The organism is Bacillus sp. BC05(2025) (genome assembly GCF_056725905.1).
This window is the reverse complement of the sequence record NZ_JBWYRA010000004.1, coordinates 57,672-115,342: the sequence shown is the minus strand read 5'-3', so window position 1 is coordinate 115,342 and position 57,671 is coordinate 57,672. Positions and strand designations below refer to the sequence as shown.

Annotated in this window: 51 protein-coding genes, 2 pseudogenes, 1 riboswitch and 3 other annotated features; of the genes and pseudogenes, 12 read left to right on the top strand and 41 right to left on the bottom strand. The window is 35.0% G+C overall.

The window, feature by feature from the left end; genetic code table 11:
- Positions 1 to 523 precede the first annotated feature (523 nt).
- From ACZ76X_RS14755 to ACZ76X_RS14735, 5 genes are all read right to left on the bottom strand, one after another.
- Positions 524 to 1,150 carry a LysE family translocator gene (locus ACZ76X_RS14755; RefSeq protein WP_479850813.1) on the bottom strand — a complete coding sequence of 209 codons (627 nt, stop codon included), beginning with the start codon at positions 1,148 to 1,150 and terminating at the stop codon, positions 524 to 526.
- A gap of 161 nt (positions 1,151 to 1,311) precedes the next feature.
- Positions 1,312 to 2,391, bottom strand: coding sequence for a non-hemolytic enterotoxin NHE subunit C (gene nheC, locus ACZ76X_RS14750; protein WP_479850812.1), 1,080 nt, complete (start codon positions 2,389 to 2,391; stop codon positions 1,312 to 1,314).
- Between the two features lie 107 nt (positions 2,392 to 2,498).
- On the bottom strand, positions 2,499 to 3,707 hold the full coding sequence (gene nheB, locus ACZ76X_RS14745; protein ID WP_042512898.1) for a non-hemolytic enterotoxin NHE subunit B: 1,209 nt from the start codon (positions 3,705 to 3,707) through the stop codon (positions 2,499 to 2,501).
- A 31-nt stretch (positions 3,708 to 3,738) separates the two neighbouring features.
- Positions 3,739 to 4,899, bottom strand: a complete 1,161-nt coding sequence (gene nheA / locus ACZ76X_RS14740) for a non-hemolytic enterotoxin NHE subunit A (RefSeq protein WP_479850811.1) — start codon at positions 4,897 to 4,899, stop codon at positions 3,739 to 3,741.
- 593 nt (positions 4,900 to 5,492) lie between these two features.
- On the bottom strand, positions 5,493 to 7,319 hold the full coding sequence (locus tag ACZ76X_RS14735; protein WP_479850810.1) for an APC family permease: 1,827 nt from the start codon (positions 7,317 to 7,319) through the stop codon (positions 5,493 to 5,495).
- Positions 7,320 to 7,463: 144 nt separating this feature from the next.
- Positions 7,464 to 7,610, bottom strand: a riboswitch (cyclic di-AMP (ydaO/yuaA leader).
- A 139-nt stretch (positions 7,611 to 7,749) separates the two neighbouring features.
- Here ACZ76X_RS14735 and ACZ76X_RS14730 point away from each other — a divergent pair.
- Positions 7,750 to 7,878, top strand: a complete 129-nt coding sequence (locus tag ACZ76X_RS14730; protein WP_000031869.1) for a hypothetical protein — start codon at positions 7,750 to 7,752, stop codon at positions 7,876 to 7,878.
- Positions 7,879 to 7,932: 54 nt separating this feature from the next.
- Here ACZ76X_RS14730 and panE read toward each other — a convergent pair whose 3' ends face one another.
- Entirely contained in the window at positions 7,933 to 8,877 is a 945-nt protein-coding gene (panE, locus tag ACZ76X_RS14725; RefSeq protein WP_479850809.1) for a 2-dehydropantoate 2-reductase, read from the bottom strand.
- 175 nt (positions 8,878 to 9,052) lie between these two features.
- On the opposite strand from panE, the gene ACZ76X_RS14720 reads away from it, so the two are divergent.
- Complete coding sequence (locus ACZ76X_RS14720; protein WP_479850808.1) at positions 9,053 to 10,528, top strand: hypothetical protein; 1,476 nt, start codon at positions 9,053 to 9,055, stop codon at positions 10,526 to 10,528.
- Positions 10,529 to 10,771: 243 nt separating this feature from the next.
- Here the strand turns inward: ACZ76X_RS14720 and trhO are convergent, their stop codons facing one another.
- The gene (gene trhO / locus ACZ76X_RS14715; RefSeq protein WP_088315063.1) at positions 10,772 to 11,731 is read right to left on the bottom strand and encodes an oxygen-dependent tRNA uridine(34) hydroxylase TrhO; all 960 of its coding nucleotides are present in this window, start codon (positions 11,729 to 11,731) and stop codon (positions 10,772 to 10,774) included.
- A 481-nt stretch (positions 11,732 to 12,212) separates the two neighbouring features.
- On the opposite strand from trhO, the gene ACZ76X_RS14710 reads away from it, so the two are divergent.
- The gene (locus ACZ76X_RS14710) at positions 12,213 to 13,508 is read left to right on the top strand and encodes an Nramp family divalent metal transporter (protein WP_202283144.1); all 1,296 of its coding nucleotides are present in this window, start codon (positions 12,213 to 12,215) and stop codon (positions 13,506 to 13,508) included.
- A gap of 210 nt (positions 13,509 to 13,718) precedes the next feature.
- Here ACZ76X_RS14710 and ACZ76X_RS14705 read toward each other — a convergent pair.
- From ACZ76X_RS14705 to ACZ76X_RS14690, 4 genes and pseudogenes are all read right to left on the bottom strand, one after another.
- Positions 13,719 to 13,877: pseudogene (locus tag ACZ76X_RS14705) on the bottom strand (alpha/beta fold hydrolase); the annotation flags it as partial.
- A 12-nt stretch (positions 13,878 to 13,889) separates the two neighbouring features.
- Entirely contained in the window at positions 13,890 to 14,750 is an 861-nt protein-coding gene (locus ACZ76X_RS14700) for a M23 family metallopeptidase (RefSeq protein WP_202283143.1), read from the bottom strand.
- Between the two features lie 82 nt (positions 14,751 to 14,832).
- Complete coding sequence (locus ACZ76X_RS14695; RefSeq protein WP_202283142.1) at positions 14,833 to 15,900, bottom strand: sensor histidine kinase; 1,068 nt, start codon at positions 15,898 to 15,900, stop codon at positions 14,833 to 14,835.
- Complete coding sequence (locus ACZ76X_RS14690; RefSeq protein WP_202283141.1) at positions 15,890 to 16,588, bottom strand: response regulator transcription factor; 699 nt, start codon at positions 16,586 to 16,588, stop codon at positions 15,890 to 15,892. Before ACZ76X_RS14690 ends, ACZ76X_RS14695 begins: the two co-directional genes overlap by 11 nt.
- A 142-nt stretch (positions 16,589 to 16,730) precedes the next feature.
- On the opposite strand from ACZ76X_RS14690, the gene ACZ76X_RS14685 reads away from it, so the two are divergent.
- Complete coding sequence (locus tag ACZ76X_RS14685) at positions 16,731 to 17,261, top strand: GNAT family N-acetyltransferase (protein ID WP_087983009.1); 531 nt, start codon at positions 16,731 to 16,733, stop codon at positions 17,259 to 17,261.
- 147 nt (positions 17,262 to 17,408) lie between these two features.
- Here the strand turns inward: ACZ76X_RS14685 and ACZ76X_RS14680 are convergent.
- From ACZ76X_RS14680 to ACZ76X_RS14635, 10 genes and pseudogenes are all read right to left on the bottom strand, one after another.
- Positions 17,409 to 17,666, bottom strand: a pseudogene (locus tag ACZ76X_RS14680) (SPASM domain-containing protein); the annotation flags it as partial.
- A gap of 114 nt (positions 17,667 to 17,780) precedes the next feature.
- Complete coding sequence (locus ACZ76X_RS14675; RefSeq protein WP_479850807.1) at positions 17,781 to 19,829, bottom strand: class I SAM-dependent methyltransferase; 2,049 nt, start codon at positions 19,827 to 19,829, stop codon at positions 17,781 to 17,783.
- A 308-nt stretch (positions 19,830 to 20,137) separates the two neighbouring features.
- Positions 20,138 to 20,518, bottom strand: a complete 381-nt coding sequence (locus ACZ76X_RS14670; protein WP_479850806.1) for a BA_1872 family lipoprotein — start codon at positions 20,516 to 20,518, stop codon at positions 20,138 to 20,140.
- Between the two features lie 59 nt (positions 20,519 to 20,577).
- On the bottom strand, positions 20,578 to 20,787 hold the full coding sequence (locus ACZ76X_RS14665) for a hypothetical protein (RefSeq protein ID WP_098667627.1): 210 nt from the start codon (positions 20,785 to 20,787) through the stop codon (positions 20,578 to 20,580).
- Positions 20,788 to 21,212: 425 nt separating this feature from the next.
- Positions 21,213 to 22,841: a peptide ABC transporter substrate-binding protein gene (locus ACZ76X_RS14660; protein WP_479850805.1), complete on the bottom strand. Its 1,629-nt coding sequence runs from the start codon at positions 22,839 to 22,841 to the stop codon at positions 21,213 to 21,215.
- A 146-nt stretch (positions 22,842 to 22,987) separates the two neighbouring features.
- Positions 22,988 to 24,313 (bottom strand): bifunctional S-methyl-5'-thioadenosine deaminase/S-adenosylhomocysteine deaminase, encoded by a 1,326-nt coding sequence (locus ACZ76X_RS14655; RefSeq protein WP_479850804.1) that lies wholly within the window; start codon positions 24,311 to 24,313, stop codon positions 22,988 to 22,990.
- A 53-nt stretch (positions 24,314 to 24,366) separates the two neighbouring features.
- Positions 24,367 to 24,726, bottom strand: coding sequence for a YunG family protein (locus ACZ76X_RS14650; protein WP_479850803.1), 360 nt, complete (start codon positions 24,724 to 24,726; stop codon positions 24,367 to 24,369).
- 27 nt (positions 24,727 to 24,753) lie between these two features.
- Positions 24,754 to 25,197, bottom strand: coding sequence for a GNAT family N-acetyltransferase (locus ACZ76X_RS14645; RefSeq protein ID WP_479850802.1), 444 nt, complete (start codon positions 25,195 to 25,197; stop codon positions 24,754 to 24,756).
- A gap of 362 nt (positions 25,198 to 25,559) precedes the next feature.
- Positions 25,560 to 27,074, bottom strand: a complete 1,515-nt coding sequence (locus ACZ76X_RS14640) for an acetyl-CoA hydrolase/transferase family protein (protein WP_000429789.1) — start codon at positions 27,072 to 27,074, stop codon at positions 25,560 to 25,562.
- Positions 27,075 to 27,201: 127 nt separating this feature from the next.
- Complete coding sequence (locus ACZ76X_RS14635; RefSeq protein ID WP_479850801.1) at positions 27,202 to 27,846, bottom strand: LytTR family DNA-binding domain-containing protein; 645 nt, start codon at positions 27,844 to 27,846, stop codon at positions 27,202 to 27,204.
- A gap of 344 nt (positions 27,847 to 28,190) precedes the next feature.
- Between ACZ76X_RS14635 and ACZ76X_RS14630 the strand changes: the two genes are divergently transcribed.
- Positions 28,191 to 29,171 (top strand): serine hydrolase domain-containing protein, encoded by a 981-nt coding sequence (locus ACZ76X_RS14630; RefSeq protein ID WP_479850800.1) that lies wholly within the window; start codon positions 28,191 to 28,193, stop codon positions 29,169 to 29,171.
- A gap of 53 nt (positions 29,172 to 29,224) precedes the next feature.
- Here the strand turns inward: ACZ76X_RS14630 and ACZ76X_RS14625 are convergent, their stop codons facing one another.
- Together ACZ76X_RS14625 and ACZ76X_RS14620 are read right to left on the bottom strand one after the other, a co-directional pair.
- The gene (locus tag ACZ76X_RS14625; RefSeq protein WP_479850799.1) at positions 29,225 to 29,830 is read right to left on the bottom strand and encodes a pentapeptide repeat-containing protein; all 606 of its coding nucleotides are present in this window, start codon (positions 29,828 to 29,830) and stop codon (positions 29,225 to 29,227) included.
- Between the two features lie 55 nt (positions 29,831 to 29,885).
- Positions 29,886 to 30,809: an alpha/beta hydrolase gene (locus ACZ76X_RS14620; RefSeq protein WP_479850798.1), complete on the bottom strand. Its 924-nt coding sequence runs from the start codon at positions 30,807 to 30,809 to the stop codon at positions 29,886 to 29,888.
- Between the two features lie 203 nt (positions 30,810 to 31,012).
- On the opposite strand from ACZ76X_RS14620, the gene ACZ76X_RS14615 reads away from it, so the two are divergent.
- A complete protein-coding gene (locus ACZ76X_RS14615) occupies positions 31,013 to 31,774 on the top strand; it encodes a DODA-type extradiol aromatic ring-opening family dioxygenase (RefSeq protein WP_479850797.1) in 762 nt (253 codons plus the stop codon).
- A 52-nt stretch (positions 31,775 to 31,826) separates the two neighbouring features.
- On the opposite strand, the gene ACZ76X_RS14610 is transcribed toward ACZ76X_RS14615, so the two are convergent.
- From ACZ76X_RS14610 to ACZ76X_RS14600, 3 genes are all read right to left on the bottom strand, one after another.
- Positions 31,827 to 33,041, bottom strand: a complete 1,215-nt coding sequence (locus ACZ76X_RS14610; protein WP_479850796.1) for a multidrug efflux MFS transporter — start codon at positions 33,039 to 33,041, stop codon at positions 31,827 to 31,829.
- A 168-nt stretch (positions 33,042 to 33,209) separates the two neighbouring features.
- Positions 33,210 to 34,061: a GNAT family N-acetyltransferase gene (locus ACZ76X_RS14605; RefSeq protein WP_142337340.1), complete on the bottom strand. Its 852-nt coding sequence runs from the start codon at positions 34,059 to 34,061 to the stop codon at positions 33,210 to 33,212.
- An 18-nt stretch (positions 34,062 to 34,079) separates the two neighbouring features.
- Positions 34,080 to 34,796 (bottom strand): DUF554 domain-containing protein, encoded by a 717-nt coding sequence (locus ACZ76X_RS14600; RefSeq protein WP_479850795.1) that lies wholly within the window; start codon positions 34,794 to 34,796, stop codon positions 34,080 to 34,082.
- Between the two features lie 215 nt (positions 34,797 to 35,011).
- On the opposite strand from ACZ76X_RS14600, the gene ACZ76X_RS14595 reads away from it, so the two are divergent.
- Together ACZ76X_RS14595 and ACZ76X_RS14590 are read left to right on the top strand one after the other, a co-directional pair.
- Positions 35,012 to 36,115: a CapA family protein gene (locus ACZ76X_RS14595; protein ID WP_479850794.1), complete on the top strand. Its 1,104-nt coding sequence runs from the start codon at positions 35,012 to 35,014 to the stop codon at positions 36,113 to 36,115.
- A 52-nt stretch (positions 36,116 to 36,167) separates the two neighbouring features.
- The gene (locus ACZ76X_RS14590; protein ID WP_098667641.1) at positions 36,168 to 36,395 is read left to right on the top strand and encodes a hypothetical protein; all 228 of its coding nucleotides are present in this window, start codon (positions 36,168 to 36,170) and stop codon (positions 36,393 to 36,395) included.
- An 80-nt stretch (positions 36,396 to 36,475) separates the two neighbouring features.
- Here the strand turns inward: ACZ76X_RS14590 and ilvA are convergent, their stop codons facing one another.
- The 6 genes from ilvA to ilvE are packed head-to-tail and all read right to left on the bottom strand — an operon-like array spanning position 36,476 to position 43,373.
- Positions 36,476 to 37,738: a threonine ammonia-lyase IlvA gene (gene ilvA, locus ACZ76X_RS14585; RefSeq protein ID WP_479850793.1), complete on the bottom strand. Its 1,263-nt coding sequence runs from the start codon at positions 37,736 to 37,738 to the stop codon at positions 36,476 to 36,478.
- 31 nt (positions 37,739 to 37,769) lie between these two features.
- Complete coding sequence (ilvD, locus tag ACZ76X_RS14580; RefSeq protein ID WP_479850792.1) at positions 37,770 to 39,443, bottom strand: dihydroxy-acid dehydratase; 1,674 nt, start codon at positions 39,441 to 39,443, stop codon at positions 37,770 to 37,772.
- A 46-nt stretch (positions 39,444 to 39,489) separates the two neighbouring features.
- Positions 39,490 to 40,497, bottom strand: coding sequence for a ketol-acid reductoisomerase (gene ilvC / locus ACZ76X_RS14575; protein ID WP_479850791.1), 1,008 nt, complete (start codon positions 40,495 to 40,497; stop codon positions 39,490 to 39,492).
- A gap of 14 nt (positions 40,498 to 40,511) precedes the next feature.
- Positions 40,512 to 40,742 carry an ACT domain-containing protein gene (locus ACZ76X_RS14570; RefSeq protein ID WP_000019916.1) on the bottom strand — a complete coding sequence of 77 codons (231 nt, stop codon included), beginning with the start codon at positions 40,740 to 40,742 and terminating at the stop codon, positions 40,512 to 40,514.
- Positions 40,739 to 42,451 carry an acetolactate synthase large subunit gene (gene ilvB / locus ACZ76X_RS14565; protein WP_479850790.1) on the bottom strand — a complete coding sequence of 571 codons (1,713 nt, stop codon included), beginning with the start codon at positions 42,449 to 42,451 and terminating at the stop codon, positions 40,739 to 40,741. Before ilvB ends, ACZ76X_RS14570 begins: the two co-directional genes overlap by 4 nt.
- A gap of 22 nt (positions 42,452 to 42,473) precedes the next feature.
- Entirely contained in the window at positions 42,474 to 43,373 is a 900-nt protein-coding gene (ilvE, locus tag ACZ76X_RS14560; protein WP_479850789.1) for a branched-chain-amino-acid transaminase, read from the bottom strand.
- 152 nt (positions 43,374 to 43,525) lie between these two features.
- Positions 43,526 to 43,765 (bottom strand) — a binding site (T-box leader).
- Positions 43,766 to 43,832: 67 nt separating this feature from the next.
- Positions 43,833 to 44,078 (bottom strand) — a binding site (T-box leader).
- A gap of 193 nt (positions 44,079 to 44,271) precedes the next feature.
- On the opposite strand from ilvE, the gene msrA reads away from it, so the two are divergent.
- Complete coding sequence (gene msrA, locus ACZ76X_RS14555) at positions 44,272 to 44,808, top strand: peptide-methionine (S)-S-oxide reductase MsrA (RefSeq protein WP_098667647.1); 537 nt, start codon at positions 44,272 to 44,274, stop codon at positions 44,806 to 44,808.
- A gap of 163 nt (positions 44,809 to 44,971) precedes the next feature.
- Here msrA and ACZ76X_RS14550 read toward each other — a convergent pair whose 3' ends face one another.
- From ACZ76X_RS14550 to ACZ76X_RS14535, 4 genes are all read right to left on the bottom strand, one after another.
- Positions 44,972 to 45,172: a hypothetical protein gene (locus ACZ76X_RS14550; RefSeq protein ID WP_479850788.1), complete on the bottom strand. Its 201-nt coding sequence runs from the start codon at positions 45,170 to 45,172 to the stop codon at positions 44,972 to 44,974.
- A gap of 109 nt (positions 45,173 to 45,281) precedes the next feature.
- Positions 45,282 to 45,923, bottom strand: coding sequence for a FusB/FusC family EF-G-binding protein (locus ACZ76X_RS14545; RefSeq protein ID WP_479850787.1), 642 nt, complete (start codon positions 45,921 to 45,923; stop codon positions 45,282 to 45,284).
- A gap of 110 nt (positions 45,924 to 46,033) precedes the next feature.
- On the bottom strand, positions 46,034 to 46,720 hold the full coding sequence (locus ACZ76X_RS14540) for a DUF421 domain-containing protein (RefSeq protein ID WP_479850786.1): 687 nt from the start codon (positions 46,718 to 46,720) through the stop codon (positions 46,034 to 46,036).
- A gap of 165 nt (positions 46,721 to 46,885) precedes the next feature.
- Entirely contained in the window at positions 46,886 to 47,149 is a 264-nt protein-coding gene (locus tag ACZ76X_RS14535; protein WP_029440850.1) for a CD3324 family protein, read from the bottom strand.
- Between the two features lie 325 nt (positions 47,150 to 47,474).
- Here ACZ76X_RS14535 and ACZ76X_RS14530 point away from each other — a divergent pair, with 325 nt between their 5' ends.
- Positions 47,475 to 48,179 carry a polysaccharide deacetylase family protein gene (locus ACZ76X_RS14530; RefSeq protein WP_479850785.1) on the top strand — a complete coding sequence of 235 codons (705 nt, stop codon included), beginning with the start codon at positions 47,475 to 47,477 and terminating at the stop codon, positions 48,177 to 48,179.
- A 39-nt stretch (positions 48,180 to 48,218) separates the two neighbouring features.
- Here ACZ76X_RS14530 and ACZ76X_RS14525 read toward each other — a convergent pair whose 3' ends face one another.
- Positions 48,219 to 49,556 carry a sodium-dependent transporter gene (locus tag ACZ76X_RS14525; protein WP_001088183.1) on the bottom strand — a complete coding sequence of 446 codons (1,338 nt, stop codon included), beginning with the start codon at positions 49,554 to 49,556 and terminating at the stop codon, positions 48,219 to 48,221.
- A gap of 301 nt (positions 49,557 to 49,857) precedes the next feature.
- Positions 49,858 to 50,080 (bottom strand) — a binding site (T-box leader).
- Between the two features lie 373 nt (positions 50,081 to 50,453).
- Between ACZ76X_RS14525 and ACZ76X_RS14520 the strand changes: the two genes are divergently transcribed.
- Positions 50,454 to 52,088 carry a putative polysaccharide biosynthesis protein gene (locus ACZ76X_RS14520; protein WP_479850784.1) on the top strand — a complete coding sequence of 545 codons (1,635 nt, stop codon included), beginning with the start codon at positions 50,454 to 50,456 and terminating at the stop codon, positions 52,086 to 52,088.
- A gap of 39 nt (positions 52,089 to 52,127) precedes the next feature.
- Here the strand turns inward: ACZ76X_RS14520 and ACZ76X_RS14515 are convergent, their stop codons facing one another.
- The 4 genes from ACZ76X_RS14515 to ACZ76X_RS14500 form a co-directional block, all read right to left on the bottom strand.
- Positions 52,128 to 52,952, bottom strand: coding sequence for a DUF4037 domain-containing protein (locus ACZ76X_RS14515; protein ID WP_479850783.1), 825 nt, complete (start codon positions 52,950 to 52,952; stop codon positions 52,128 to 52,130).
- Between the two features lie 92 nt (positions 52,953 to 53,044).
- Positions 53,045 to 53,557: a GNAT family N-acetyltransferase gene (locus tag ACZ76X_RS14510; protein WP_479850782.1), complete on the bottom strand. Its 513-nt coding sequence runs from the start codon at positions 53,555 to 53,557 to the stop codon at positions 53,045 to 53,047.
- A 79-nt stretch (positions 53,558 to 53,636) separates the two neighbouring features.
- Positions 53,637 to 54,554, bottom strand: a complete 918-nt coding sequence (gene cysK / locus ACZ76X_RS14505) for a cysteine synthase A (RefSeq protein WP_242277339.1) — start codon at positions 54,552 to 54,554, stop codon at positions 53,637 to 53,639.
- A 10-nt stretch (positions 54,555 to 54,564) separates the two neighbouring features.
- Positions 54,565 to 55,776: an MFS transporter gene (locus ACZ76X_RS14500; protein WP_479850781.1), complete on the bottom strand. Its 1,212-nt coding sequence runs from the start codon at positions 55,774 to 55,776 to the stop codon at positions 54,565 to 54,567.
- A gap of 222 nt (positions 55,777 to 55,998) precedes the next feature.
- Between ACZ76X_RS14500 and ACZ76X_RS14495 the strand changes: the two genes are divergently transcribed.
- A complete protein-coding gene (locus ACZ76X_RS14495; protein WP_479850780.1) occupies positions 55,999 to 57,639 on the top strand; it encodes a peptide ABC transporter substrate-binding protein in 1,641 nt (546 codons plus the stop codon).
- Positions 57,640 to 57,671: the final 32 nt, after the last annotated feature.

Genomic DNA, 57,671 nt, shown 5'->3' with positions numbered 1-57,671 from the left:
TCCATTCAAATTTTTTAGATATTTTTCTTCTCTTTCAACTGTAATGCCTACACCTTTCTCCAATCTAAAGAGAACCTTAAGCCAACCTTAAATCACTTGATTTGTATTAAAATCTTAAGCAACTGTTGATTTAAAATAATGCTTGATGATGTACTCCGTTTACCCTAGTCCATCGAGAAGGAAAAGTGTCTGGGGCGCGCTTATCGTAGGGAATTTAGAATCCTATACAAGGCAAAATAAACTAGCTACTGCTTTACGTGTAATGAGAAGAATTGAAAAGAGCAATTTTATTTTTGTTGATTAGGTTCACTCTTTTTGTTTTTGAGGTATTTGCATTTCTTAGCTTAATGGGCATGGGATAGTACCACATATCCATCAAGCTAATATTTTGAATTACCCCCAAAACGGAATTTCTATCTAAGAATTAAAACATTAAATGTAAAAAAGGAATCCTTTACGGATTCCTTTTTGCAGGCTGTGGAGAAATAATCAATAGTGATTATTTCTCTTTTCATATACATATTTATTTTTGGAAAAACAATCTCACTCCAAAGACTAATAATACGGCGCCTGTAATACCCTCTATTGTACGATTCACTCTTTCTTTTCTTAAAAAAGTTCTTAATTGACGTATGAGTGAGATATAAAGTAAATACCATATTGCTGTCAAAGTCGTAAATGTGACTCCTAATAAAAGAAATTGTAGGAAATGATTTTGATTACTTACAATAAATTGGGGTAAAAAACTAAGGAAAAACACAGCAGTTTTTGGGTTTAAAATTGCCGTAGTAAATCCTTGTCTGAAGCTTTTAATTGCCCCAATATCCTTAGAGTCCATTTCTACTGAACCTGACATACCTTCTTTTTTATGTAAGGCACTTTTAATTGACTTTACAGCTAAGTAAATTAAATAAACAGCCCCAGCATATTTTATAAATGTAAATAACATAGCAAATTTCATTAGGATGGCAGAGAGTCCTAGCGTAGCCATTATTGTATGAATCATCATTCCAGATATCGTTCCTAAAACAGTCTTTATCCCACCATTTTTACCATGGGAGATAGTATTTTTTGTAACTAGTGCAAAACCAGGACCAGGCATCATTATGATTAACATTGCTGTAAGGATAAATAGTAGATAATTTTCCATGTTCTAGTATTTCCTTTCCAATTTTTAGTTTTGCTTACAGTATAGCTTTTTTCATTACAACATTAAATATAAAAAGCTTAATCAGAAGTGTATCTATCAAATTACAAGTCCAACTCTCACAAAAACAGGATAAAAAATAAACAGCGGAACTAGTCCACTGTTTATTTCGCCACACCTTCATGTAATTTTTCTGTATAATCTTTTACATCTTTCCAGCTATCTTTCGCTGTATGTAAATCTTCCTTTATGAAGGTAAACTCTTCAGGGCTGATTCCTTTTACGTTTTGTAATAAATTATTATATTTTGCCCCTACTGTATACCATTGATTTGATATGTTTTGCAACGCTGTAATTGCTGCATCAATCGTTTCAGTCATGTTTGTTGTTTTATTTTTTACATCTGTCAATATTGCGACTTCTGCTTGTGCGCCAGAAATTCTATCCTTTAAATTGGCGATTTCTCGTTCTGCATTTGCGATATCTTTTTTCGCGACGGCAATCATCGGTCCGCCAGCAAGGCATGTTATTAACGCTACGCAAAGTACACCACCAGCGATAACCATATCATTACTCTTTTTAATTGAATCATTATATGTATTAATTTGTTGCTCTAGAGCTGGAATACCAGCATTCGTGCTTGCCAAAATCGAGGTTAGTTGATTTGTATCCTCTTTAAAGCTATTTGTATCTTTCGCCATTCTATCGCGAAAGGCTTTTAAATCTCCTAATAATACATCTACCTCATTTTGATTCTTTACAATATCCGCATACAATTTTTCTAAATCCGTTTTTAACTTTACGCTATCTTTTTGATCAATCGCAATTAGCATGCTATTATAATACGCTTGAAAAGTATTATTGTAATTAATAATATTTTGATCCGTTTTCATAATTTGCGGCTTCATGTGATCTAACCAATACGCCGCGTTAATTTTTGCATCTCGCTGATGCTGAATCATATTTCCTTTAAACTCACTATTAATCGAACTTATTTTACTCAAATCAGTCTCTTGTTGATTTTGAATTAATTTTGCATATGAATCCATTGCAAATATGCTTGATGTCGTTTGCGCCATTACATCTTGAAATCCAGCTGGTCCTAACGAATAATTTTTCGCACTTTCTTGCAATGTTTTTACGTTTTGTTCTGCTGCAAAAGGATGTAAAGGAAATGCATTACTCGTTGCCACCCCAGCAATCATTAACGTTAAAAGACATTTTTTATACAATCGTTTCTGCATTCTTTTCACCTATTTTCTTTATAAGGATATAAAAAGCTCCTGCTCACAACTGAACAGGAGCTTCAAATCTTTCATCAATACGTAACGCTCTAACGATTCGTATTTGATTAAGCTTTTTTCGTATCTACTACTTTAATATCTTCAGCATAAATCTTTTCTGCATAGTCTTTAATGTTTTTCCAGCTATCTTTCGCAATGTTTAAATCTTCTTTAATGAAAACAAGGTCATTCGGACTAATTGAATCTACATTTTGAAGTAAAGAATTGTATTTTGATCCCATTGTGTACCATTGGTTTGAAATGTTTTGCAACGCTGTAATTGCAGTATCAATTGTATTTGTTAAATACTCCGTTTGTGTCTTAATGTTCGTTAACCCAGCTACTTCTAATTGAGCAGTTGTAACTTGTCCTGTTATTTTTTGAATTTCAGCTTGTGCATTATCAAGTTCTTTCTTCGCTAATACGATACCAGCTGTACCACCGCCTACAGCTGCTGCACCACCTGCAATTAACGCGACTCCTAACGGCGTTCCTGCGCCTGTAGCAATCACTACTGCACCACCAATGATGGCAATTGGCCCTAGAGCTGTCGCAACTGATGAACCGATAATAATTGCATTATATTTACTAATTGCTTCATTGTACGTTGTAATTTGATTTTGCAGAAGCGGGATTCCTGCATCTTGACTAGCTAAAATAGATGTAATTTGATTTGCGTCTCCCTTGAAGTTTTGCGTATCGGACGTCATTTTATTTCGGAATTTCTTCAAGTCATCTACTAACTGATCTACTTGCGCTTTATTTTCATTAATACTACTTGATAATCTAGTTAAACCTTTCGTAAGAGTCGCTTTATCTTTTGCATCTACCGCAGCAACTAAAGTATCATAATAGTTTTGGAATTTCGTATTGTAATTAATGATATTTTGATTCGTTGAAATAAGCTGTGGCTTCAATACATCTAGCCATTGCTTCGCATTTCCCCTAGCTGTATCCTGGTGCTGAATCACTTTCCCTTTTAAAGCCGCATCAACAGACGATACATTTCCAAAGTTAACATTACCTTGTTTAATAATTGTTAAAGCGTACAGATCCATTACTAAAGCGTTTGAACCTGTTCTTTCCATTGCATCTTTTAGGCCTTCTGGTCCTAATGAGTATTCCTCATAGTCATTATAAGCTTTTGCTACCGCATGAACTGGAGCTTGCTTCACTGTACTTTCAGCTGCATACGTATGGGCTGGCATAATGTTTCCTGCTGCAAATACTGCCATAAGTGCTGATAGAGCCATTACTTTATAAGGTTTTTTTGTCATTTTTCTTCTCTCCCTATATCGTTACTTATTTTTAATGTACTTCAACGTTTGTAACGTAATCTTCAAATTGATTTGTTTGCTTATTCATTTCATCACTTACTTTTTTAATTTGATTGAAATGTTTTTGAAGTAAACTACTATCTGTATACGTGCCTTCTTCAACATTCTTTTGAATTTGAATCATATTATTGTTTAAAACTTTCCAATCGATTAATAACGTTTCTAAAGTTGTAATTTGACGATCGATTAGTTCTGTGAAACTACTTACTTGATCTTCAACAAATGTAATTTGTGTCGCCTCTGCTTCAGTTTGTGATAATTTTTGAATAAGTGGTAGTAGCTCTTTTTGCTTTTGCTGAATGCGAAGAGCTGCTTCCCTCGTTTGACTATCGGCAGCATTTACAATTTCATTACTTAAAGTACCGATGGAAACGAAATCAATTGTTTTCGTTTGTGCAGTTTGATTTGTAATTGTAAATACTTGTTTACCGATATTAATAGAACCTTTTATAATTTCTTGAGGTCTATTCAATATAGTAGTTAGTTCAGCTTGAATTTCCCCTTGAATTCTTTTAATATCTTCTCTTAACTTCACAATATCTCCACTTGATCCTTGTAGTGTTTTTATTGCTTCATCAGCCTTTATTGATAAATTGTTACTATCTTTGTCTAAAACCGTTTTAAATCGATTTAACTCTAATAAATCTTGCTCCATACTCTCTTGGATGCTTTGTACTTGCAATTGTAATTTTCCATATGCGCCTGTAAAATCTGCTTTTGCCTGTTCATCTTCATTTACGTTTCCCGCTAGTTCATAGAGCTTACTATAATAACTATTAAATCTAGTACTATATCTCATCATCTCTTGATTTAAGTCGATTAGCTTTGGATTATATTCATCAATCCACTCTCTTACATTTGCCTTTGCAAACTTTTGATGATTCGTCAAACTACTCATCGCGTTCACCTTAATGTCTGGCTGTTGTAAAATCACTAGTCCATATGCTTGTATAAGTGGTGACTGTGATCCTAACATTCTAATTGAATTAGATAATGTATTTGGAGCAATTACATTTTGTGCATATACTGTCTTCACTTCTGTTTGCCCCTCCTTAGCGTAAGCGCTTACAGGAATGAAGCAACTCGTAGATACTGCCGTAACCAATAACCCTGTAATTAAAGTCTTTTTCACTTTAACTCCTCCTATGTATTAGCAACTATTACTATCGCATTTTATTATTCTATTTTCTTGCATATAATTTGAGATGGTTAAAATAGAGAACGTTCTCACCGCGATCCATGGATGAACCACCTCTCTCAACTTTTATTGCTACAGTACTTACTTATTGTTATAAAACATTTCATATGTGATTAGTATGAATAATATTGTATAAAATTTCTATTTTATAGCCATTTCCACATTCACACAGTGAATATATTACATAAAAATATTATTCATCATAAACTAAAAAACGTACGTAAATATGAAATTTCGTTTTGTTTTCATGTAAGTTTTGTACTGTAAGGTCATTTAAACACAGCTATTTATATAACGTAAAGAAGTATTTTCATTCCCTTTATTTTCAAGCTTTATTGTCCTTATTCCAAAATATAATCCTCTTCACTTTTTCAATTGAAATATCCATATATCACAACAAAAACCTCTACTTATTTACAGATACAAAAGTTATATCGATATAACTTCAAGGCTCGTATGCAATTATGCATAGTGTATACACAAAAAGGATAGCTTCACTTTCATGAAGCTATCCTTAAAAAATCTTCTTACTTTTTCAAATGATATGGAACTGTCGTAATAACAACATTTCTTTTATAGAGTAAATACGCACGAATGAGTAAGCTAGACTGATTATGAAGAATGTTATGCCAACCTTTTTTCGGAATGAACTGTGGTATAACGACAGTAACACGGTAATTTGATTCACTCGCTTTATATTGCACTGTATCAATAAACTTTGTTAGCGGTTGAATAATACTTCTATAATGAGAATGTAAGGTAACAAGTCTTACTTCAGGTTGCCACTTCTTCCATTTCTCTTCAAATTTCTTTTCTTCTTCTCTGTCAAAAGCAACATATACAGCGATAACTTGATCTGCAGAAAGAGCCTTAGCATAATTCAATGAATTTTCTACTACATGAGTCATACCAGCTACCGGAACGACAATTACATTTCCCTTAATCGGAACAAGTGGCTCACAAGTTTTTAAACTTAGTTGGTCTCCTACCGCATCATAATGCTTCTTAATTCGGTGGAACAAGAAGATAATAACAGGTAAGAAAATGAGGATCGACCATACTTGTGCAAATTTAGTTAAAAAGAACATACTCATTACGATAAAACTAATAACTGCACCAATCAAATTAATCGATAATCGTAAAATCCATCCTTCAGGTTTTTCACGAAGCCATTTTAATACCATACCAGTTTGAGAAAGGGTAAACGGAATAAATACACCTACTGCATATAACGGAATCAAATGTTCTGTTTGTCCTTGGAAAGCTACAATTAAAATAATCGAAGCAATTCCAAGTATAATAATACCGTTTGAGTATCCTAGGCGATCTCCTCTAATCGTAAACATTCTCGGTATAAATTTGTCTTTTGCAAGGTTAACTGCTAATAACGGAAATGCAGAATACCCTGTGTTAGCAGCAAGAATTAATATTAAAGCAGTTGTACCCTGTATGAAATAGTACATGAAATTACGTCCAAAAGTTTGTTCCGCAATTTGTGAAACAACTGTTACTTCTTTACTTGGAGTAATTCCGTAATAATAAGCTAAGAAAACAATTCCTGAAAATAAAACTGCAAGTAATGCACCCATTGCAAGCAATGTTCTCGCCGCATTGTTTGGTGCGGGATCTTTAAAGTTTGGAATTGCGTTTGAAATTGCTTCAACACCTGTTAAAGCAGAACTACCTGATGCAAATGCTCGTAACAGTAAGAACAAACTAATCCCTGCAACTGGTGTTCCAATCGGCGTGTGTAAGGCCTGCGACACTTGACCAGTTAAAATATTATAGATCCCTACCCCAATTAATATAAATAGTGCTAAAACGAATAAATAAACTGGATATGCTAAAACGGAAGCTGATTCCGTTACGCCTCTTAAATTTAATATCGTAATTAATATAACAAATATAACTGCAATAATTACTTTATGTGCATGTAAGCTAGGAAAAGCAGACGTAATCGCATCTGTACCTGCAGATACACTTACTGCAACAGTTAAAATATAATCGACTAATAAAGATCCTCCAGCTATTAACCCTGGATTCATCCCTAAATTTTCTTTTGATACAACATACGCGCCTCCGCCATGCGGATAGGCAAAAATAATTTGACGATAAGATAAAATAAGGGCTGTCAATAATACTAATACCCCAACGGCGATCGGAATTGAATACCAATAAGCAATCGCCCCAAGACCTGCTAAAGCAATTAAAATTTGCTCTGGTCCGTATGCAACCGATGACAATGCGTCAGAAGATAAAATAGCTAACGCCTTCGTTTTATTGAGCTTTTGTTCTCCAAGCTCAGTTGATTTTAACGGTCTTCCAATTAAAAATCTTTTAATAGATGAAACCACAGCTGTCCACTCTCCAATAATTTTGTACGAACTTTTCTGCTAGTTACAGCGGATAAACTATTTCCTCAGAAAACAAAAAATGTCTACAAGCCATAACGAAATAGACTTGTAGACATTATATTTTTTGTCGCACAAGCTCCACCTTCCTTCTCAATATAACGCTTACGAGGTTAGCTGTCGGATTCGGGCCTATGAGTAGCCCTACCTTTTTCAAGGATTCACCCCATTGGATTAAGAACTAATCCATAAGAACGGGTCCCCCGCACCATGCGGTTTCAGCGATTTAGAAAATTGAAACTGTGGATTATAATACTCCTTTATTTTCAAAATGTAAATAAAAATTTTTAAAAAGAAAAAAATTAAATGATTTCGCATAATTCGCCGGTAAACATACATAATGAATACTAAAAAATTGATAAAGGAGACCCACATGTCTAAAGAAAAGAAGCCTATTTTTTCCGATTCCTATTTAGATGCATTAGCAAATGAAATTAATCAATTATACGGTAAACGTGAACAGGAAATAAATTTGACAGATCGAACGAAAAGAAATAAATAATTTGTCATAAAAAAAGAAAGCAATACACTTATATATTGCTTTCTTTTTATTTTTTCATACATCTAATTCTATCGCTGATTTGTTAAAGGTCATTTCTTCATACACTTTCAAATTTTGATATACCGCACCTAATAATGGTGCTTCTATAGAAAATTGTTTTGTTACATTTAGTAAGTATCCTTGTAAGTGCTCGCCTTCAATGAACGAACCTTTTTCCATATCACGCTGCATCGATGACTTCATATTATACGAAATTTTATCAATTGTTTTCATATGTTCTTGGGCAATATTATCTTTAATTGGAGCTCCTATACATCTCATAATTTGCATACATTCTTCAAATAAGTTTTGGATAAAATCGCGTCCACCTTCGCTTTCACGAATCGGTCCTATCGGTGCCCGCATTAATGTCGTCACACCCGACATTACAGTAATAAATAAATATTTATGCCACATATCTTGCATAATGTTTTCACTTAAAACAAAACTAGATTTCGTACCTGTAAATGCTTTAGCAATATGCTTTATTCTCTCTGAATCTTGAAGCTGTATTTCGCCAAACACAAGTCTGTTGGCAACACTCATTTGTACAATTTCCCCTTGATCATTTAACGTCGTCTCGATAAAGCATAAACCGCCAATCACTTTCTCTTCACCAAATTCTTTTTGTAATAGTGATACATGAGCGATACCATTTAATAATGGAATGATGACAGTATTCTCACCTACAAACGGCTTCAAATCTTGGATTGCATCGTTTAAGTGATACGCTTTTGTTGAAAATAAAATGACATCAAATGAAGAAGGTTGATCTTCTTTCGTTATTAATTTCGGTTGGAAGGAAAAATCACCATTAACACTACGAATAACAAGCCCCTTTTCCTCTAATTGCTGTTTTCTTTTACTGCGAACAAGAAACGTAACATCTTCCCCTTTTTCGACTAATCGTCCTCCAAAAAAGCCTCCAACGCCACCCGCTCCTAATACTAAAATACGCATACAACATCCCCCTTTTCAAAATACAATTTTATAACATTCAGTATACATAACATTATACATGTCCCCTACTAAATAAGCTGAATTTTCATTCTTAACTGAGTATAGAACAGTGGTTATTTTCAAATAAATTTGGGCATGTTGTTTTTATAGCATATATGGAAAGGAAACAATGTAAATGGAGGCAATACAAACAATCGAGGAAAAGGATGTAACAACAGCTATATTTCAATTTATATTCCCGTTTTCTTTTAAAACTGGATATGAACAAAATATGTTCCCCTTCTTACAGAAAAATGACTTTCGCCCTTTTCGACTCGATCATCTTGAAAATGAAAGTACATACTACGGAAAGTTTCAAGTTTCACATCAGAATATGGAAGCTTATTATCTTTCATTTACAAATAAAATACTCTTTCCTCACTCAGAACATCAAAAAGGATTGCAGCGCTATTCTAAAGACCTTAACTTAACTGGACATTTAACAACAAGTCTTATTTCCGTTCCATTTAAGATTCATTCTATTGACGTAACACTTTGTCCTTATGAGCTTGGCTTCTTAACAATTCGGACAGAAGTAGAAACCGCTCCAAACATGACATTATCAGAAGCAATTGAATTTGCGGCCCGTTTCCGTGTACTTGAAACTAAAAATGATACAAACGAGACTATTTGTATTGAATGCAATGGAAAAAAGTATTCCCAAGTGGAAAGATTCATTTTTGGTTATTTATTTCATGGCATAACAGATTTCTTTGAGAAGAAGAGATTAAGAAGTTCTTACTTTCAAACCTTTCCTTTCTTTGAAGATCAGCGAATGTACGTACAAACTTTATTATCTATAAAAGAAGATATGGAACTGAATGAAGTGGATGTTTATCGTACTTCTAGTCTTTCCGGGTTAACAAGTGATGGTAAGGCATATGTGAGTGCAAATAATCTGCCTTATATTCATGATTATTTAAAACAACACGCTTACCAAAGATGGGCTCCGAATCGCTATTTCATAATGGAAGAACATATATTCACATGTGTAACAAATGAAGGAGAACGCGAATTTACTAAACTTGCGAGTCAAATGTATGGGGAGTTTTATTACGCTTTATTATTAAATCTATTTCATAAAATTGTTTTATTGAAAATGGCAAACGCTTATGCTGAATTAAACATTGAACAAGATACAAATGAAATAGAGAAATTAATTTATTCAATCAATTCGTTTACGGCGAATTACTTTTCTTTAGAGCTAGTATCCCAATCACAGAGTGAAGATATTTTCTTTCGCTTAAGAAAGCTTTTTAACATTGAGATACTATACTCAAATGCAAAACAAAATCTTGATAGTTTGTTTAAATATCAAGAAAATGTTGCTTCAAAAAAAGATAGCCTTTTACTATTAATTTTAACGCTCTACTCTGTAGTAGGCCAAATGTTAGGTTTTACTATGATTGATCTGTTAAGAAACACCGATTCAAACAAAATATCATCGCCACTTGAATTTTTCGCACTTTTAATAGCAATTAGCGGTATCGTCATATCACTTATTTTAGGTGCGCAAAGTTTATACCAATGGAGTATACAACATAAACGAAGAAAAGCATGGGTAAAACAAACTGTACTTTCTGCTGTGAAAGAGAAAGATGATAAGAAGTAAAGAAGGTTATTTTCAAATTACAAATACGTGGCAGGATTCAGTAAATGAAATTTTTATCGGCAATTTTTCGATTATATCAGCGCAACTCGAAATATATCAGCGATTTTTCAAATATATCGGCGCAACTCAAAATATATCAGCGATTTTTAAGATATATCGACTTACCGACAAAAACTGACAAAAAACACACATAAAAAAGTACTCCAAATTTTAGTTTGGAGTACTTTTTTACACTATTATAGCTTACTTCCCTGCTTCGATTTTCTCTAATGCAGCAGCTACTTGCTCTTCTGTTAATTCATGTTGTATTACGTAGCGGTTACGTGGGCTTACACGACATTCATGAGAACATGCACGTAAATATTTCGCTTCGTTTTCTTCAGAACATAAAATTTTCTTATTACATTCTGGATTTGAACAGTTTACATAGCGTTCACAAGGTTCACCTGAGAAGTGGTCTTTACCAACGATAACATGTTCTTTTTGGTTTACTGGTACAGCGATTCGCTCATCGAATACGTAACATTGTCCATCCCAAAGTTCACCTTGTACTTCTGGGTCTTTACCGTACGTTACAATACCGCCGTGAAGTTGGCTTACATCTTCGTAACCTTCACGAACTAACCAACCAGAGAACTTCTCACAACGAATTCCACCTGTACAATACGTTAAAATCTTTTTGCCTTCAAGTACTTCTTTATTTTCGCGAATCCAATCTGGTAATTCACGGAATGATTCAATATCAGGTTTGATTGCACCTTTGAAGTGACCTAGATCAAATTCATAATCATTTCGCGCATCAATGATAACTGTATCTTCTTGTTTCATTGCTTCATAAAAATCTTTTGGCTCTAAATACTTACCAGTGATTTCGTGTGGGTTAATGTCATCTTCTAGACGAAGTGTAACTAATTCTGGACGAGGACGCACGTGCATTTTCTTGAATGCATGACCATCAGCTTCATCTATTTTAAATACGATACCATCAAAACGTGGATCGTTGTTCATAGCTTCCATGTATTTCTCTGTTTGTTCTACAGTACCAGAACAAGTTCCGTTAATGCCTTCTTTTGCTACAAGAATTCTACCTTTTAATTCAAGTGAATTACAAAATGCTAAATGCTCTGCCGCGAATTCTTCTGGGTTTTCAATTGTTGTGTACATGTAATATAGTAATACTCTATATGGTTTTGTAGTTGCCAATGTATTTCTACCACCTATCTAATTTTTAAAATCATGTATAAGTTAACGTTCATATCAAAACATATATAATAAGAAAATGAATCCCATTTTCTTCTCTTTATACTATTTTCTATCAGTTAACAAAAATAAAAAACAAGATTACACACCATAACACTATGGTTATGTTGTAATCCCAATATATTATATATCATACAAATGCAATTCCATCAATTAATATGCTGTATTATCGGCTTTATGTTCACATAAATTTCAAAAATAGCCCTTTAATTTATTATCTTCCCCCTTATTCAGAAACCATAAACTTCCAAATACTTTTTTCACATCGTCACACCATCCATTGCGTTAAGGCATATAATTTGCACTAAGGAAACATTTATGTTCAAATAAAAATAGTATCTAATACATCTAAATGTATTGAAATAAACAATAAGAATACTTACAATAATTTCATCAAGTTAACATTTCAAAGGGGAAAACTACTATGAATAAAGATATATCAAAAGATGAACAAGTCCCTTCTCAAAGTACAACTGTTCAATCCGCACACTTAGCTTTAAGTGGTGAAACAAAAGGCTGGAAAAGACTGTTACCGTTTTTAGGACCCGCTTTTATCGCATCTGTAGCTTATATTGACCCTGGTAATTTTGCTACGAATATCGCAGCTGGTTCACAATATGGATATTTACTTTTATGGGTAATATTCGCTTCTAACTTAATGGCAGTATTAATTCAGACTTTATCAGCTAAGTTAGGAATTGCTACGGGAAATAATTTACCTGAAATAGCTCGTGAGCACTTTCCAAAACCAGTGTCTATCGGCTTATGGATACAAGGTGAACTCGTTATTATGGCTACAGATTTAGCTGAATTTATCGGGGCAGCACTCGGATTGTATTTATTATTCGGAATTCCTATGTTACCAGCTGCTTTAATTACAGCAGTCGGATCATTTATTATTCTTGAGTTTCAGCGCAGAGGATTTCGCCCACTAGAAGCTATTATTACAGGGATGATTTTTATTGTAGTAATAGCATTTGGGATTCAAGTTTTTTATGCAAAACCAGAATTAAGCCCCCTTCTTTCAGGACTATTTATTCCGAAATTCCAAGGTGTAGACAGTATATTACTTGCAGCAGGAATATTAGGCGCGACAGTTATGCCACACGCAATCTATTTACATTCCGCCTTAACGCAGCGCCGCGTAGTCGGAACAAATGATGAACAAAAGAAAAAGATTTTCCGTTTCGAATTTATTGATATCATTATCGCAATGGTTATCGCTGGAGCAATTAATGCGAGTATGTTAATTGTTGCTGCTGCATTATTCTTTAAAAATGGCTTGCATGTTGAAGATCTTGATGTTGCTTTTAACCAGTTCAGTACGTTAGTCGGTCCAGTATCGGCTGCTTTATTTGGAATTGGGCTCTTATCAGCAGGACTATCTAGCTCTTCTGTCGGTACAATGTCAGGTGATATTATAATGCAAGGTTTCATTCGAATGCATATTCCGTTATACTTACGCCGCTTTATTACAATGATTCCACCATTAGTTATTATCGCTTTAGGTGTAAATCCAACTTACGCTCTAGTCATGAGCCAAGTCGTCTTATCATTCGGTATTGCTTTTGCATTAGTACCACTTATTATGTTTACAAGCAATAAAAAAATTATGGGTGCGCTCGTTAATCACCCCATAACAACCTTTATCGCTTGGATCATTGCTGTACTTGTTATCATTTTAAATATTTTCTTACTGTATCAAACATTTGTAGGATAACGAAAGAAGAAGGCTGTCTCAAATTTGTGTTGAAGACAGCCTTTTTCTTTTTAAATTATAAATTTTTATCATCCATTTACATGACAGACCGTGCTTTCAACAAATTTTATAAACTCTTCTTCCTCCTCAATAAATGGAAAATGATTGCTGTATTCAAATGTCGACATTATCGCATTTGGCATAAGTTCCGCTACTTCCACTGCAAATTCATAAGGACACTGTGTAATGGTTTGTAAATGCAGAAGCAAATAAGTTACCATTGCTATTAAACTCACTGTATAGATGTGTTACACAAAGTGGGTTTCCTTCTCCCTTTTGAAAATACTCAAAGTTCCCTCTATCAGTTTCGATATAATATTTCTCCCACATCAGCGTTTCCCCCTAATGTCTTTTTATGTATTCTCCTTTTCCCGGCATTATCACACCTTTCTCAGTTCGAAAGTAAAGTGGTAACCCTTCCGAAAGAAATATGCTTACCTTGGATGGATTCTGCCTTTGATGATGAATATGTAAATGCGGCTCACTTGAACTTCCTGAGTTACCGACCTGAGCAAGAAATTCTCCTTCATTTACATGTTGTCCTTCTTTAACTTTAATGGATCCTTGCTTTAAATGGGCAAGAATTAAATATGTCTCTGATTCATCTAGTCGTAAATAAATATGATTACCCGCCATTGATTGAAAATCATCCCCTCCCGGAACTACATCTTTTTCGTCATTATTGATGGATACAACTGTTCCAGAAGCTGGTGCCATTACTTCCGCTCCATATATTCCATAATCCTCCAAATTACGACTTTTCACTTCAGCAGGAGGAATAAGAATATCATATGCCCAGCGCTCATTTGGTTTTATAACGTGATAATTCGTTTCTAACCGATCACCGCCCCAGCCAATTAACGCTCGTTCATTCAAAGGAAAGCGCACGACTACTTTAGGGCTCGTAGAATGTACATCTGCCGGGTAAGCAAGTCTACCAATGTTCGCAAACCATCCTAAAGGCCAAGCTCCAATTATAGAGAAAATAACGATGAAGAGTAGCGCTCTATCTATTCGTTGTCTGAAAATTATTTTCCACACAAATAGTAACGTTACCCCTATCAAAATAAAGAGTGATACTATGCTAAAGGCTTGTATACTCCACCAAGCAATAACTGATATAACACCTTTAGCTAAATAAACTACACTCCAACTTATAATTAAAAACCCAACTAAAATTATTAATACATACTTCTTCCACATAATGTATCCTCACTCTCATATCTTTGTTCTACATGATACGAAGTGAATATTACGACATATAAAAGAAATACTTACGACTTTCTTACAATTCTTTATAACGCGGTAAAGCGATAGTGAAAACAGTTTCTTTCTCGTTACTGCGCACAGTGATATCCCCTTTATGAAGCTCTGCTATACTTCTCGCAATTGCAAGTCCCATTCCTTTGCCACCCGTATGAGAGCTACGTGATTTTTCACCGCGATAAAACTTCTCAAAAACGTAAGGAAGATTCTCATTCGGAATACATTGTCCAAAATTTTTAATTTCTATTTCAACATTCATGTCACTTTTAGAAATTTGAATCAAAATCTCTTTTCCATCTTTCCCGTACATAATACTATTACTAATTACATTTCCGAACAGCCTCACCATAAGCGCTACATCCATTTTCACATGTAACTCCTTATCACTATTAATACAAAAGCTCATATCGGCTTCATCTAGCTGTGGCACAAAATCAATCATGATTTGTTCAATGAACGCTTTCATATTTACTACACTTTTATGTAATTCAATCTCCCTATAATTTATTTGACAATAATCTAATAAATCATCTACTTGATTTTTTAATTCATAACTCTTTCGCTTTAATATACTTACGTACTGTTCACATTCTTCTCTATTTGAATGAAGCTGATTTCCTAGCAGGTCCGCGTAACCAATTAGAGATGTTACAGGTGTTCGTAAGTCATGAGAAATATTGCTAATCATTTCATTTTTCGTTTCCTGCGATTTTTTTTCATTATCGATAGACTCTTTTAAACTTTTAGCCATTCTATTAACATTCGCTGCTAATTCACCAATCTCGTCATTTTTTGAAATAGGTATATGTATTTCCAAATTACCACTACTTATTTCCTTCACACTCTTGTTAATTTCAGTTAACCTTTTCATCATTGTTTTTGTCATGAATGCAAAGTATATTGTAGTAATAATTAAAAAAGCTATTACATATAAAAGTGAATATTTTTCTTCTAACGCAGTAACATGACTATATATATTTCCAATGACAATTTGAAACGCTATTATACTTACAGTCGCTAATAAGATGCTACATATGAATGCGATAAAAAACTTAGCTCTAATGCCTTGTAATGATTTAATCTTCAATTTTATATCCGACTCCCCAAACATTCTGTATAAACTTCGGCTCTTTTGGATTCTCTTCAATTTTATTTCTTAATCTTGCGATATGAACCATTACTGTATTATTACTTTCATAGGCTCTTTCTTTCCAAACGCTTTCATATATTTCTTCAATAGTGAACACACGATTCTTTGCAGCTGCCATTAAGTACAAAATATCATATTCAGTTTTCGTAAGATTGATTGTTTCTCCATATAACATTACTGTTCTAGACACTTCATCTATGTCTAAACCTCTAATGTTTATTTTCTTTTCTATTTCTTGGACAGCATTTTGATTGAAATATGTATACCTTCTTAATTGAGCTTTCACTCTCGCTATAAATTCAATTGTACTAAACGGCTTCACAATATAATCATCTGCCCCAGTACTAAATCCAATTACTTTATCTACATCCGATGATTTTGCGCTTAAGAACATAATTGGTAAACTATGTTTCTCTCTAATCCTTCTGCACAATTCTATCCCATCCATTTGTGGCATCATAATATCCAAAATAGCAAGTTGAATACTGTTATTATTTAGGATTTTTAAAGCCTCTTCTCCGTTATGAGCACTTAAAACTTTAAACCCTTCTTGTATTAAATTCGCATTAACAAATCGAACAATATCTTGATCATCATCTACAATTAAAATTGAATTTTTCTCCATATACAAACCTCTTTTTGAAATATATTCCACAATCAATTTTATCACAAATTAAAACCGTACTTCCCTCTTGAATAATCTTTATTTTCAGACTAGATTATATAATAACAACACATTCTAGTTTCAAAAGAAATGGAGTGAAAGCATGTTTCCTATATTGAAAACCGACCGACTCATTTTAAGAGAACTTACCGAAGAAGATGCACCGAGTATACTACAATGCTTCTCTAATACTGACGTACTGCGCTATTATGGCCAAAAACCATTACAAGATGTTGATCAAGTGAAACAAGTCATTCATAACTTTAAACTGAGTTACAATGCAAGAAGTGGTATAAAGTGGGGAATTGAATTAAAAAACAAGAAAGAACTCATTGGTACCATCGGTTTTCACGATTGGTCTTCTGAGCATAAACGGGCCAATTTAAGTTATGCCTTTTTCCCTGAATACTGGGGAAAAGGCTATGCGACTGAAGCTGTTTCTGAGGTTATATCATACGGTTTCCATACCATTCACTTAAAGCGTATTGGGGCAATTGTATTTCTTGAAAATGAAGCTTCAAATAAAGTGCTATTAAAATTAGGCTTTGAAAAAGAAGGTGTTCTAAAAAATTATATGTATCAAGATGATATCCCTTATGACACGAATTTTTATTCTTTATTGAAATCGGTTTAATAGAAATTATGCGTAAAAACTCGTTTCAGGATAGTCGATCTTTAACGAAAGATGGGAAAACGAGCGTTGTTCATTTCTTAAATCATCATACGACTGATGCGAAGTACAATAAATTATATAATTTTAAAAAGGGGCATGAGCATATTCTTACTCATATCCCTTTTTTACGTTCTTTTTCTGTTTTCGCAATGCTTTTGGAATGTATACACAGAAAGGTTCGCTTTCCATGTAATCTCCCGTTATTGCATATGCTCTAGAACGAGATCCCTCACAAACACCACACTTCCCCTTATCCTTATCTGGATTACGAAGGTTTTGAAACACAGGGGCGTTTTGATAAATTTCAGCTAGCGATGTTGTTCTAATATTCCCGGTTTTAATCGTCAATACCCCACTTGGATATGTTTCTCGGTATAAAGTTAAAAAATTAGGAATTTTTCATTACTCTAAAAATACGCTCTTTAACTGAAGACTATTAAATTAAGTTTCTTAAAATTATATTTTTAAAGGTTTTCAACATCATTGCCTCTTTTCTAAAACCATAAAGAACGTACTATCTGGTAGCGCAACCGCATTCCCAGACTCATCTGTAAACTCGATTTTCTCGCTAAGATGGTTTGTATATCCATCCTGCAAATAGTTCATAGCTTGAACGATGTTTACTTTATCTCCAAGGATACTCTTTACAAAATCCTTATAGTCGTTTGGCGTAAAAATTCCAAACTGCTCCTGCACTTCATGAACGAAGGAGTCCTCGCCCCAGGTATATGTATATAAGAACTCCATTGCATCGTTAACAGGCATTTTGACTGTATTTTCTGCAATTACCTCATACTGGATTTTACGCCCCTTAAATTCACGGGCATACTGCTCTAAGAACTTCATTCCGCTTGCATCTTTAAAACGAATCAACCGTATTAACGTTTTATCTTCGGTCATGATGCCATCACGAATGATAATACGGCCTCCTGGCTTTAACACCTCATAGGCACTCTGCAGCCCTTTTTTAATTACTTCATGATTGAATTTCTTACCTTCATACTCTATATAAGAGAACAGCTCATGAAGGATAGAAGAATATACAATCGTATCAACCGATTCTTTTTCAAATGAGCTGCTTAAATTGATTGCATCCCCTTTAATGACGTCCCAAGAACGCCCCTCGTTCTGCTTCTTCTTTTTCAACGTATCAATCACGTTTTCGGAAATATCTATACCGTAGATTCGTTTGTTCTCTGTCTCTTCTTCGATCATGTCTAACATGACACCACCACCGGCTCCGACATCTACAATCGTATCTCCCTTTATATAATCAAGAATAATTCGTTTATCATCAGCTGAGCTATTCATATGTTCCAGATACACTTCTTCATTATGGAATCTATCATATGCATCCTTACGTAACCCGAAGAAATCAAACAGCAGCACATTTGCCCGAGCATGCATCATATCTATCTTTTCTGCCTCTACACAGAAGATAATTAACGCCTCACCTACAGCAGAAAACTGAAACGATACATACGCAGTCTTCATATCTCCATCGACTTTCACCTTAAAAGAAACATGCGTTGTATTCGGCTTCTCGTTCTCACGGTACTCCCGTAGATACTTCTCAATAACCCGCTTACGATACACGTTGTCCTTTTTCTCACCTTTGAAATCATAGTGCAACTGTTGCATCAATTTTTCGAAATGTATATGCTGAACTTTTCTAGTGCCTATCTCGTTCTTTAACATAACAAAAACTGTCCAAATATCCTCAAAGCTAAGAGCATGCATAGACGGTTCTACATACCACAAATCCTTATCAGATAAAAATGTTTGAATGTCCCTCTTCTCGCTCCCCATAATTATATCTTTTTCAAATACTGACTCCTTATGTTTTGGCGTGAGTCTATGTATGCGAGAAGTAAATGGCTCCATATAACCATCAAACAGGCCATCAATTGTAATCTTCACATCGTTCTTCACTTCACTCCACAAAGCTTTTGATACGCCTTCAATAATGCATTGGTTAAGATAGTATAGAATCTCCTTTAACCTAACGTCTCCGTATTCTTCTTTATATGTGTTAATTAAATCAACATGAGAGTCCAAACGAGCCTCCCCGCGTATATACTGCCCGATTAATCCATGTGTTCTAATTAAATCTCGAATAAACAAATACTCAGTAGAGTTTAAGTTTGTCTCTACACGTTCAATAAACCGAATATCACTAAAGATATCAGCAGAACCCTCGTTATGTACCAATAGATTAATTCCTTTTTTCTTCCATTGCTCCCGCTGTTTTAAAGATCCTACCTTTGCAAGTTCACTATACGTTAGTACCTTTTCAATAATACGATACGCTTCTTCATCTAAAGGCAGTCCATCTAACACTTGTAGCGTACGGTGCACATAGTACAACACCGCATCCGTTTTTAATGTTCCAAGTACTTGTACATTCTCATAGTTTTGATGTATCTCCTCTGCCTCAATTAAATACTTTAACCACGTAGGGAGCGTATCGGAAACCCCTTCAATGTATTTATTTAGAATCTCAATGTTTTTCAACTTATTTACCCCCATATATAATCAATATCTGTAGTAAAGTCTGGAACGCCTTCTCTAAAAAAATCATCACCCTATGTCCCCCTTTACCATCTAGTACTCTTTCAAATACGAATGCATCAACCCCAGTCTTTTTCTCTTATAAAAAAGAGTTATCAAGTTTGTAACATATTCTTTTGTTCATCTCTTATTTTAACTTCATCAAGAATTTCGGCGGAATAAACAGTAGGACTCAGCGGATCACTTCTTACATTGATAAACATATGTTGTGATAGAATCAACTGAAAATGGAAACGGCAAGCGGGTGCACTCCACTTGCCGTTTTTTCATAGCTTAGTATGTATTTGAATTTCTTTCGCTTTCTCTTTTTCACCCTTCACGCGTACAATTAAATCATATGATCCGGATTTTGGCGCTTCAAAAGAAAGCAGACCTTCTTTTTGAGAAGTAACTTCTTCTTCATAAATAACCTTATCATCTCTTGTAACTTGCAATAAAATTGTACCTTCTTCAACAGCTGCTTCATAAGGAATTTCCACATTTCCTTTTTCAGCTTTAACCGTTTGTACATCGTAATACCCTTGCAACGAACCAATTTTCAAAGTCGTTTCGCCATTTTTTTGAACCTTTGTGACTTGTGTTGCTGTATTGCATGCACTTAACAATACAACAAGAGTGAGAACCATAAATAAACGTAGTAATTTCATAAAAATTCTCCTTTTTTATGTACATGAATTAAAATTCTAACTCTAAATTTTGTACCATCTTATTTCCCACCTCTTAAAATAGCTTTTTTTACAATCAAATACATAATAGAGAATAGTAAACAAGCTCCCATTGTACCAAAAACTACAATTGAAATTTTACCTGCTAATGTTTCATTTGGATCTAATGCATTAGGTAAGATTGTACCAAAAATTGCAATACCGGCTAATACAACCATAAAATATTTAAATCTTTTTACTTTCTTATTCATACTAATTATCCCCTTTATTCCTTAAACCAAATCCCCATAAACCTACACCAGGACCTAATAGTACATGAAATTTAACTCTACTTTTTCTAGCTTCAAAGAATCCCCTGAGATTCCCAAATTAATATCGCCCAAGTATTATACATACCAATTCATTCATATAGAAAAAGCCCCGTTCAAATCAAACACTTAAACTCCTCTTTTTTATAATACTCAAATAATTCCACACAAACATCTCTATCAATTCATCTTAATACCTCAATTACCTTTTAAGTATATCAATGACAAAATAAATAATCTAATATTTTTTATAATTAAAAACAAACATAGTTACAACAAGAAAATGTTTGTATGCTGATCTGTACTGCATTCCCTTATTCCATGTACTCTTTAAAAAAACCTTACTTTTAAAAAGTAAGGTTTTTTATTTATTCATTAGCAATATAAGCATTCTTATACGTATAAATACCACCAAATTGATGCTTCTCAATTCCTTTTACATAACCCTTTTGTACGTAAGCTGAGCCCATTTGATAAAGCGGTGCAACCGCAGCATCTTCTAACAAAATACGCTCGGCCTCTTGCAATGCTTCCCATCTTTTCTTCTGATCTAATACTAGATCGCTTTTCGCTTTCTTTATTAATTCATCGTAGTGACGGTTAGAATAATCCATTTTGTTATTTTGATTATCCGTCGTAAAGAGTTCTAAATAATTAATTGGGTCTTTATAATCCGGTCCCCAATTTCCCATAGATATATCGTAATCTCCTATTTGTTCTAATTGTAATTTTTGCTTAAATGGCTGTTGTTTAATTTGGATCGCGAGTCCTTGCAAATGCTTTTCTAAGTCACCTTTTATATATTCTGCCATACGTTTTGCATTATCTTGTTCAAATGTTAAAAACTCGAGGTTTACTTGTTCTACTCCAAGCTCTTTTTTCGCTTCTTCCCAAATCTTTTTCGCATTTTGCAAATCATATAGAGAAAGATCTCCGTTTTCTTTTCTAAAATCTTTACCAGTCTCTTCATTTATATGACCAGCCGGTACAAGTCCGCTTGCAGACTTTGCCCCGTTATTAATAAAATGAGCAACGAAATCTTCTTTATTTAACGCTAATGAAATAGATTGACGCACCTTTTTATTTGCTAACGCATTATTTTTCTCATTAAAACGTAGCATAGCAATTGCAGGCTCACTCGATATATGCAATTCCTTACTTCCTTTATACTTGTCTACAAATTGAGAATTAATAGGCACCCGGTCCAAATTACCAGCTTCGTACAAATTAACAGCGGTCATTGTATCCTTTACAATTTGAAAGTTTATTTCGTCTAATTTCACTTTCTTTTCATCCCAATATGTAGCATTCTTCTTTAATTGAAACTCTTGTTCATGCTTCCATTTCTCTAATACAAATGGCCCATTATATATGAGATTACTAGATTCCAATGCATAATTCTTTCCTTGTTCTTTCAAAAATGATTCATGCTGTGGTAAATATATAGGTAGTGCTAACAGCTGTAAAAAATACGGGATTGGCTGTTCGAGTTCCACTTCTAACTTATAATCATTTATAACTTTAACCCCAAGTTCATCAAGAGGCATTGTTCCCTTATTTATCTCTTTCGCATTTTTCACGTAAAAAAGCATGTACGCATATTGAGACGCTGTTTCACGGTTAATTGCACGTTTCCATGCAAACATAAAATCATTTGCTGTTACATTGTCCCCATTTGACCATTTTGCATCTTTACGCAAATCAAATGTATATTTTTTACCATCTTCACTTCTTTTAAACGATTTTGCTACCGCTGGAATAGGCTGATCTTGATCATCTAATACATACAACCCTTCAAATATGTTTTGCATAACGTGCGCTGACGTACCATCCATCGTTTTCGCGGTATCAAGAGAAGGAATCTCTTCTGATACTGTTACATGTAATACTTGTTCTTTTGCCTCTGTTTCACTCTTATTCGCTTTATTATTACAAGCTGTTAATAATAAAGATGTAACAAGTGCCATCACCATTAAATGGCTCTTTTTTCGCTTCATGAGTTGTTCTCCTTAAAAATATAATATTATAAAACGTTATATATTATAGCAGAAATAATAACAGAAAGATGCGACATTCTTTTGAATATTTATTCGTTCAAGAAAAAAAGCTATCCTTTTAAAAAAAGGATAGCTTTTTCAATTATCTATCTTTGCAAACCACGTTTATAACGACTTGCTTCAAATATAATACGCTCTTCATCTAACGTTTTACATTCGCTATTCCAAACGACACGTTTTCCGTTAATGATTACATCGCTTATATCTTTTCCACTAGCAGCATATACAAGGTGCGATAACACTTCATCTGCTGGTTGTAAATGCGGCTTATTAGATGGGTCAATTGTGATAAAATCGGCACACTTTCCAACCTCAAGTGATCCTGTGTGTTTCATCCCAATTACTTCAGCAGCTCCTTTAGTCGCAAGTGTAAGAGCAGTTTCAACCGGTAAAGCTGTTGCATCTTGGTGAATACCTTTTTGTAGTAAAGTCGCTATACGCATTTCTTCAAACATATCTAAATTGTTGTTTGATGCCACACTATCTGTTGCAATTCCTACTTTCATTCCTGCTTCTAGCATCGCTTTTACATTCGCTATACCAGATCCTAGTTTTAAATTACTATTCGGATTATGTGCTACTCGAACATCATGTTCTGCTAAAAATGCACGCTCATTTTCATTTAATACTACACCGTGTGCAATAACTGTTGGACGTTTAAACAACCCGCAACTTGCTGCATATTCTACTGGACGTTTTCCGTACTGTGCTTCAATATCATGTACTTCACGCTCTGTTTCCGAAAGATGAATATGAACCATCGTTTGATTTTCTACTGCAATACGTGCGCATTCCTCTAATAATTCTGTGGAACATGTATATGGACTATGCGGCGCAACCATCGTAGTTAACATGCCACTTTCGTTATAGTAACGCTTTACATATTTTTCAGCTTCTTCGATTGCTTTCTTTTCATCATCTTTCGTTCCGAAGCTAAATAAAGTTCTTGAAACAGCAGCTCGCATCCCACTTCCTGATACCGTTTCCATAATTGCATCTTGATCTACTCCAATTGGATTAAACATGTCAGAGAATGATGTTGTACCACTTTTCACCATTTCAAGTAATCCTAATTCCGTACTAGCGACTGCAAGATCTGGCGTAAACTGGCTTTCAAGTGGCCAAATTCTCGTCTCAAGCCACGGCTGTAATAACATATCATCGCCAATACCTCTTAAGAGACTCATTACAACGTGTGTATGTGTATTTACAAGCCCTGGTAAAACCCACTTTCCTTTCATATCAATTACTTCATCTACTTCAAAATCATTAGCGAATTCTCCGCTCTTCACATCTATAATTTGATCATTTTCTACAATGATATATCCATTTTCTATCACTTCGTTTTGTTCATTCATCGTTACGATTGTAGCGTTTACATAAGTTGTTTTCAAAAGTATTTCCCCTTTCAACTCTATGAAGTTCCCTTTAATAAGTTACCACCATTATAGTAACTTATTAAAGATTAAGAGTCAAAAGGTAATTTGAATTCTGTCATTATCTTTTCCTTCAACATGCTATATTGTTTTTCATTTGTATCTGCAAATGCTTCTTCTCGATTTGATTCCACATCCAAATAATTCAACCTTTCATTGAACTGAGTCTCTGTAAAATCAAACCTCTTTCCAGCTATACAGTTATAAAAATGCCACACCTCCCCTACTTTTGTCTTTTTGATTTTTCCTCCGTATATATCTTGAACGACTAAAGCAGTTACACCACACTGTCCCTTTGCTGGATTCTCAATCGTCCACTTTGAGCTTGTTTCAATCGACCATGATTTTATTAGTGATTCATATATCCTTTTTATCTTTACATCATCCATTCTAATCTTCTCCCACTATTAATAGTTTTACACATCATATTTCAAAAGAGGCAGTAAACGATCCTCAAAAACCGTTGATGGTGTCTCTCCTATTAACTTCGCTCCTATCTTCAAGTAAAACCCTTTTGCATTCGGATCACTATCAATTGTAAAACTTTTTATTCCTAATTCATTTGCTTGTTGTATTACATACTCCCAAAGTATTTTCCCGTATCCTTTCCCTTTGTAACGAGGATGAATATATAGAAAATCAAGAGCATTTTCATTACGTAAAAATGAGAAAAATCCAATCATCGTATTATCGTTTTCTAAAACATATACAAAATTATTTTTTATGTACTCTTCGGTAATTGTTAAATCTTCCTTACAAGCAAGTATGAATTCCTCGCTATAGTTCCACGTTGCTTTTGAATGTAGTGCGAATTCACTTAATTCATTTGCTTCACTCAATAACGCTTTTCTTATCTTCATGATCCTTTCTCCTCACCTTCGATATATAAACTCTTAAAATGATTCGAAAAGTAATTTAAAAAACCTCCTATTTCCGTAAATAAGAGCTTACTTTTATCCCACTTTAATGGGCAGTAAGACCCACATCTCAAAATGCAGCGAAAGCAAAGAAGTTAGGTTGGGGATCAACTGCCCATAAAATTCCGATTGGTTCAACTAATAATCAGTGGGGGATGAAGACCCCCCACTGATTAAAGTTTCACTTTATATTTCTTCATAATAGGTAACAATTTTTTAAAAGAAAAAAACGCCATTCCTGAAAATTGGCGTTCTTTTTCTTTTAACCTTTATGGCATATTATATTAAGAATCATTTTTACACTTCTAAACAGTTTCTACTACTGCTTCAAGCATTGTTCCATTTTTAGCATAATTCGTATGCCAAGAAAAAGCTTTTTCTAAAACATGAGGGGTTTGTCCACCTCTCGTTTTAGCTTCTTCGTAATAAGCTCTTAGCTGATCACGGTACATTGGATGTGCGCAATTCTCTATAATTAATTCCACTCTTTCTCTTGGCGCCAGTCCTCTCAGATCAACATACCCTTGTTCAGTGACGATAACATCTACATCATGTTCCGTATGGTCTACATGAGATACGAAAGGAACGATACTTGAAATGTTACCGCCTTTCGCAATCGATTTCGTAACAAAGATAGCTAGACGTGCATTTCTTGCAAAATCACCAGAACCACCAATACCATTCATCATTTTTGTACCTAAAACGTGAGTAGAGTTAACATTTCCGTATATATCTAATTCTAAAGCCGTGTTAATGGAAATTAATCCAAGGCGGCGAATAATTTCAGGGTGATTAGAAATTTCTTGTGGGCGCATCATTAATTTATCACGATATTTTTCAAAGTTAGAAAATACTTTTTGCATTTTCTCTTCAGAAAGCGTGATCGAGCAGCAGGAAGCAAAATTGACTTTCCCAGCATCCATAAGATCAAAGACCGCATCCTGTAAAACTTCAGAATACACTTCTAAATCTTCAAACTCAGAATCTAACATTCCATGAAGAACTGCATTGGCAACTGATCCAATTCCCGATTGTAGCGGCGCTAAACGATTTGTTAATCGGCCTACTTCGACTTCTTTTCGAAGAAACTCTATTAAATGCTGTGCCATAATAACAGTTTCTTCATCTGGAGGGACAATTGTTGATGGCGAATCTAATTGGTTTGTAAATACAATCCCCTTCACTTTTTCAACATCAATCGGAATGCCAATCGTTCCAATTCGATCATCCGTTTTCACAATTGGAATTGGAAGCCTTTCCCCTTGTTTACCTGGTTCATATAAATCATGCAGCCCCTCTAGTTGCGCGGATTGGGCCATATTCATTTCAATAATAATGGACTTAGCATTCAAAGAAAATGCTAATGAATTACCAATTGAAGTCGTTGGAATAATCATTCCGTCTTCAGTAATCGCAACCGCTTCCAAGATAGCGAAATCTATATCCATAACGTCAGCACGAAGTAATTCTGCTGTATGAGATAAGTGCTGATCTACAAATAAAAAGTCTCCGTTATTAATTCCTTTTCGCATAGTCGCATCGGCTTGGAAAGGCAATCTTTTCCCTAAGATTCCTGCCTCAGCAAATAATTTATCTACATCCGAACCTAATGAAGCCCCTGTATAAACATTTACTTTAAAAGATTTATCATTCTTTACTCGGTTCACCAGCGCAAATGGGACTGCTTTTACATCCCCAGCTCGTGTAAATCCACTTAAACCTAATGTCATTCCACTTTCAATCCATGAAGCTGCCTCTTCAGGTGTCACTACTCGATCTTTTAATCGTTGATCCCTAATTCTATCTAAATTATTCTCCATATGTAATCCCTCTCCCAATGAATATTCATAATTATTTTACACATTAACACTATCAAAATAGGGATTTCGGTATACAATGCCGAAAATTCAGATAAAACAGCAAATCTAGGTTCTAAAGCAGAACATTTTAGAATCCTAGAAGCTTACGAAAATAGCTAGCATATGATTGACTCACTGGTACCCTCTCTCCGTTATCCATTGAAAGTAAAAAAGTAGAGTGGGTATCAGGATAAATCGCTTTAATATGATTCACATTTACAATAAAGGAACGGTGGCATCTAATAAACGAATCTTTCGGAAGTAAGTATTCAAATTCTTGTAGAGAGTACTTATGTGTTCCTGTTAACTCTTCTGAATTTACATACGTCTTTTTATCTTTAGCCTCTAAATACATCACCTTTGAAAAAGGAACTGGAACCCATCCGTCTGTTGTTTTTAAAGTAACGACTGACTTTCCATCCGTTAAAGCTGGATAAATTGCCGTCACACAACCTTCAATCTTGTCATTATTTGAAAATGGTACCGCCATTCCATGATAAGGAATACCGAAAACATCTCGGTTAATAAACTCGGAGGCTTTTTGCTTCGTTACCATTGCTTTATGAGCAATCGTTCCTTCCTTAATAGGATCCCCGGCGCTAATCTTTAAATCAATACGTTTACTTGGCCGATAGTAAATATATTCTTCCTTATTCGAAACGGCGATTGATATTTCATCTGAAAATAATTCCCCAACAACATCTAGTAGTATACCTAACGTTTTATCTTCCATAGTATGAACACCTCATTTACTATTATACTACTATTATGAACAGGCAGCTGTTTGCTTTTCCATGTAGTGCAAGTTCACTTAATCCACTAGCTTCAATTACTATCAATTTTCTTACTTCCATAATTGTTTCTCTCCACCTTCAAAATATGAACTACTAAAGGCTTGCCCCAAGCAATAAAAAAACCTTTATTTTTATAAACTTTAAATCAACTTGCTTCTTATATTACTTGCATTATAAAATAAAAAAGTAATATAAAAACATTTCATTTAGGGGGGAATTGCCTATGCCGTTGGATTTCATTTCAGGTAACGAATATTCCAACATTTAAAGGAGTGCCTGAAATTTGTTAAACTCATATATTAATTCATTTTTATATAAAAATAATGAAAAATTTAACGGAACAATTTTAATAGCCCATAAAGAAGAGACTCTTTATAAGCAGTCATTTGGAAAAGCTAATTATAATTGGGACATACCTAATACATCTACAACGAAGTTTCGTATCGGATCAATAACTAAAATCTTCACAGCTGTTTCAATTTTAATGCTTGTGCAGGAGGAAAAATTACAGCTACATGATACATTAGATCAATTCATTCCTGATTTTCCAAAAGGAAATCAAATTATGATCAAACATTTATTAAATCACACTGCTGGAGTTGGCAATATTACTGCTCAATATGACTTTTTATTGCAATCTTGTCAACCTCGAACACCAGATGAACTAATACAATGGATTACTGCGTGTCCCTTTGAATCTAGACCTGGCAAAAAATTCAATTATTCGAATTCTGGTTATATTATATTAGGAAAAGTTATTGAAGTTATAAGTGGAATGTCTTATGAGGAATTTCTTAAAAAGAAAATTTTCTATCCACTCTCTATAATAAACACAGCCGTTGATTTGAATCACACTATTCAAAAACATAAAGCAACTGGCTATGAGTTACATCCAAATCACGGCCTACAGAACGCATCATTTATTCATATGTCTAATTCATATTCAGCCGGTGGATTAGTTTCTACAGCCGAAGATTTATATAGATTTGATAAGGCGCTAAAAGAAAATCGCTTATTATCAAGTAGGATGACGTCTCGTATGCTTACTGCAGAATCTTACGGATATGGTTATGGTTGGAATATTGCTATAACCGAAAAAAATAATAATCTTATATTTCATCACGGAGGAATTAACGGCTTTACGTCCTCCTATTTACGATTAATTGAAAAAGAGGCTACAATCATCATTTTAAGCAATGTATCTACACTATTAACATCGACTCTTGCCAATGAAATAGCTTCTTATATAGAAAATAATTTTTAAATCTATTATGATTTGAAAAACCGTTCAGCATTTTGAACGGTTTTTCAAACAATTTAGTTCACCTTAGCCCCATAGCATCTAGCTACTGCAACTGCCTGTGCTATATCTAATTTTACATTTTTTAAATCAAAACTTGTAAAGTCAATTCTATCAACTATTGCTCCTTTTAAATTTGCACCGCTAAGTTTCGCCTTCCCTAATTGTGCACCGGTTAAATCCGCTTCACGTAAATCTGCTTTTTCTAAATTACATTCATATAAGTCAGCTTCAATTAAACGTATACCCTTTAACATTTGTTTACTTAAGTTCGCGAACCTTAAATTCGTATATGACCAATCACCCGATATGATAGTTATTCCGTCTAAATTTGCTTCTTCAAAATCAGAGCCAGTCATTTTACATTCTTCAAACTTCGATACGAATAAATTCGCACCAGTAAGCTTACAATTTGCAAATGTAGTTCCTTGATGGATAGAAGCGTTAAAAAGAGCACCGGTAAAATCACATTCTATGAAATTACAATTTTTAGTAGAAACTTCCGATGCATCTATCCCTCTAAAACGGCATTTTATGAACGTACAATTTTTCAATTCCTCTTCTTTAATCAAGACATCTTGAAAATCTATTTCTACATATTCTTTATTTACAAATGCACTCATAACTATTCCTCCATCTCCTTAAAGAAACCTCACTTTAAAAAAGTGAGGTTCCTTCTCATACAATATGCTTATCTAACCAAGAAATCAAATCTTGAAATACTTCATCTCGATTTACTTCATGGAACATTTCATGTCTTCCATTTTCATATAAACGCAGTGTTACATCTGTCACACCGCATTTTTTATAGTTTTCATATACTTCTTTTACACCTTTCCCCATATCCCCAACTGGATCACGATCTCCTGAAAAAATATGTATCGGAAGGTTTTTCGGTGTTTTCTTGAACTCTTCTAGTTTATTTACTTCTAATACACCAGAAAACAATTCGCGATAAAAACTCGTCGTACAAATGAATCCACATAATGGATCCGCAATATATTTATCTACTTGATTATTATCTGAAGATAACCAATCAAATTTTGTACGATTTGGTTTAAAGTGTGAATTGAAGTTTCCGAAAGATAAAAAGTTTAGCATCGGACTTTTCGTTTTTTCTCCGCGTAATTTCATCTCAATTGTCGCTAGTTTATGACCAATACTTCCTAAAATTCCTGGATTTCCACCAGTTCCTGAAATAAGGAATCCATCATATAATTCACCTTTCAGTTGTACAGCACGCCTAGATAAAAAAGAACCCATACTATGTCCAAGTAAAAATAACGGACATGTCTGCTCTTTTCTTATCGTTTCTGATACAAAAATAACATCAGACACAGCCTCATTCCAACCTACATTTGGTTTAAAATGACCATAATCTTCTTCTCTTTTCACTGTTTTCCCATGACCTTTATGATCATGTGCATAAACACCATACCCTGCTTCTAATAACGCAGCAATAAAGTCTGTATAAACACCTGCATGTTCTGTCATACCATGTGCAATTTGAATAATCCCTCGCGGATCTCCTTCTGGTAACCACTTACGCAAATAAATTTCTGATCCATCCAATGCCGTAACGAAACTTTCCTGTACGTTCATTTCGTCAGCTCCCAACTCTATTATGTATCTCAAAAAAATGAATATCCATTCATTATTCTTATTATGTATTATATGCAATTGCTGTCATTATGACAAACGTCTTCCTTTTCCGATTAGCTGTCAAACTATTCTATTGACGAACATAAAATAAAATCATATAGTTACTTACATAAAGTAACTATATGATTTTAGGAGGTTCTACTATGATGCCATCATTATTTTTAGCACACGGATCACCGATGCTTGCTATTCAAGATACAGACTATACAAGATTTTTAAAAACACTTGGAGAAACATATAAACCGAAAGCAATTGTTATTTTCACTGCTCACTGGGAAAGTGAAGTATTAACGATTTCCTCATCAGATAACGAATATGAAACAATTTATGATTTTGGAGGGTTTCCTCCTGAGTTATACGAAATCAAATATCGTGCGAAAGGCTCTTCTAACATTGCATCTATGTTAGAAACAAAATTTAAAAACAAAGGTATTCCAGTCCATCATAATATGACGAGAGGTTTAGATCATGGCTCATGGACACTCTTGCATCGCGTGTATCCAGAAGCAACTATTCCTGTTGTCCAAATATCAGTCAATCCATTCCTACCTGCAAAAGAGCAATTTCAGATTGGAGAAGCATTAAAAGGACTTGGACAAGAAGATATTTTAGTAATTGGGAGCGGTGTTACCGTTCATAACTTACGAGCACTGAAATGGAATCAAAGTACACCCGAACAATGGGCAATTGAATTTGATGATTGGATTATAAAACATATGCAGACTACTGATAAAGATGCATTATTTAACTGGGAGACAAATGCCCCTCATGCTCAATTAGCTGTACCAAGAGCAGAGCATTTTGTTCCTTTATTTATCGCTATGGGAAGTGGTGAAAATAACGGTGAAGTCATTCACCGCAGTTATGAGCTTGGTACGTTAAGTTATCTTTGTCTCCAATTTTAAAGAAAAGGATGAAGCAACCATTGCTTCATCCTTTCTTTTTTTATTCACCTAGTTAACTAACTTCCAAATGTCGTTTCTCTGATATCTCTTCGTTCTTATTATGAAAATAAACCCAAATGCACGCAATAAATAATAGTGATGATGTAGAGAAGAAAACATATTGGAAACCTGCATGCGCTGCAATTTGTCCACCAAGTACTGGTCCAATCATATTTCCTAAAAACTGAAACGATTGATTATACCCAAATATTCGTCCCGTTACATGGGTTGGTGTATGTTGTTTTAGTAGAGTTTGTACGGAAGGTAATAATCCTGCTTGTGCGATACCTAATAAAAATCGAAGAATTAATAGTTGCCAAGCTGAGGTTACAAATGCTTGCGGGATAAAAATAATTCCTGCAGCAAACAACGCTACAACTAACGTTTTTTGAGGACCAATTTGATCTGATAATCGTCCGAGTCTTGGTGCTGCCAAAATAACTGCTAACCCTGTCGCTGACATAACTGCACCCGCAATTGTTTCAATATGTGCAGTATGAGGGCCTACTAAATTTTTTACGTATAATGTAACAATTGGTTGAACAGACATATTAGCAAGTTGAATAATAAATGTTGTTACAAACAAACTAATAATTAAATGCTTCGCTGGAACCATCGTCCATACTTTTTTCGGTTGTACTTTTTTTGCTTGAGCGGAGTGATTCTCTTCATGTAGGAAGAAAAAAACGATGAGAAAAGAAAGGAATAAAAAAGCTCCTGTAACAAGAAAAACATGGCGCATTCCAATTAACTCAGACAAATATCCTCCAAGTAATGGACCAAGTAAAGAACCGCTCACTCCACCAGTTGAAATTGTAGAAATTGCCCAGCCTGAATGCTCTTTTGGAGTTTCTGCTGCAATAAATGTCATCGCCGTTGAAAGGAAACCAGATACTGCTCCCATTAAAAATCTTAGTGCGACTAGTTGATACACATCCGTTACAAATCCCATAAGCGTCATAATAATCGCCATACCTAGGCTCGCACGAATAAGCATCAATTTCCGTCCATGTATATCACCAAGTTTTCCCCATATTGGTGATACGATCGCACCCATTAAAAATGTTATACCAAATGCAAGTCCCGACCACTGTGCAATACTTGAAGTGCCAGTTACTCCTAATTCTTCAATATAAAAAGATAAAAAAGGAATTACTAAACTCATACCGGCTGCAGTGGTAAAACAACCTAGCCAACAAATCATTAAATTTCGTTTCCAGCTGGCCATTTTCACACCTTCTTTCTTTAGATACCCATTCTACACCCTTTCTTGTAAAAAGTTTAGTAATTTGCTTTATTTGTAAGATTTACTACAAAACCCGCTATTTTCTAGTAAAAATCACTACATTTCCACATTGTTTTCATAATAAAACCAACTCCACTTAAATGAAGTTGGTTAGTTATCCATTATTGGTATTAAACGCGCATTACAACATCGCTCATAAAACTCAACCGGACCCGCTTGTCCAATAATTGCATATTCATATCCATCTTGCTTCATACTATGTAAACAACGATGTAACAATTGCTTCCCTACACCTTTCACACGATTTTGTTTCGCTGTGCCCATTGGACCAAACAATCCTTTCTTTCCTCTCACTACATCATAGCAAGCAAAACCTACTATCCCTTCTTCTTGTTCTGCTATATAAATAGGTAAATTTTCTTTATATGTACGAAATCCATATTCTATTGAACGTAACCAACGTTCACCAAATTCTGCTTCAACAAAACTTGCTAATTTTTCAAAATCAGAAAGGTTAGCCTTTCTGACAGTACAAGTTAAATCATTATAAGTAGGAACAAAACATTTTAGATCAACTGCTAAATCTCTTGGTTCAGCTATAATATGTAATATACCTTTTTGTATTTGTGCATTTTCAATAAACGTATCCGCGCGAAATAGTGCATACATAACATGCCCTTCATTCATTATTACTTGCTGAAAACGTTCCATACGTTTCTTCGCTATTTGTAAAATTTCCAACACCTTATAAGATAACTTATATTGTCCTATTTCTTTATACCCTTGATCCGTTAAATCGTACTCTTTTCGTATTGAAAGCTTTTCTAAAAAGTCCGCACCAATATGACGAAACAAATACATATACAACTCGCTGCAAACTCCAGTACCCTCTTTACACATCCCTATAAACAGATGAACTGGTTGAATGATATTATTTTCCGCCTCTTTTGCCCCAATCTTCAATATGCTATGAACACGTTTTGTAAATTGAAATTCCTCCATATGTATCTCCATCCCCTACTACTTTACTATTAAACCGTAACCATAAATAAGTGAAACGATTATTCCAACTACCAATATACCTGGCAGTAAATTTGCCACTTTAATTTTAATAATACTAAGTAAGTTCAATCCGATAGCAGCTATCATAATACCACCTGTAGCTGTCATTTCTACTATAAATTGATTCATTAATTCTTTCGGGACCAAACTATTAATTTGTGTTGCAAAAACCGCAATACCTCCTTCGTATAAAATAACTGGAATTGCCGAAAATACTACACCAATTCCTAGGGTTGTCGTTAATATAATAGAAATAAATCCATCGATAATTGCCTTTGTAAATAAAATATCGTGATTTCCGCGAATCCCACTGTCGAGTGCACCAAGTATGCCCATCGCACCAATTGCAAATATTAAAGTAGCTGTTACAAAACCTTCTGATATGTTCCCTTTCCCTTTCGATCCAACTTTATTTTCTAGCCAATCTCCTAACTGTTTTAACTTTCCCTCTAATTGTAGCCATTCCCCAATGACCGTACCAATCACTAAACTTAGTATGACAACAAGAAAATTTTCACTTTTCAATGCCATTTGAAGTCCAAGCACAGTAACCGCTAAACCGATTGCATGCATAATTGTTCCCTTCATACTTTCTGGAATCCTACTAAATAATTTACCTAGTAAAGTACCAAGTATTATACAAACCCCATTTACAACTGCTCCTAATATAACCATTTCTCATTCTTCACCCTTCGAATTCTTTATTTCTATATTTTGGTTTATTCATTGATTTACAGGTTATCTATATGTTAACTTAATATTGAGAATATTAACAAATGTTTTTCACAACATAAACGCAATTTTTTGTAGTTATACATAATGCGAAACTTTAATTAACATGAGTTTTATTGCCTACAAATTGCGGTATAAATTCAAAAGGGACGGTATTTATGAAAACTTTACTAAAACGATTTTTGTTAATAGCCTTTTGTATTACACCAATTGTTGTATTAATTAACCACTCTTTTACTTCAAAGGCGAAAGACAAACCAGATTTGCAAAACAAATCTAGTAAAACCGCTTCAACAAGTGAAAAGAAAATAGAGGACCCGGAAATTACACTCACCTTCTCTGGTGATACAATGTTCGATTGGCAGTTACGTCCTGTAATTGAAAAAAATGGGGCTGATTATCCATTCCAACATGTGAAAGAAGAAATAACAAAAGCTGATATTTCTTTCGTTAATTTAGAGTCAGCATTTACAACGAGAGAAAAGAAAGCTCCTGGACAACTGTTTTGGATTAAAAGTGATCCATCCACGCTTCAAGCTATAAAAAACACCGGTTATGACATCGTAAATATAGGGAATAACCATACACTTGATTATGGGCAAGAGGGATTATTGGATACAATCTCCCATGTAGAAAAATTAAAGTTCCCTTACATTGGAGCTGGAAAAAATGCAAAAGATGCATATACCGCGAGAGAAATGACTGTAAAAGGAAAAAAATTCAAATTCCTTTCCTTCGTCCGATTTATGCCTGATTTTACTTGGGTTGCTGATGACAATAAACCTGGCGTTGCGAATGGGTATGATTTAAACCTTGTAACAAAAACAATTAAAGAGCAAAAGAAAGATGCAGACTATTTAATTGTCTATATGCATTGGGGCGTTGAAAAATCAAACCGTCCGGTAGATTATCAAAAACAATATGTAAATAAAATGGTTACAGCCGGAGCCGATGCTATTGTCGGAAGCCATCCACATTGGTTACAAGGGTTTGAATATTATAATAACGTTCCTATCGCTTACTCATTAGGAAACTTTTTATTCCCAAGTTATGTGAACGGAAAAAGCGCTGAAACTGGCGTATTAACTTTAACTTTTAAAGGAGAGGATGTCCAAATGTCGTTCAATCCTTACATCATTCGCAACAACAAAGTTTCCCCTGTGAATGAGGAGGAAAAGAGAAAAGCTCTACAATATTTACAAACGATTTCAACTGATGTAGAAATTGATGATGCAGGGAACATAAAAAATAAACGAAGCTAGATAGAACAAGATCGATTTCTCTGTAACATACTTTACAGAATAGGTGATGAACATGCTGAAAGATTTATTAGAAAATGTAAGTTTGTTAGAAAACATTTATAAAATATCTATAGCCGTTCTACTTTTATGTTCATTTTTCTCTGTTAGACTTCTAAAAAAACTAAAACGCGAGCGAAAACTTACTACCTTTGAATTTACTATGTATGTAATCATTCGTATTGCGATACTCTTTTGGTTAACTAGCTTTATCCTTCTTGAATATGGAAAGTATCTCGTTTAACTATAAAAAAGATAGAACAAGCAGCATTTCTCTTGCTTGTATCTATCTTTTTTTATTTGGATGCTAACTCTTTCCTTCTATTAAATAAGCAAATCAAACAAAACAGGATTTTTATTAAGCTCCATAAATTGAATATTATTTTCTTTAAAACGAGTAATTAATTGCTCATAATCTTCTTTATGTTTTAACTCTACCCCGACTAATGCTGGACCATTTTCTTTATTATGCTTCTTAATGTATTCAAAGCGCGTAATATCATCTTCTGGCCCTAATCCTTTATCAAGAAATTCTCTTAGCGCACCGGAACGTTGCGGAAATTCAATGATAAAATAATGCTTTAACCCTTCGTAAATGAGCGAACGTTCTTTCATCTCTTGCATTCTATCAATATCGTTATTTCCACCACTTAGCGTACAAACAACTGTTTTACCTTTTATTTCATCACTATATAAATCAAGCGCTGCAATAGATAATGCACCCGCCGGTTCAGCTACAATTGCATTTTTCTTATATAGTTCTAAAATCGTCGTACAAACCTTCCCCTCTGGTACTAAAACAATGTCATCAATTACATCTTTACACGTTTCAAATGTTAACTTCCCTACTTTTTTGACAGCTGCCCCATCAACAAAACTATCTATTTTCTCTAACGCGACATTTTCATTTTGAAGAAAAGCCTCTTTCATAGATGCAGCTCCCATTGGCTCTACACCAATGACTTTTGTAGCAGGACTAACACCTTTTACATATGTACCAACACCTGATGCTAATCCACCACCGCCAATTGCTGTAAAGATATAATCCACTGGTTTCTCCATATCATGCATAATCTCAACTGCAACTGTCCCTTGGCCAGCAACTACATACGGATCATCAAACGGATGAACAAACGTCATTCTATTTTCTTCACAATAGCGCTGTGCTTCTTGGAAAGAGCTATCAAATGTATCACCAACTAATACAATTTCTGCAAAATCACCACCGAAAAATTGTACTTGCGACACTTTTTGTTTCGGCGTCGTTGTTGGCATGAAGATTTTTGATGGAATCTTCAATAAATTACACGTATAAGCAACTCCTTGCGCATGATTACCAGCACTTGCACAAACAACACCGTTTTGTAATTGTTCTTTTGATAAACTTTGAATTAAATTGTACGCACCACGAATTTTGAAAGAGCGAATCAATTGTAAGTCTTCTCGTTTTACATAAACGTCACAATCATATTTCTCAGATAGAACTGTATCACGTTGTAACGGTGTTTTAATAACGATATCTTTCATGCAATTATGTGCCATTAAGATATCTTCAATTTTCACTCTCTCCTTTACCTTTTGCACCATTATATATCATCCTTATCTCTTTTTAATTGACTCAATCAAAATCCGGGATTTTTAGAACTGCACCTGTATTCGCCGATGTTACCATCTGCGCATAACGTCCAAGCCAGCCTGTTTTCACTTTCGGTTCTGGTCGTTTCCACTCTTTTTTACGCTTATTTAATTCTTCTTCACTAACTCTTACTTCTAACAATCTTTCCTCAACATCGATACAAACGATATCCCCTTGCTTGAGAAGTGCAATCGTTCCACCCGCAGCTGCTTCTGGGGAAATATGCCCTACTGAAATACCACGTGAAGCACCAGAGAAACGACCATCCGTTAATAGCGCAACATCTGCACCTAATCCCATACCGGCAATTGCTGAGGTTGGTGCTAACATCTCTGGCATACCAGGGCCGCCTCTTGGTCCTTCATAGCGAATAACAACTACATCGCCTTTCTTCACTTTCCCAAGCATAATGCCTGCAAGCGCCTCATCTTGTGAATTAAAAATAACGCAAGGTCCTTCAAATCGTTTTACTTCAGTTGCTCCGCTTTTAATAACTGCCCCATCTTTCGCAAGGTTTCCTTTTAATATACGTAATCCACCTTCTTCACTATGAGGGTTTTCAAGAGAATGAATTACTTCCTTATCTTTAATCTCTGCCTCAGCAATATTTTCTCTTAACGTCTGCCCAGTAGCAGTAATACGATCTAAATGAAGTACTCCCTCTTTTCGACTCATCTCTTTCAAAATTGCACTAATCCCCCCCGCTCGATCAATATCTTCCATATGCCAATTGGAAGCAGGGCTTACTTTACATAAATGTGGTACACGCCTTGAAACGGCATCAATACGGTTCATATCGTAATCTAATCCAGCCTCTTGCGCGAGCGCCAATGTATGCAACACTGTATTTGTTGAACCACCCATCGCCATATCAAGTGCGAACGCATCATCAATTGCTTCTTCTGTTACAATGTCTCGTGGTTTAATATCTCTTTCAATTAAAATTTTTAATTTTTCTGCTGCTTGTTTAATTAATTCTTCGCGTCTTGGATCAATAGCTAAAATACTACCGTTACCAGGAAGAGCTAAACCTAACACTTCACATAAACAGTTCATAGAATTCGCTGTAAACATACCAGAACAAGAACCACAAGATGGACAGCCATGATCTTCAATATCCTTTAATTCTTCTTCTGAAATTTTCCCAGATTGATAAGCTCCTACTCCTTCGAAAACAGAACTTAAATCGACAACGTCTCCTTTTGACGTTTTTCCAGCCGCCATCGGACCGCCTGAAACAAAAACAGTTGGAATGTTAATACGAAGTGCAGCCATCATCATACCGGGTGTAATTTTGTCACAGTTTGGAATACAAATCATGCCATCAAACCAATGTGCATTTACAACCGTTTCTACTGAATCTGCAATAATTTCACGACTCGGAAGCGAATAACGCATACCGATATGCCCCATCGCAATACCGTCATCTACTCCAATTGTATTAAATTCAAATGGAACCATACCTGCTGCACGCACAGCTTCTTTAACAAGTTTCCCAAACTCATTTAAGTGCTTATGACCTGGAATAATTTCAATAAAAGAATTACAGATAGCTATAAACGGTTTATCAAAATCTTCATCTTTCAAACCAGTTGCTTTTAATAAACTGCGGTGCGGCGCTTTATCAAAACCTTTTTTAATCATGTCACTTCTCATCTTGTCAAATCCCCTCTTACGTATTTTTCACTTACAATCACTTACTCTATTTCTTTACTAATTCTTTCGGTGCATGAATCCAGCTCATCATTTCACGAAGCTCTGCCCCGACTTTTTCTAACTGATGATTTTGCTCTGCTTTTTTCATCGCATTATATGTTGGACGCCCAGCTTGATTTTCTAAAATCCATTTCTTCGCGAATTCACCTTGTTGAATTTCTGTAAGCACTCGTTTCATCTCTTTTTTCGTTTCATCTGTAACAATTCTCGATCCTGTTACATAATCTCCAAACTCAGCCGTATCTGAAATAGAATGGCGCATGTTCGTTAAACCACCTTCGTACATTAAATCAACAATTAATTTTAATTCATGTAAACATTCGAAGTATGCAATTTCAGGACGATATCCACCTTCTGTTAATGTTTCAAAACCAGCTTTCACAAGTGCAGTTACCCCGCCGCAAAGTACCGCTTGCTCTCCGAATAAATCCGTCTCTGTTTCTTCTTGGAATGTCGTTTCAATTACACCTGCACGTGTACACCCTACACCTTTTGCATACGCAAGTGCTACATGTAATGCGGTGCCTGTTGCATCTTGATGTACTGCGACTAACGCCGGAACGCCATTCCCTTCTTGGAATACACGGCGAACGAGATGACCTGGACTTTTTGGTGCTACCATTGCTACATCTACGTAACTTGGCGGGGTAATTTGTCCGAAGTGAATATTAAATCCATGTGAGAAAAGTAACATTTGCCCTTCACGGAGATTCTCTTCTACTTCTGTTTTATACACATGTGCTTGCTGTTCATCTGGCAATAACATTTGTACAACTTGCGCGGTTCGAACCGCTTCTGAAACAGACATTACTTCAAACCCATCTGCTTTTGCTACTTCAAAAGACTTACCATGTCGAACACCTACTACAACTTCTACACCAGAATCACGTAAATTTTGCGCCTGCGCATGACCTTGAGATCCATAGCCAATTACCGCAACTGTTTTCCCTTGTAATAACTCTACATTTGCATCTTTCTCATAATACGTTTTCATATTCGATACACTCCTTATAATTTATTTACTTGCAGTACATCAATTAATTTTTTCAACTGACTAACAAGTAATGTCGCTTCATTTTCAGTACAAACTGCTGTGAGTTTCATTTCAGAAACACCACTAGTATCTCTTTCGTTTAAATGTAAAGAAGAAATATAATAACCACGCCGAGCAAAAATTCCACTTATACGTAATAAGACGCTTGGCTCGTTATGAATAACGAGTGAAAAAGTATGACTCATTCTTCCCACCTCTTCATCATCATTTCGTTATTCCCTTTGTTTGGCGGAACCATCGGAAATACGTTTTCACCTTCTTCTACACAAAAATCAACTACAACAGGACCTTCGTGAGCAAATGCTTCTAACATCACTTGTTTCGCCTCGGTTGAATTCGTCGCTCTTAATCCCTTCACTCCATATGCTTCTGCCACTTTCACAAAATCTGGTGATCCGATTTTTGACTCTGATAAACGGTTTTCATAAAACATTTCTTGCCATTGCCTTACCATCCCTAAAAATTTGTTATTTATAATAAATACTTTTACAGGAATATTATTTTCTGCAATTGTTTGTAGTTCTTGAATGTTCATTTGAAAAGAAGCATCGCCTGCAATACAAATGACGAGTTCTTCTTCTTTTGCAAGTTGAGCACCAATTGCCGCCGGGAAACCAAACCCCATCGTTCCTAGCCCACCAGATGTTAGAAAAGTCCGTGGATTTTTCGCTTTATAAAAATGCGCAGCCCACATTTGATGCTGTCCTACTTCTGTCGTTACAATCGCTTCACCATTCGTTAACTCACTTACTAGACTAATAACATGCTGTGGTTTTAACTCACTTTCTTTTTGATTGTAGGAAAGAGGGTATTCCGCTTTCCATTCCTCGATTTTCGTAAGCCATTCATCTGTCCGTGTATCAATCGACATACGTAACAACATATGTAACGCATTTTTCACATCTCCAACAACTGGATATTCCACAGTTACATTTTTATGAAGCTCTGAAGAATCTATATCAATATGTACCTTTTTCGAATACGGAGAAAAAAGTTCTAATTTTCCTGTTACACGATCATCAAACCGAACACCCAAAGCAAGTAGTAAATCACATTCTGTTACTGCCATATTTGCAGCGTACGTTCCATGCATGCCGAGCATTCCTAAAAATAATGAATCTCCCGGCGGGTATGAACCCAGTCCCATTAAAGTGGAAACGACAGGAATATGATTCTCCCTCGCAAATTTGATGAGTTCATCAGAAGCACCCGAATGAATGACACCTCCTCCGATATAAAGAAGTGGGCGTTTAGCTTTTGAAATTTCTTTAGCTACCTCTCTAAGTTTTATACTGTCTGGCATAGGCTCTAATTTATATCCTGGAATCTCAATCACTTCATTATAAAAACTTGTTACATTTTCATTTTGAATATCTTTTGGAATATCAATTAATACCGGCCCCGGCCGCCCGCTTTCGGCGATGTAAAAAGCTTCTTGTACAATGCGCGATAAATGATTCACATCACGAACTTGGTAATTATGCTTCGTAACAGGTGCTGTAATCCCAACAACATCTGCTTCTTGAAATCCGTCTTTTCCGATGAGAGGTTTTGCAACTTGCCCTGTAATGACAACTAAAGGAATCGAATCCATATAAGCATCCGCTAAACCCGTAACTAAATTCGTCGCCCCTGGGCCAGAGGTAGCAAAAACTACCCCGACCTTTCCAGAAGCTCTCGCATATCCTTCTGCCGCATGAATGGCAGCTTGTTCATGACGAGTTAAAATATGCTTCACACCACTTCCGTATAACGCATCGTATACTGGCAAAATCGCTCCGCCCGGATAACCGAAAACAGTCGTTACGCCTAATTTTTTCAAACATTGAATAACGTGTCCGGCACCTGTCACTTCTTCACACTGCAATTTCTCACACGCTGTATGCTGCTCCATTTTAATTAACTCCCCTCCCTACCTACAGTAAGCTTTCCGCCAGTCCTGGAACACGTACTCCTCTTTCTCTCGTTAATTTTTTAAATTCCTCTGTTAATTGTTTCGTTACACTTCCTGGTTTCCCATCCCCAATCTCTCTTGAATCAACTTTTACAACTGGAATTAATTCTGCTGCCGTTCCCGTTAAAAACACTTCATCTGCTACATATACGTCATGGCGAGTAAATGGCCGTTCCTCACATGGAATATGAAGTCGCTCACATAGCTCGATAACACTATTTCTCGTAATACCTTCTAGCGCTCCTAAATAAGAAGGAGGTGTTAACACCTTTCCATCTTTCACAACGAAAACATTATCTCCAGATCCTTCACAAACATATCCTTGTTGATTTAACATAAGTGCCTCTAGCACTCCTGCTTGCGCCGCTTCAATTTTTACAAGTACGTTATTTAAGTAGTTCATTGACTTAATGCGTGGGTCTAATGCATCTGGCGTGTTACGTCTTGATGCAACAGATACAACGCTTAATCCATTATCGTAAAATTCCTGTGGGAACAACTTTAATTGTTCTGCAATGATAATAACGCTCGGTTTCACACAACTTCTCGGATCGAGTCCTAAGTCACCCTTTCCTCTTGAAACAATTAACCGAATATAGGCATTCGCATACTCATTTTTTTGCAATGTTTGTAAAACTGCTTCTTCCATTTCTTTAACCGTCAGCGGGATTGTAAGTAAAATAGATTTTGCCGATTCATATAATCGTTTTACATGTTCTTTTAAACAAAATACATTTCCACCGTAACTACGAATTCCTTCAAATACACCGTCTCCGTATAAAAAACCGTGATCATATACTGAAACAACTGCCTTTTCTTTTTCTACAAATTCCCCATTCATATAAATGTACTGATTTCCCATCTCACATCGCTCCTCTTTTTTTCTCTCTATTTTTGCAATCTATTTCTATATCGATTGCTGAGATGAGTATCTTTAACAGAATATTCAGTATATAAATCTTAAAAATATACTCGTCTCAACAATCGATTACATACATACTTGTAGCGATCCATTGCTGAGACGAGGGAATCGTGGTACCACTCAGCTTCCTTACACTTCTCACGAAATATAAGCTCTGCAAGTCCAATTAGACTTTTGTTTTTCTATCGGAAACAACTCCGCTACTTTTTACTAGTTTTCAAAAGTAGTGCTCCGAGGTGATCTTCAATGATGAAATTGTTACCACCCTCACAGCATCTGGGTAGCTCTCTGAAACAATTTTTATCATTTACTCTCCTCTTCTACGCATTCTCTTATTCCATTTTTTAAAATAAAAACTCTCGCCTCAGCAATCAACTACTACAATTTAGTAGCTTTGATTGCTGAGGCGAGAGTTTCGCGTTACCACTCAGCTTCCTTATACTTCTCACGAAATATAAGCTCTGTAGGTCCAATTAGACCCCCGTCCTTTTACCGGAGACGATGCCGTCGCTCTCTACTCAGTTTCCCTTTCGCAAGCGATGCTCCGAGGTGATCTTCAATGATTCGATTGTTACTACTCTCACAGCCTAGGAGCAGCTCTCTGAAACGATCATAACCATCTACTTTCCTCTTCTTTGCATATGCAATATATAAAGTTAGAAAATTCTTAATTAACTTTTATTTGTTAAACGTATTATAGGACGTTGTTCTTTTCATTGTCAACATGTTTTTGAAAAATATTTTTAATAATATACACATTTCCGAATCTTTTTTATTGCGAAACAAAACTTTTTGTATAATACTATATAAAACATATATATTTAGGAGGATTACAGCAATGTCCGAAAAAACATACGAACTCGCAACATTTGCAGGGGGTTGCTTTTGGTGCATGGTAAAGCCATTTGATGAACTTCCTGGTATTCATAAAGTACTTTCCGGCTATGCAGGTGGTTATGTAGAAAACCCAACATATGAACAAGTAAAAGCGGGTACATCTGGTCATTTAGAAGTTGTACAAATTACATTTGATCCTTCTATTTTCCCATATGAAAAATTACTGGATTTATATTGGCCACAAATCGATCCAACTGATGATGGCGGACAATTCTTTGACCGTGGTCCATCTTATCGCACCGCTATTTTTTATCATACCGAAACGCAAAAGGAGCTTGCTGAAAAATCAAAACAAGCTCTTGCAGAAAGCGGTATGTTTAAAGATCCAATTGTAACTGAAATTCGCCCGGCTGCACCTTTTTATGAGGCTGAAGAATACCATCAACATTTCTATAAAAAGAACCCAGAGAAATATGCTACTGAGCAAAAAGAATCTGGCCGTGAAGACTTTATAAAAGAAAATTGGCAAAAAAAATAATAAAAGTGCATCGTACCTTTTAAGTACGATGCATTTTTATCTTTGAAAAAAGTACCATACAATGATGAGAACAACCGCTGTTAATGCCCAAAGCGCTATTTCATTTTTCACTCTACTCTTTTTCTTAGTCATTTCATCTCCTCCGAATGGCAATACAGCGTATTCAAGATTTCCTCTGTTTCATTGTCCACCTTATATACGTGAATACATCCTTACAAATCCTTATAACAAGACCACCAATGATTCCGATTGCAATTGAAATTACTAACATCTGTACAAAACTAAGAGTAGTTGTGTATGTTATGTAGATAACAATGCATACAAGTAAAACATTCGGTAAAGAAAGCAAAAACTTTTTAAGCATTTTTTCAGCTCTCCTATGTTGTATTTATAAATTATATCTCTCAAAAAGGAAATCTATTACCATTCTCAAAATAAAAGACCTCCAGTTTAAGCACTAGAGGTCTTCCATTTTATTTCTTTAATCGCTCAATAAAATCATGTAATTTATCAAGTGATTTCATATTCTGATTACAAGCTACACCATCTTTGCAAATATAGTTTCCTTTTTTCACGAAAGTTCCTGGTACATCACCTTTAATTTCAACTAAAAACATCCCAACTTCTTCATGCCCATGACATAGTGAACAAATGCTCTTTTTATTTAAGCTTTGGAACGTTCCTTGCAGACCAACAAACTTATTTTTTTCATTTTTCGCTATAATAAATTTCCTGCTTGAACCTTTATCAATCCAGCTTAAATAAGATAATTCTTTCATATCCAATTCTTCCATATCAGGAAGTTTCAACTTTTTCGCTTTAGGAAATAATTTTTTTAATGTTTGCGCTGTAACTTCCTGAAACGGAATGACATACGGATTTATTTTCGTTAAAAATGATTCTGCATCTTCTCTATTTTGGACTGTTAATACGGTATCAATTAACTCTTTCTGTTCATCCGTTAAATTCTCAAATACATGTATTATTTTTTCAATCGCTAATGATTTTAACGCTTGAATGACACCTCTATCATTTGCCGTCGCGTGCCCATTTGCTAAAATATAAGCTTGTGATTTTATAAAATTATATTGATCACTTCTAATAAAAGCTTCCATCTTTATCACTCCATACAAATTGTTAATCTAGTCTTATTGTATACAATGATTTAGCTTTTTGATATGTAAAAGATAACTTAGAAACGAATATTACATACATCGATTATATTTTACCGCTCCATTTCCTGACAAAAGAAACCATCGTCTGTTTTCCATTCAGCATATAATACATCCTCAAATTTCGTAATCCCCTTTTGTTTTATTTGCTTATACAGCCATCCTTCATCAAAACCAGCTTCTCTCAAATTATCTTTCACTACTTTTCCATCACTAATTAATGAAATTGGTAAGTAGACAGGCTTATGTTTTAAACTTAAATCATTTATAGTAGGAGATTCATATTTGCTCTTTTTCAGAACGCTTATGTTTCCGTTAGGTTCCAATATCATATATTCAACTTCTCGAATTGAAAAAATATCTTTTTGCTGTCTAAGCATTTGTTGTAATTGATTAATATCTAAATGATTTAAACTTAATTGTTCTCGGTCAATCTTTCCATTACGGATAATAATTGACGGATACCCTTCAAAAAACCTTCTTGTTCCTCTTATTTTTTGTGTTATTACTTCTATTGAATAAATTAAAATTACCCAAACAAATACTGAATATAAAATAGACCACACTTTAATTTTAGGATCATATATTGAATTTCCAACGAGCTCACCAAGGACGATAGCAGAAATAAAATCAAAGGGGGTTAGCTGAGATATTTGTGTTTTCCCTAGTATTTTTGTAGCAATTAATAGAACAAAGAAACCAATTAAAAGCTCTATCGTTATTTGTCCAATATGATTCATAAATGCTCACCTTTCTGCTTTTCACTCAAATGTTCTATATTTTATTTAGTAAAAAAACGGCACATTTTTCTATTATCTTATCCATTCATACGCAATATATCCAATACATACAAAGCAAAAAAAGAGTCTAGTTCAAAATAACATTTGAACTAGACTCTTTTATCTTCATTTAGAGTACACAATTTTTTTAATCGTTTCTCCGGAAAGAAAATACTCCTCTGCAAGTTGATGAATGGAAATCCCGCTTTTAAACGCATCTTTAATGGCTTTGTTTCTTTCATCTAGTTGTTTTCTTCCTCCAGATCGTGTACCCCATTTATAATGTTTTGTTTCTTGTTTTGGAATGTAAATTGTTTCACCTTGTATATACTTTTGAATTTCAGTAATTAAACTTTCTGGTAAAACCGTCGCAGCTTTAACGTATTTCATTTCTGCTCGCCCCTTATTTTTTATGGTTCATTTCAATAAGGTGCAAAGCCAAATATAAAAATGATTCGAGCTCATTTAGGCGATTGTATATTACTTGTCTACCTCACGCAAAGTATCGCCATTTCCATACTTGGCTTTGCATGAGACGCTGCAGTGTCCGGCAATTGAATTATAATCGCCATTTAAACACCTCCTAATATACCTTTTATATTTTATTATATGACAAATTCCTTCCCCTTGCATCCACATCCTTTTTAAAGCGTGAAATTACTTAATTTGATATAATAATTTTTAGTCCAATCCAAAAATATAGTGGGGTTGCTTTATGAAAAAGAAAATGATCATTACAATCGTTACATTATTCATTATTACTGTAGCATTATTTGGAACATACAAATTGATGAACGCAAGAGGCTTTCAATTGTTTGGAGATTTAACAAACCGAGTAGAAACAAATGAAAAAGTGGTTGCTTTAACTTTTGATGATGGTCCTACGAACAATGTAAAACAAATATTACCGCTACTAGATACATACAATGCAAAAGCTACCTTCTTTTTAATCGGAAATGAATTAGAAAAAAAACTATCGTTAGGAGAAGCTATCGTACAATCTGGACACCAAGTTGGAAACCATACATATTCTCATAACAGAATGGTTTTTAAAACACCTTCTTATATTAAAGAAGAAATAGAAAAAACGAATGCATTAATCCGCCAAACAGGATATACAGGCGAAATTGATTTTAGACCACCTAACGGAAAAAAGCTAATTGGTCTGCCCTATTATTTAAATAAAAATAATATCGAAACAATCACATGGGACCTTGAACCTGATACTTTTTATAAATCTGCTGCTGATAAAATTGAATATGTTAATAAAAATGTACAACCAGGTTCTATCATTTTATTACACTCTATGTACGATGAGTCTAATGAAAATTTACAGACCATTGAAGGTATTTTAGACTCATTATCTAAGAAGGGATATCAGTTCGTAACGGTAAACGAACTGCAAAAAAGAGCAAAATAAAAAGGTAGCGTATCATAAAACGATGCGCTACCTTTCTTTTTAAATAATGCCAAGTACATTTAAGAATACGATAATAATCGCAATTGGTGCGATGAAGCGAAGTAAGAATAACCATAATACGAATAATTTATAGCCCTTATTTTTACTTACACCAAGCTCTTTCATTAATACATCTTTCTTCATTTTTAAAGGAACGAAGATAGAAACTAATAAAACACCAAGTGGCATTAGTACGTTACTAACTGCATAATCCGCTAAATCAAAGACTGTCTTTCCGAAAATCTTCAGATCACTTAATATACCAAATGATAATGCTGATGGTACTCCAACAACGAAGATTAGTAATCCTACGATTAAAGCCATTTTTTCACGTTTTCCTTTACCTTTTGCAGTTAAAGATGCAACGCTAATTTCTAACATCGAAATTGCTGATGTAATAGTAGCAAAGAAGAATAGTAATAAGAAAACGATGAAGAATAATTTTCCGAATGCCATTTTACTGAAAATAGCTGGCAGTACGATAAATAATAACCCCGGTCCTTGAGATGGTTCCATTCCAAATGCGAACACTACTGGGAAAATTGCAAGCCCTGCAAGTAATGTAATCACAAGCGTTAAAGCTACGATAGAAAATGCTGAACGTGGTAAGCTTTCTTCTTTCGGTAAGTAAGAGCTATACGTTACCATAACGGCTACACCAACAGATAGGGAGAAGAACGATTGTCCCATTGCATATAATATGACTTCTGATGTTACATGTGAGAAATCAGGTTGTAAGAAGAAACGAACTCCTTCTCCAGCACCATCTAACGTAAGTGCACGAACGATTAATACAAAGAACAAAACGAATAGTGCTGGCATGAAATATTTATTTACTTTTTCAACACCATTTTGTACACCTTTACTTACGATGAAAATAGTAATAAGGATGAATAATAGCTGCGAGCCAACTGCTAAATACGGATTGGAAATGATTTCACCAAACGTAGCTTCATATGCCCCATTTCCTTCCCATAGTCTACCTGTAATTGCATTCCATAAATATAATAAAATCCAGCCTCCTACAACACTGTAGAAAGAAAGTAATATGAAACATGTTACAATCCCTAATTTCCCTAACCATGGCCATAATGTTTTTGGTGCGATTTCTCTATATGCATCAACGGCCTCTTTTTGTGTACTTCTTCCGATAACGAATTCAGCTAATAATAGCGGTAAACCAATTAATAATGTGAAACCGATGAAAATAAGGAAGAACGCGCCGCCCCCTCCAATTCCGGCCATGTATGGGAACTTCCAAATTGCCCCTAGACCAATCGCTGAACCTGCTGCAGCTAATACGAAACCTAATTTCGATGTCCATTGCTGTGAATTCATTTGTTAATCTCCTCTCTCTATCTTTTTCTGTATTACAATCCGGTATTTATATTGTTCTATTCACACTCTTTTCTAATACGTTCACTTCCTCTCTACTAATAAAAAAACGCCCCTACGTAAATACGTAGGGACGACAAAAATATCGCGGTACCACCCTAGTTATGAAGATACAACAAAAGTAAGACCTAAATAAAAAACGTCCCTACGCAAATACGTAGGGACGATAAAATATCGCGGTACCACCCTAGTTATGAAGCCACAACAAAGTAAGACCTAAATAAAAAACGTCCCTACGTAAATACGTAGGGACGATAAATATCGCGGTACCACCCTAGTTGTGAAACAATCTTCACCACTTTATTTGATAACGGTATAAACTACCGTCTTTCATTTCCTCAAAATATGAGATTTATGAAAGATGCTCCAGGACGAACTTCATGAATAATCTATATACTGATTCACACCAACCATCAGCTCTCTGAAATAGGGAGATATTCACTACTATACCCTTTCATTGCCCAAATATTATTTTCCGAATTGATTACTATCATTTTTATCACACATTAAAAATAGTGTCAACTTATATTTTGAATTTTTACGTATTACATTCTATTTAAAAATGTAAAATATGACTTTTAAATGAATAATATTAGAATATTTATGTTCCATACTATATTAACTTCTCTAACAGGTTTATAGTAGTATACGATAAAGTGAAACTTTAATCAGTGGGGGTTTTCTTCATCCCCCACTGATTATTAGCCCTCACCAATCGGACTTTTATGGGCAGCCCGATCCCCACCTAACTTCTTTACTTTCGCTGAATTTTGAGGTGGGGGTCTTACTGCCCATTAAAGCGGGATGAACGTAAGACAACACGAGTAGGAGGAAAGAATTTTGTCTACTTCAAAAGTTTTAAAAGGAACTGCTTTATTAAGCGGTGCGACAATGATTTCACGTATATTAGGATTTATATACTTTTTCCCTTTTCAACTATTAGTCGGAACACAAGGGGTCGCTTTATATGGATATGCATACTCTTGGTACGGTATTTTGTTAAGTTTTTCAACTGCCGGTATTCCTATTGCCGTTTCCAAATTTGTTGCAAAGCATAATGCGCTTGGTGATTATAGTACAAGCAAAAAATTATACAACTCTAGCGTAAAATTAATGTTGTTTATGGGCTTTTTAGGTTTTTTAGTTTTATTTATTGGAGCACCATACATATCACAATTTATTATTCGTTCGAAAACGCCAGATCCACAATTTATCGCTGACGTAACACTTACGATGCGAGCATTAAGTTTCGCACTTATTATCGTACCAGCAATGAGCGTTACACGTGGTTATTTCCAAGGATTTCAACATATGAAACCAAGTGCTATTTCTCAAGTCGTAGAACAATTTGCACGCGTTGTTTTCATTTTAGTTGGCAGTTTCATCGTCTCAAAACTATTAGGGGGTTCCGTAGCTTCTTCTGTTGCAGTTGCTACCTTTGGTGCTGTTATCGGGGCACTTGCCAGCGTCTCTATTTTAATGATGTACTGGAAAAAATATAATAGACTAAAGCCTCCTGAAGGAGAATTAAAGTCAAGGGCATCGAATATCCCATTAAAAAATATTTATATAGAATTACTTCGATATGCTATCCCAATTGTATTTGTCGGTATCGCAATACCGCTCTATACGTTAGTAGATCAATATACTGTAGCTGATGTCCTTAGAGCGATGGGAGAGCCTTTAGAAGCAGCGAATGCAGTGTTCGCTTATATAACGAACTATGCCCAAAAGTTAATTATGATTCCCGCTTCACTTGCTACTGGATTCTCATTAACGATCATTCCGGCTGTAACGAAATCTTATACAAGCGGGAAACTAGAAGAATTACAAGAACAAATTGCAAAGATATTTCAAGTCTTGTTATTCTTCACTATCCCAGCTGCATTTGGCCTTGCTAGCATCGCTTACGATGCATTCCGTATGGTTTATGTAAATCCCGAAATTGCACTTGGTGGATCACAATATTTAATTTCATTTGCACCTTCTGCTATATTAAGTGCGATTTTCACAGTTTCAGCTGCCATATTACAAGGAATCGATTATCAAAGAAAAACGATGATCGCTTTCTCAGTCGGTATTCTCGTTAAAGTTGTAGTAAATACACCGCTCTTACATTTATTTGGCGGACACGGTGCTGTACTTGGAACCATTCTTGGATACCTCGTTTCCAATGTTATCATGTTGTACTGCATCGTTAAGTTTGCGAAATTTAAAATTGGTGAAACAGCAAAAACAGTATTTCTTATTACGATTTACTCCGCTGCGATGTCTGCTGTTGTAATAGCATTAAAAGCAATTTTTAAATGGTTAATTCCTGGACAATCTTATATGGAATCACTTCTCATTGTTGTTATATGCGGCGCCGCTGGAGGGATTGTTTACCTTTTATTCGTCTTAACGAGCGGACTTGCTTCACATATTCTCGGTGATAAGATTCAACGATTACCAGTACTAGGTAAATTAATTAAATAAAAAAGAAGGGATGTAACGCATTGTTACATCCCTCCTTTTTTACTTCGTATATTGCATACGTTTTTGTTGTTCGGCAATATGTAATTCTGGATCATGTTGTTCTACTAAATGGAATAGTTCTTCAATTAACACTTCTAGCTCCTGTACACTATACTCCGGTTTCCCTATTAACGTATTCGCCATACGCTCATATAAGTTTTCAGGCTTAATAATCATTCGTTCCACATTATATGGCATCCATTTAAACGCTGGGTGATGTACATACATTTTATTCAAACCAAATAAGACCCCAAATATATTCCTTTGCGCTTCACAAATAACATCATATAACATAAGCCAGTCTTTTCGTTTTAAAAGCGCCTCTCGATTATGCCAGCGATTGCTTAACCAAAGGTTTTCTAAAATCATCCGTTTTGCTAGGTCTTCTGGATATGCTACCACCCTATCTTTTAATTCATGTACTTTCTCTTCTCCATACAAACTAACACCATCATGAACGGATGATACGATACATTGTTTTTCATAACTTATATCATATTGAACCACCACATCCTCAATAACTTTCTCTACTGTTTCTGTTAAAAAGTTACTAATCTCTAATTTAATTCCTTCTTTCGTCAAATATGTTTCCGACCATTCTTCTTCCTCGTAAGGATGGTATGACAAAATTGTTCCACCAATATAGTTAATAGGCCCTTTACGATCCTCATCCTCTGGTGGCATTGACCATAAAATATGTAGTTCTATATCTGAACGTTCATCTTCTAGCTTTCTAGCTACTGAACCCGCTAAAATAATAGCCTCTACTTTTGGATTTCTCCTATAAATCTCCGACATTTCTATTGCTTTCTCTTTTAATCCCACTTCATTTCCCCCTATAATTGCAGTACAACTTCGCTTTTTATTTATCTATTTCGATATTACGCATTGCATTTCCTTTTCAAAGTTCCACTGAATCATATTTCCACCCAATAACGCTGAACAATTTCACTTGTATGAGAAGAAACCACTTCATCTTCTAACACACCACCAACCTTTTGAATCGTTTTAGCAGAGCCGATATTCGATTTATCACAAGTTATTAACACTTTCTTCAATCCTAATTTTTGCGCTTCACCCAATGCAAGTTTCAATTGTTTTGTCGCGTAACCTCGGCGACGTTTATCCGGATGTACACTATATCCAATATGACCACTTTCCCGCAATAATTCTTCGTTTAATCGATGTCTAATATTCACAAAACCTATAAGTTCCCCTTTTTCAAAGCTTAAAAATTGGCTAGATGGTACTCGATTACCTTGTAAGTTTTCTCCCACTTCTTGTATACTCACTTTCTCAAACCATTCATCGAGAGAATCAAAATTTTGTAAAGAACTACTGCCATGTGGTTGTTCTCCCGATTGTAAAAACGCATGTTTATATTCCATAATTTCTTCACTATATTCATGTATTGGTTTTAATAGTTTCATTGTTATTCTCCCCCTCTTTACAACCTAAAACAAACACCTTACTCGTAACAATTTCATGAGTAAGGTGTTTGTATCATTTTCATTCAAATAATCCCATACTCAAATACCGCTCACCTGTATCAGGTGCAATACATAAAACTTTTTTACCAGCGCCTAATCGTTTCGCGATCATAATCGCTGCGTAAACAGAAGCGCCTGAAGACGGCCCAACTAACAATCCCTCTTGTCTAGCTAAGTTTCTCATCGTCGTTAAGGCCTCTTCGTCTGCAATTTGAATAATTTCGTTATACACTTCCGTATTTAAGTTTTTCGGGATAAATCCTGGACTTGTTCCTACTAATTTATGAGGACCTGGAACACCACCTGATAAAACGGGAGATCCTTTCGGTTCTACTACTGCAATATATAAGTTTGGTAATTTCTCTTTTAACGTTTCCCCAGTCCCTGTAATAGTTCCACCAGTTCCAGCCGTTGCTACGAATGCATCAAGCTCGCCATCCATTTGTTCATAAATTTCAAGTGCAGTTGTATAACGATGAATATTCGGATTTGCTGGATTTTCAAATTGCTGCGGAATAAAACTATTTGGAATTTTCTCTTGCAATTCTAACGCCTTCGCAATTGCTCCTGGCATTCTTTGTTCTGCCGGTGTTAAAACTACTTCTGCACCGTATGCTTTCAATAAATTTATACGCTCTTTTGACATATTGTCCGGCATAATTAAAATCGCTTTATATCCTTTCGCAGCCGCGTTCATCGCTAAACCAATTCCTGTATTACCACTTGTTGGCTCAATAATTGTATCTCCTGGTTTGATAAGACCATTCTCTTCTGCAACGTGCAATAAATTATAGGCAGCACGGTCTTTCACACTGCGTGATGGATTAAACATTTCTAGTTTTACATACACATCTGCTGCGTCTTCTGGAATAAATTTAGATAAACGGACGACAGGTGTATCTCCTATTAATTCTGTAACATTTTCACATAATTTCATAGTGCATCCCCTATTCTATCGTTTTCTTATCACTTGGTAATAACCAAGAAGTAAGTCCAATTAATGGTAGACAACTACATAGTAACATAATGAATTGTAGACTATATATGTCAGCCAATTTTCCAAGAACTACAGAGCCTAAAGCGCCGAGTCCAAACGCAAGCCCTACAATTAATCCAGATACCATTCCTACTTTTCCAGGAACAAGCTCTTGCACATATACAACAATTACACTAAAACTACTTGAACTAATAAAACCGATACATAAAAATAGCGGTACGACCCATACGAGCGAAACGTGGGGCAATAAAAGTGCAAGTGGGGCTGAACCTAGCATTGAAAATACAATAATTGTTTTCTTTCCAAATCGATCTGCTAATGGACCACCAAAGAAGGTTCCTAACACACCAGCAATCATAAATGCGAATACGAAATACTGAGCATTTTTTATCGATAACCCGTAATGCTCAATTAAGTAAAATTGATAAAAGTTCCCAATACCAGCACCGTACCAAGATCGTACAAAAGTAAGAAAAACAAGAAGTAAAATAACAAATTTAATATGTGTACTTACAATCGCATTTTCCGCCTCAAGCGCAGCCCTCTTTTTTCTTCTCACAGTGCCAGTCGCTAATTCATTCCTATACCAATTTGATACGAAAATTAATAATACAATTCCTACCGCTGCAAAGGCTGTAAAACCTAAAGAACCAATTTGGCCGAGCGGAACGAAAATTAAAGCTGTAAAAATAGGAGCTAGGGAATTCCCTGTATTTCCTCCCACTTGATAAATCGCTTGTGCTAAACCTCGTTTTGCACCGGCTGCCATATAAGCAACTCGAGCCCCTTTTGGATGAAAGACTGCGGAACCTAATCCGATAAATAAAACAGAAATAATGACAATAATAAAGTTTGGTGCAAATGCAAGTCCGATCATCCCAAGCATACTTGAAAACATACCGAGAGGTAATAAAAATGGTGATGGCTTCTTATCCGAATACATACCAAAAACCGGCTGCATAATCGACGAAGTCATATTTAATGCAAACGCAATCCACCCTACTTGCATATAGGATAAATTCATCGTTTTTTCCAAAATAGGAAACAACGCGGGCACAACTGCTTGCATCGAGTCATTTAAAAAATGACCGAAACTAATCGCAAATAGTATTCGATATATCGTCGGTGTTTCTATTGTATTTTTTTTTGAAACTGCCTGCATATATGAATCTCTCCTTCCTGTACAAAATATATATTTATTACAGTAGGTGTAATAAATTCTGACTTTTGAAACATTTCTATTCTATACTGGTTTCATTTCTTTTTCCAGAAATATCACTTCTTAAATAATATATTTTTTCCATATGTTTTATCGGATTTATTTATAGAAATTTTCTATATTTTCTTTTATACTAAGGCAGAGATGAAGGGAAGGTTGACAAATATGAAGAAAAAAACAAAAGGAATCGTTGCACTCTCAATCACATTATCTATGTTTTTAACAGCATGTGGTCAAAAACAAGAGGCAACCACTACAGGAGAAAAGAAAAAAGAATCTTCAAAACAAGTATTAAACATTGTAGAAGCTGGGGAAATTTCTACACTTGATTCATCTATCGCAACTGATGGGTTTTCTTACGCTGCATTAAACAACGTAATGGAAGGATTATATATGCCTGGTCCTGACAATAAACCTGTTCCTGCAGCAGCTGAATCATACAAACTGAGCGAAGACGGAAAAACATATACATTTACATTACACGATTCAAAATGGTCAAATGGCGATCCAGTAACTGCTCATGATTTTGAATATGCATGGAAACGTGCCGTAAATCCAGAAACTGCTTCTGAATACGCACATATTATGTTCGATATTAAAAACGCAGAAAAAATAAATAAAAAAGAATTGCCAATTGACTCGTTTGGTGTAAAAGCAATTGACGATAAAACACTTGAAGTACAGTTAGAACACCCTGTTCCATACTTTTTAGGATTAATGGGATTCGCAACATTTTATCCTCAAAACCAAAAGGTTGTTGAATCACAAGGGAAAAATTACGGACTTGAAGCTGCAAATGTAGTTTATAACGGGCCGTTCCAATTAAGTGAATGGAAACATGATACAAGTTATAAAATGACAAAAAACCCGAACTACTGGGATAATAAAAATGTGAAGTTACATGAAATTAATGTAAATATCGTAAAAGATACTTCAACAGCCGTTAATTTATTTGAAAGTAAACAAGTAGACCGAATTACGATTAATTCTGAGTTTGTTGATAAATATCAAAAAGATCCGAGCTTAAAGAAAATGGAACGTCCTTCTGTGACGTTTTTCCGATTTAGTCAAAAGAATCCTTTATTAGCAAACAAAAATGCTCGAAAAGCGATTTCGCTTGCTTTTGATAAACAAGGAATTGCAACAACGATTTTAAATAATGGTTCTATACCTGCAAATGCATTCGTTCCAAAAGGATTCGTAAAAGGACCTGACAATAAAGATTTTCGCAGTACAAGTCATGTAAAAGTAGAAACAAATGCGAAAGAAGCTAAAACACTATGGGAAACTGCGAAAAAAGAAACAAATTTACAAAATGCTTCTCTTTCAATCATAACAACTGATGAGTCTAACGATAAAAAAATTAGCGAGTTTTTAAAAGGTGAACTGGAGAAAAACTTACCTGGATTAAAAATCACATTACAACCACTTCCAGTAAAAGCATTTTTAGATCGTGAAGGAAATGGCGATTTTGAAATTTCACTCTCTACTTGGGGTCCAGATTATCCTGATCCTACAACATTTTTAAATATGTTCGTCACAGACGGACCGTTTAATAAGATGAGTTACTCCAACAAACAATACGACGAATTAATTGAGAAAACGAGCTCTACTTTAGTAACGGACTTACCAGCACGTTGGAAAGCGTTCCAAGATGCTGAGAAAATCTTACTTGAAGATGATGCAGCCATTGCTCCAATCTTCCAATCAGGTCTTGTGTATTTAGAGCGTCCAACAGTAAAGGGTGTTGTTATTCGTCCATTTGCAGGAATTTATTCTTATAAGTGGGCCTCTATTACAGAATAAAAAAAAGCGATCCTAACATATATTAGGATCGC

What these genes read in the sequence shown, in the direction of transcription:
- ACZ76X_RS14755 (WP_479850813.1), bottom strand. Translation starts at nt 1,150, where the DNA reads ATGGAAAATTATCTACTATTTATCCTTACAGCAATGTTAATCATAATG.
- nheC (WP_479850812.1), bottom strand. Translation starts at nt 2,391, where the DNA reads ATGCAGAAACGATTGTATAAAAAATGTCTTTTAACGTTAATGATTGCT.
- nheB (WP_042512898.1), bottom strand. Translation starts at nt 3,707, where the DNA reads ATGACAAAAAAACCTTATAAAGTAATGGCTCTATCAGCACTTATGGCA.
- ACZ76X_RS14730 (WP_000031869.1), top strand. Translation starts at nt 7,750, where the DNA reads ATGTCTAAAGAAAAGAAGCCTATTTTTTCCGATTCCTATTTAGATGCA.
- panE (WP_479850809.1), bottom strand. Translation starts at nt 8,877, where the DNA reads ATGCGTATTTTAGTATTAGGAGCGGGTGGCGTTGGAGGCTTTTTTGGA.
- ACZ76X_RS14720 (WP_479850808.1), top strand. Translation starts at nt 9,053, where the DNA reads ATGGAGGCAATACAAACAATCGAGGAAAAGGATGTAACAACAGCTATA.
- ACZ76X_RS14710 (WP_202283144.1), top strand. Translation starts at nt 12,213, where the DNA reads ATGAATAAAGATATATCAAAAGATGAACAAGTCCCTTCTCAAAGTACA.
- ACZ76X_RS14700 (WP_202283143.1), bottom strand. Translation starts at nt 14,750, where the DNA reads ATGTGGAAGAAGTATGTATTAATAATTTTAGTTGGGTTTTTAATTATA.
- ACZ76X_RS14690 (WP_202283141.1), bottom strand. Translation starts at nt 16,588, where the DNA reads ATGGAGAAAAATTCAATTTTAATTGTAGATGATGATCAAGATATTGTT.
- ACZ76X_RS14685 (WP_087983009.1), top strand. Translation starts at nt 16,731, where the DNA reads ATGTTTCCTATATTGAAAACCGACCGACTCATTTTAAGAGAACTTACC.
- ACZ76X_RS14675 (WP_479850807.1), bottom strand. Translation starts at nt 19,829, where the DNA reads ATGGGGGTAAATAAGTTGAAAAACATTGAGATTCTAAATAAATACATT.
- ACZ76X_RS14670 (WP_479850806.1), bottom strand. Translation starts at nt 20,518, where the DNA reads ATGAAATTACTACGTTTATTTATGGTTCTCACTCTTGTTGTATTGTTA.
- ACZ76X_RS14665 (WP_098667627.1), bottom strand. Translation starts at nt 20,787, where the DNA reads ATGAATAAGAAAGTAAAAAGATTTAAATATTTTATGGTTGTATTAGCC.
- ACZ76X_RS14660 (WP_479850805.1), bottom strand. Translation starts at nt 22,841, where the DNA reads ATGAAGCGAAAAAAGAGCCATTTAATGGTGATGGCACTTGTTACATCT.
- ACZ76X_RS14650 (WP_479850803.1), bottom strand. Translation starts at nt 24,726, where the DNA reads ATGGATGATGTAAAGATAAAAAGGATATATGAATCACTAATAAAATCA.
- ACZ76X_RS14645 (WP_479850802.1), bottom strand. Translation starts at nt 25,197, where the DNA reads ATGAAGATAAGAAAAGCGTTATTGAGTGAAGCAAATGAATTAAGTGAA.
- ACZ76X_RS14640 (WP_000429789.1), bottom strand. Translation starts at nt 27,074, where the DNA reads ATGGAGAATAATTTAGATAGAATTAGGGATCAACGATTAAAAGATCGA.
- ACZ76X_RS14635 (WP_479850801.1), bottom strand. Translation starts at nt 27,846, where the DNA reads ATGGAAGATAAAACGTTAGGTATACTACTAGATGTTGTTGGGGAATTA.
- ACZ76X_RS14625 (WP_479850799.1), bottom strand. Translation starts at nt 29,830, where the DNA reads ATGAGTGCATTTGTAAATAAAGAATATGTAGAAATAGATTTTCAAGAT.
- ACZ76X_RS14620 (WP_479850798.1), bottom strand. Translation starts at nt 30,809, where the DNA reads ATGAACGTACAGGAAAGTTTCGTTACGGCATTGGATGGATCAGAAATT.
- ACZ76X_RS14615 (WP_479850797.1), top strand. Translation starts at nt 31,013, where the DNA reads ATGATGCCATCATTATTTTTAGCACACGGATCACCGATGCTTGCTATT.
- ACZ76X_RS14610 (WP_479850796.1), bottom strand. Translation starts at nt 33,041, where the DNA reads ATGGCCAGCTGGAAACGAAATTTAATGATTTGTTGGCTAGGTTGTTTT.
- ACZ76X_RS14605 (WP_142337340.1), bottom strand. Translation starts at nt 34,061, where the DNA reads ATGGAGGAATTTCAATTTACAAAACGTGTTCATAGCATATTGAAGATT.
- ACZ76X_RS14600 (WP_479850795.1), bottom strand. Translation starts at nt 34,796, where the DNA reads ATGGTTATATTAGGAGCAGTTGTAAATGGGGTTTGTATAATACTTGGT.
- ACZ76X_RS14595 (WP_479850794.1), top strand. Translation starts at nt 35,012, where the DNA reads ATGAAAACTTTACTAAAACGATTTTTGTTAATAGCCTTTTGTATTACA.
- ACZ76X_RS14590 (WP_098667641.1), top strand. Translation starts at nt 36,168, where the DNA reads ATGCTGAAAGATTTATTAGAAAATGTAAGTTTGTTAGAAAACATTTAT.
- ilvA (WP_479850793.1), bottom strand. Translation starts at nt 37,738, where the DNA reads ATGGTGCAAAAGGTAAAGGAGAGAGTGAAAATTGAAGATATCTTAATG.
- ilvD (WP_479850792.1), bottom strand. Translation starts at nt 39,443, where the DNA reads ATGAGAAGTGACATGATTAAAAAAGGTTTTGATAAAGCGCCGCACCGC.
- ilvC (WP_479850791.1), bottom strand. Translation starts at nt 40,497, where the DNA reads ATGAAAACGTATTATGAGAAAGATGCAAATGTAGAGTTATTACAAGGG.
- ACZ76X_RS14570 (WP_000019916.1), bottom strand. Translation starts at nt 40,742, where the DNA reads ATGAGTCATACTTTTTCACTCGTTATTCATAACGAGCCAAGCGTCTTA.
- ilvB (WP_479850790.1), bottom strand. Translation starts at nt 42,451, where the DNA reads ATGGAGCAGCATACAGCGTGTGAGAAATTGCAGTGTGAAGAAGTGACA.
- ilvE (WP_479850789.1), bottom strand. Translation starts at nt 43,373, where the DNA reads ATGGGAAATCAGTACATTTATATGAATGGGGAATTTGTAGAAAAAGAA.
- msrA (WP_098667647.1), top strand. Translation starts at nt 44,272, where the DNA reads ATGTCCGAAAAAACATACGAACTCGCAACATTTGCAGGGGGTTGCTTT.
- ACZ76X_RS14550 (WP_479850788.1), bottom strand. Translation starts at nt 45,172, where the DNA reads ATGCTTAAAAAGTTTTTGCTTTCTTTACCGAATGTTTTACTTGTATGC.
- ACZ76X_RS14545 (WP_479850787.1), bottom strand. Translation starts at nt 45,923, where the DNA reads ATGGAAGCTTTTATTAGAAGTGATCAATATAATTTTATAAAATCACAA.
- ACZ76X_RS14540 (WP_479850786.1), bottom strand. Translation starts at nt 46,720, where the DNA reads ATGAATCATATTGGACAAATAACGATAGAGCTTTTAATTGGTTTCTTT.
- ACZ76X_RS14535 (WP_029440850.1), bottom strand. Translation starts at nt 47,149, where the DNA reads ATGAAATACGTTAAAGCTGCGACGGTTTTACCAGAAAGTTTAATTACT.
- ACZ76X_RS14530 (WP_479850785.1), top strand. Translation starts at nt 47,475, where the DNA reads ATGAAAAAGAAAATGATCATTACAATCGTTACATTATTCATTATTACT.
- ACZ76X_RS14525 (WP_001088183.1), bottom strand. Translation starts at nt 49,556, where the DNA reads ATGAATTCACAGCAATGGACATCGAAATTAGGTTTCGTATTAGCTGCA.
- ACZ76X_RS14510 (WP_479850782.1), bottom strand. Translation starts at nt 53,557, where the DNA reads ATGAAACTATTAAAACCAATACATGAATATAGTGAAGAAATTATGGAA.
- cysK (WP_242277339.1), bottom strand. Translation starts at nt 54,554, where the DNA reads ATGAAATTATGTGAAAATGTTACAGAATTAATAGGAGATACACCTGTC.
- ACZ76X_RS14500 (WP_479850781.1), bottom strand. Translation starts at nt 55,776, where the DNA reads ATGCAGGCAGTTTCAAAAAAAAATACAATAGAAACACCGACGATATAT.
- ACZ76X_RS14495 (WP_479850780.1), top strand. Translation starts at nt 55,999, where the DNA reads ATGAAGAAAAAAACAAAAGGAATCGTTGCACTCTCAATCACATTATCT.